This is a genomic window from Nocardiopsis eucommiae (assembly GCF_965344335.1).
GTDB lineage: Bacteria > Actinomycetota > Actinomycetes > Streptosporangiales > Streptosporangiaceae > Nocardiopsis > Nocardiopsis eucommiae.
On the sequence record NZ_CBDRIY010000033.1, the window covers coordinates 1 to 57,671 of the forward strand.

The 57,671-nt window shown below is 72.3% G+C and carries 49 protein-coding genes and 1 tRNA gene (1 of these 50 running past the window's edge); 24 read left to right on the plus strand and 26 right to left on the minus strand.

What is annotated here, in order from left to right; genetic code table 11:
* Nucleotides 1-22: 22 nt before the first annotated feature.
* The 13 genes from ACRWK8_RS19745 to ACRWK8_RS19805 form a co-directional block, all read right to left on the minus strand.
* Nucleotides 23-1,015: a carbohydrate kinase family protein gene (locus tag ACRWK8_RS19745; protein ID WP_431872075.1), complete on the minus strand. Its 993-nt coding sequence runs from the start codon at nucleotides 1,013-1,015 to the stop codon at nucleotides 23-25.
* Complete coding sequence (locus ACRWK8_RS19750) at nucleotides 1,012-2,277, minus strand: AGE family epimerase/isomerase (RefSeq protein ID WP_431872077.1); 1,266 nt, start codon at nucleotides 2,275-2,277, stop codon at nucleotides 1,012-1,014. Before ACRWK8_RS19750 ends, ACRWK8_RS19745 begins: the two co-directional genes overlap by 4 nt.
* A gap of 37 nt (nucleotides 2,278-2,314) precedes the next feature.
* Nucleotides 2,315-3,157: an alpha/beta fold hydrolase gene (locus tag ACRWK8_RS19755; RefSeq protein WP_378735848.1), complete on the minus strand. Its 843-nt coding sequence runs from the start codon at nucleotides 3,155-3,157 to the stop codon at nucleotides 2,315-2,317.
* 9 nt (nucleotides 3,158-3,166) lie between these two features.
* Nucleotides 3,167-4,567 carry an acyltransferase family protein gene (locus ACRWK8_RS19760; RefSeq protein WP_378735846.1) on the minus strand — a complete coding sequence of 467 codons (1,401 nt, stop codon included), beginning with the start codon at nucleotides 4,565-4,567 and terminating at the stop codon, nucleotides 3,167-3,169.
* Nucleotides 4,568-4,927: 360 nt separating this feature from the next.
* Entirely contained in the window at nucleotides 4,928-5,758 is an 831-nt protein-coding gene (nadE, locus tag ACRWK8_RS19765; protein ID WP_378735844.1) for an NAD(+) synthase, read from the minus strand.
* A gap of 70 nt (nucleotides 5,759-5,828) precedes the next feature.
* Nucleotides 5,829-6,413, minus strand: a complete 585-nt coding sequence (locus ACRWK8_RS19770; RefSeq protein WP_352388191.1) for a putative glycolipid-binding domain-containing protein — start codon at nucleotides 6,411-6,413, stop codon at nucleotides 5,829-5,831.
* Nucleotides 6,414-6,551: 138 nt separating this feature from the next.
* Nucleotides 6,552-8,123 carry a sodium/proline symporter PutP gene (gene putP, locus ACRWK8_RS19775; protein ID WP_378735841.1) on the minus strand — a complete coding sequence of 524 codons (1,572 nt, stop codon included), beginning with the start codon at nucleotides 8,121-8,123 and terminating at the stop codon, nucleotides 6,552-6,554.
* 290 nt (nucleotides 8,124-8,413) lie between these two features.
* A complete protein-coding gene (locus tag ACRWK8_RS19780) occupies nucleotides 8,414-9,142 on the minus strand; it encodes a FadR/GntR family transcriptional regulator (protein WP_378735839.1) in 729 nt (242 codons plus the stop codon).
* A gap of 233 nt (nucleotides 9,143-9,375) precedes the next feature.
* Nucleotides 9,376-10,458 (minus strand): ribonucleotide-diphosphate reductase subunit beta, encoded by a 1,083-nt coding sequence (locus ACRWK8_RS19785; RefSeq protein ID WP_378735837.1) that lies wholly within the window; start codon nucleotides 10,456-10,458, stop codon nucleotides 9,376-9,378.
* Nucleotides 10,459-10,570: 112 nt separating this feature from the next.
* Nucleotides 10,571-13,114 carry a ribonucleoside-diphosphate reductase subunit alpha gene (locus ACRWK8_RS19790; protein WP_378735835.1) on the minus strand — a complete coding sequence of 848 codons (2,544 nt, stop codon included), beginning with the start codon at nucleotides 13,112-13,114 and terminating at the stop codon, nucleotides 10,571-10,573.
* Between the two features lie 772 nt (nucleotides 13,115-13,886).
* Nucleotides 13,887-14,456, minus strand: coding sequence for a hypothetical protein (locus ACRWK8_RS19795; RefSeq protein WP_378735833.1), 570 nt, complete (start codon nucleotides 14,454-14,456; stop codon nucleotides 13,887-13,889).
* 26 nt (nucleotides 14,457-14,482) lie between these two features.
* Complete coding sequence (locus ACRWK8_RS19800) at nucleotides 14,483-16,219, minus strand: NYN domain-containing protein (protein WP_378735831.1); 1,737 nt, start codon at nucleotides 16,217-16,219, stop codon at nucleotides 14,483-14,485.
* Nucleotides 16,220-16,429: 210 nt separating this feature from the next.
* Nucleotides 16,430-19,246, minus strand: coding sequence for a sigma-70 family RNA polymerase sigma factor (locus tag ACRWK8_RS19805; RefSeq protein ID WP_431872083.1), 2,817 nt, complete (start codon nucleotides 19,244-19,246; stop codon nucleotides 16,430-16,432).
* Nucleotides 19,247-19,476: 230 nt separating this feature from the next.
* Between ACRWK8_RS19805 and ACRWK8_RS19810 the strand changes: the two genes are divergently transcribed.
* Both ACRWK8_RS19810 and ACRWK8_RS19815 read left to right on the plus strand, forming a co-directional pair.
* Entirely contained in the window at nucleotides 19,477-20,232 is a 756-nt protein-coding gene (locus ACRWK8_RS19810) for a hypothetical protein (RefSeq protein WP_431872085.1), read from the plus strand.
* A 440-nt stretch (nucleotides 20,233-20,672) separates the two neighbouring features.
* Nucleotides 20,673-21,218, plus strand: a complete 546-nt coding sequence (locus tag ACRWK8_RS19815; protein WP_378735825.1) for a hypothetical protein — start codon at nucleotides 20,673-20,675, stop codon at nucleotides 21,216-21,218.
* 10 nt (nucleotides 21,219-21,228) lie between these two features.
* Here ACRWK8_RS19815 and ACRWK8_RS19820 read toward each other — a convergent pair whose 3' ends face one another.
* From ACRWK8_RS19820 to cutA, 3 genes are read right to left on the minus strand one after another with little or no spacing between them, the layout of a single operon-like run.
* Nucleotides 21,229-21,870, minus strand: a complete 642-nt coding sequence (locus ACRWK8_RS19820) for a GNAT family N-acetyltransferase (protein WP_378735823.1) — start codon at nucleotides 21,868-21,870, stop codon at nucleotides 21,229-21,231.
* Nucleotides 21,871-21,911: 41 nt separating this feature from the next.
* On the minus strand, nucleotides 21,912-22,469 hold the full coding sequence (locus ACRWK8_RS19825) for a hypothetical protein (protein ID WP_431872087.1): 558 nt from the start codon (nucleotides 22,467-22,469) through the stop codon (nucleotides 21,912-21,914).
* Nucleotides 22,466-22,795, minus strand: coding sequence for a divalent-cation tolerance protein CutA (gene cutA / locus ACRWK8_RS19830; RefSeq protein ID WP_378735820.1), 330 nt, complete (start codon nucleotides 22,793-22,795; stop codon nucleotides 22,466-22,468). The genes ACRWK8_RS19825 and cutA overlap by 4 nt, the downstream gene beginning before the upstream one ends.
* A 68-nt stretch (nucleotides 22,796-22,863) precedes the next feature.
* Between cutA and pyrE the strand changes: the two genes are divergently transcribed.
* On the plus strand, nucleotides 22,864-23,397 hold the full coding sequence (gene pyrE, locus ACRWK8_RS19835) for an orotate phosphoribosyltransferase (protein ID WP_378735818.1): 534 nt from the start codon (nucleotides 22,864-22,866) through the stop codon (nucleotides 23,395-23,397).
* Nucleotide 23,398: 1 nt separating this feature from the next.
* Here the strand turns inward: pyrE and ACRWK8_RS19840 are convergent, their stop codons facing one another.
* Nucleotides 23,399-23,779 (minus strand): DUF4115 domain-containing protein, encoded by a 381-nt coding sequence (locus ACRWK8_RS19840; protein WP_378735816.1) that lies wholly within the window; start codon nucleotides 23,777-23,779, stop codon nucleotides 23,399-23,401.
* Nucleotides 23,780-24,197: 418 nt separating this feature from the next.
* On the opposite strand from ACRWK8_RS19840, the gene fbaA reads away from it, so the two are divergent.
* From fbaA to ACRWK8_RS19875, 7 genes are all read left to right on the plus strand, one after another.
* The gene (gene fbaA / locus ACRWK8_RS19845) at nucleotides 24,198-25,220 is read left to right on the plus strand and encodes a class II fructose-bisphosphate aldolase (protein WP_378735814.1); all 1,023 of its coding nucleotides are present in this window, start codon (nucleotides 24,198-24,200) and stop codon (nucleotides 25,218-25,220) included.
* Nucleotides 25,221-25,338: 118 nt separating this feature from the next.
* A complete protein-coding gene (locus ACRWK8_RS19850; protein WP_378735812.1) occupies nucleotides 25,339-25,755 on the plus strand; it encodes a DUF3151 domain-containing protein in 417 nt (138 codons plus the stop codon).
* 354 nt (nucleotides 25,756-26,109) lie between these two features.
* Nucleotides 26,110-27,393, plus strand: coding sequence for an adenylosuccinate synthase (locus ACRWK8_RS19855; RefSeq protein WP_378735810.1), 1,284 nt, complete (start codon nucleotides 26,110-26,112; stop codon nucleotides 27,391-27,393).
* 45 nt (nucleotides 27,394-27,438) lie between these two features.
* Complete coding sequence (purD, locus tag ACRWK8_RS19860) at nucleotides 27,439-28,689, plus strand: phosphoribosylamine--glycine ligase (protein WP_378735808.1); 1,251 nt, start codon at nucleotides 27,439-27,441, stop codon at nucleotides 28,687-28,689.
* A gap of 104 nt (nucleotides 28,690-28,793) precedes the next feature.
* Nucleotides 28,794-29,702, plus strand: coding sequence for a phosphoribosylaminoimidazolesuccinocarboxamide synthase (locus ACRWK8_RS19865; RefSeq protein ID WP_431872091.1), 909 nt, complete (start codon nucleotides 28,794-28,796; stop codon nucleotides 29,700-29,702).
* 373 nt (nucleotides 29,703-30,075) lie between these two features.
* Nucleotides 30,076-31,371, plus strand: coding sequence for a UDP-N-acetylglucosamine 1-carboxyvinyltransferase (gene murA, locus ACRWK8_RS19870; protein WP_378735803.1), 1,296 nt, complete (start codon nucleotides 30,076-30,078; stop codon nucleotides 31,369-31,371).
* 250 nt (nucleotides 31,372-31,621) lie between these two features.
* Complete coding sequence (locus tag ACRWK8_RS19875) at nucleotides 31,622-32,887, plus strand: transcriptional regulator (RefSeq protein WP_378735801.1); 1,266 nt, start codon at nucleotides 31,622-31,624, stop codon at nucleotides 32,885-32,887.
* A gap of 76 nt (nucleotides 32,888-32,963) precedes the next feature.
* Here ACRWK8_RS19875 and hisC read toward each other — a convergent pair whose 3' ends face one another.
* Complete coding sequence (hisC, locus tag ACRWK8_RS19880) at nucleotides 32,964-34,046, minus strand: histidinol-phosphate transaminase (protein ID WP_378735799.1); 1,083 nt, start codon at nucleotides 34,044-34,046, stop codon at nucleotides 32,964-32,966.
* A gap of 171 nt (nucleotides 34,047-34,217) precedes the next feature.
* Here hisC and ACRWK8_RS19885 point away from each other — a divergent pair, with 171 nt between their 5' ends.
* Entirely contained in the window at nucleotides 34,218-34,874 is a 657-nt protein-coding gene (locus ACRWK8_RS19885; RefSeq protein ID WP_378736184.1) for a hypothetical protein, read from the plus strand.
* Here the strand turns inward: ACRWK8_RS19885 and ACRWK8_RS19890 are convergent.
* The gene (locus ACRWK8_RS19890) at nucleotides 34,849-35,838 is read right to left on the minus strand and encodes a MauE/DoxX family redox-associated membrane protein (protein ID WP_431872094.1); all 990 of its coding nucleotides are present in this window, start codon (nucleotides 35,836-35,838) and stop codon (nucleotides 34,849-34,851) included. The genes ACRWK8_RS19885 and ACRWK8_RS19890 overlap by 26 nt on opposite strands.
* 3 nt (nucleotides 35,839-35,841) lie before the next feature.
* Nucleotides 35,842-36,813 carry a hypothetical protein gene (locus ACRWK8_RS19895; RefSeq protein WP_378735795.1) on the minus strand — a complete coding sequence of 324 codons (972 nt, stop codon included), beginning with the start codon at nucleotides 36,811-36,813 and terminating at the stop codon, nucleotides 35,842-35,844.
* Between the two features lie 460 nt (nucleotides 36,814-37,273).
* Here ACRWK8_RS19895 and ACRWK8_RS19900 point away from each other — a divergent pair, with 460 nt between their 5' ends.
* From ACRWK8_RS19900 to ACRWK8_RS19940, 9 genes are all read left to right on the plus strand, one after another.
* On the plus strand, nucleotides 37,274-37,801 hold the full coding sequence (locus ACRWK8_RS19900; RefSeq protein ID WP_378735793.1) for a SigE family RNA polymerase sigma factor: 528 nt from the start codon (nucleotides 37,274-37,276) through the stop codon (nucleotides 37,799-37,801).
* Nucleotides 37,802-38,121: 320 nt separating this feature from the next.
* Nucleotides 38,122-40,113, plus strand: coding sequence for an ATP-binding cassette domain-containing protein (locus ACRWK8_RS19905; protein WP_431872097.1), 1,992 nt, complete (start codon nucleotides 38,122-38,124; stop codon nucleotides 40,111-40,113).
* 94 nt (nucleotides 40,114-40,207) lie between these two features.
* Nucleotides 40,208-40,294: transfer RNA gene (locus ACRWK8_RS19910), tRNA-Ser, on the plus strand.
* Between the two features lie 349 nt (nucleotides 40,295-40,643).
* Nucleotides 40,644-41,864, plus strand: a complete 1,221-nt coding sequence (locus tag ACRWK8_RS19915) for a DUF418 domain-containing protein (RefSeq protein ID WP_431872099.1) — start codon at nucleotides 40,644-40,646, stop codon at nucleotides 41,862-41,864.
* Between the two features lie 102 nt (nucleotides 41,865-41,966).
* Complete coding sequence (locus ACRWK8_RS19920; RefSeq protein ID WP_378735787.1) at nucleotides 41,967-42,635, plus strand: GOLPH3/VPS74 family protein; 669 nt, start codon at nucleotides 41,967-41,969, stop codon at nucleotides 42,633-42,635.
* A 65-nt stretch (nucleotides 42,636-42,700) separates the two neighbouring features.
* Nucleotides 42,701-43,768, plus strand: a complete 1,068-nt coding sequence (locus ACRWK8_RS19925; protein ID WP_431872101.1) for an NAD-dependent epimerase/dehydratase family protein — start codon at nucleotides 42,701-42,703, stop codon at nucleotides 43,766-43,768.
* A 70-nt stretch (nucleotides 43,769-43,838) separates the two neighbouring features.
* Nucleotides 43,839-44,555 (plus strand): glycosyltransferase family 2 protein, encoded by a 717-nt coding sequence (locus ACRWK8_RS19930; protein WP_431872103.1) that lies wholly within the window; start codon nucleotides 43,839-43,841, stop codon nucleotides 44,553-44,555.
* On the plus strand, nucleotides 44,552-45,184 hold the full coding sequence (locus tag ACRWK8_RS19935; protein WP_431872105.1) for a TIGR04282 family arsenosugar biosynthesis glycosyltransferase: 633 nt from the start codon (nucleotides 44,552-44,554) through the stop codon (nucleotides 45,182-45,184). The genes ACRWK8_RS19930 and ACRWK8_RS19935 overlap by 4 nt, the downstream gene beginning before the upstream one ends.
* Nucleotides 45,181-45,852 carry a class I SAM-dependent methyltransferase gene (locus tag ACRWK8_RS19940; protein ID WP_378735779.1) on the plus strand — a complete coding sequence of 224 codons (672 nt, stop codon included), beginning with the start codon at nucleotides 45,181-45,183 and terminating at the stop codon, nucleotides 45,850-45,852. Before ACRWK8_RS19935 ends, ACRWK8_RS19940 begins: the two co-directional genes overlap by 4 nt.
* Before the next feature lie 19 nt (nucleotides 45,853-45,871).
* Here the strand turns inward: ACRWK8_RS19940 and ACRWK8_RS19945 are convergent, their stop codons facing one another.
* Nucleotides 45,872-46,309: a hypothetical protein gene (locus ACRWK8_RS19945; protein ID WP_431872107.1), complete on the minus strand. Its 438-nt coding sequence runs from the start codon at nucleotides 46,307-46,309 to the stop codon at nucleotides 45,872-45,874.
* A complete protein-coding gene (locus ACRWK8_RS19950) occupies nucleotides 46,306-47,619 on the minus strand; it encodes a molybdopterin-dependent oxidoreductase (protein WP_378735775.1) in 1,314 nt (437 codons plus the stop codon). The genes ACRWK8_RS19945 and ACRWK8_RS19950 overlap by 4 nt, the downstream gene beginning before the upstream one ends.
* 224 nt (nucleotides 47,620-47,843) lie before the next feature.
* Between ACRWK8_RS19950 and ACRWK8_RS19955 the strand changes: the two genes are divergently transcribed.
* From ACRWK8_RS19955 to ACRWK8_RS19965, 3 genes are all read left to right on the plus strand, one after another.
* Complete coding sequence (locus ACRWK8_RS19955; RefSeq protein ID WP_431872110.1) at nucleotides 47,844-49,238, plus strand: hypothetical protein; 1,395 nt, start codon at nucleotides 47,844-47,846, stop codon at nucleotides 49,236-49,238.
* A gap of 230 nt (nucleotides 49,239-49,468) precedes the next feature.
* Nucleotides 49,469-50,851: an NAD-dependent succinate-semialdehyde dehydrogenase gene (locus tag ACRWK8_RS19960; protein ID WP_378735771.1), complete on the plus strand. Its 1,383-nt coding sequence runs from the start codon at nucleotides 49,469-49,471 to the stop codon at nucleotides 50,849-50,851.
* Between the two features lie 124 nt (nucleotides 50,852-50,975).
* A complete protein-coding gene (locus ACRWK8_RS19965; protein WP_378735769.1) occupies nucleotides 50,976-52,034 on the plus strand; it encodes a methyltransferase in 1,059 nt (352 codons plus the stop codon).
* A gap of 41 nt (nucleotides 52,035-52,075) precedes the next feature.
* On the opposite strand, the gene ACRWK8_RS19970 is transcribed toward ACRWK8_RS19965, so the two are convergent.
* Genes ACRWK8_RS19970 through ACRWK8_RS19980 form a run of 3 tightly spaced genes read right to left on the minus strand, consistent with a single transcriptional unit; the run spans nucleotide 52,076 to nucleotide 53,646 of the window.
* A complete protein-coding gene (locus ACRWK8_RS19970) occupies nucleotides 52,076-52,807 on the minus strand; it encodes a tRNA-dependent cyclodipeptide synthase (protein ID WP_431872112.1) in 732 nt (243 codons plus the stop codon).
* Nucleotides 52,791-53,108: a DUF6092 family protein gene (locus ACRWK8_RS19975; RefSeq protein WP_378735765.1), complete on the minus strand. Its 318-nt coding sequence runs from the start codon at nucleotides 53,106-53,108 to the stop codon at nucleotides 52,791-52,793. Before ACRWK8_RS19975 ends, ACRWK8_RS19970 begins: the two co-directional genes overlap by 17 nt.
* Nucleotides 53,089-53,646, minus strand: coding sequence for a nitroreductase family protein (locus ACRWK8_RS19980; protein ID WP_378735763.1), 558 nt, complete (start codon nucleotides 53,644-53,646; stop codon nucleotides 53,089-53,091). The genes ACRWK8_RS19975 and ACRWK8_RS19980 overlap by 20 nt, the downstream gene beginning before the upstream one ends.
* Before the next feature lie 124 nt (nucleotides 53,647-53,770).
* Here ACRWK8_RS19980 and ACRWK8_RS19985 point away from each other — a divergent pair, with 124 nt between their 5' ends.
* Nucleotides 53,771-54,820: a methyltransferase gene (locus tag ACRWK8_RS19985; protein WP_431872115.1), complete on the plus strand. Its 1,050-nt coding sequence runs from the start codon at nucleotides 53,771-53,773 to the stop codon at nucleotides 54,818-54,820.
* A gap of 116 nt (nucleotides 54,821-54,936) precedes the next feature.
* On the opposite strand, the gene ACRWK8_RS19990 is transcribed toward ACRWK8_RS19985, so the two are convergent.
* On the minus strand, nucleotides 54,937-57,671 hold the 3' portion of the coding sequence (locus ACRWK8_RS19990; protein ID WP_378735759.1) for a right-handed parallel beta-helix repeat-containing protein. 553 nt of this gene lie beyond the right edge of the window; only the last 2,735 of its 3,288 coding nucleotides appear in the window; its start codon lies off the right edge, out of view; the stop codon is at nucleotides 54,937-54,939.

Here is a 57,671-nt window from a genome sequence, read left to right on the forward strand (position 1 = left end):
CCCCCCCCCCCCCCCGGTACGCTCAGGCCTCCAGAAGTTCCCGCAGGTCGTCGGCGGTGGGAGGATCAGCGCCCACCCGGGTGACCGTGTGGGCCGCGGCGGTGACGGCGAAGGTCAGCAGGTCGGCCAGGTCCGCCTCCGTCAGCCCGGTCAGGCGGCCCCGTGGCCGCTCACCCAGCCTCCCGTCCAGGTCGAGACGGTGGAGGAGGGCTCCCATGAAGGAGTCGCCCGCCCCGACCGTGTCCACCACCTCCACCCTCGGTGCGGGGACCGCGGCCAGCACACCGTGGGAGAGGGCGAAGGCCCCCTCCGCGCCCAGGGTGACCACGACCAGCGCCGGACCGAGGGCGGCCAGGGCGTGCGCGGCCCCCTCGGGGGTGTGCTCCGGGAAGAGGAAGGCCAGGTCCTCGTCGCTGGCCTTGACCACGTGGGCCTGGGCCGCGTGGCGCAGGGCCAGCGCACGGGCCTCGGCCGGGTCCCCGACCACGTCCGCGCGGATGTTGGGGTCGAGGGAGACCGTCACCTGTCCCCGGCCGTGCTCGCGCCGCAGCAGCGCCTCGATCCGGGTGGCCCCCGGTTCGCGGAACAGGGCGATGGAGGCGGCGTGCAGGGCCCGCACCCCGGGTTCCAGGGCTCCGGGGAGCTCACCGGGACGCCAACGCCAGTCGGCGGCGTCGTCCATGCGGAAGTCGTACCGGGCCGCCCCGTCCTGACCGAGGGTGGCCAGGGCCAGGGCGGACGGCTCCTCCGCCGCGACCAGACCGGCAGGGTCCAGCCCCCCGGCCAGAAGGCGTTCCCGGATGGCCGCGCCGAAACCGTCGGCGCCGATCCGGGCGAGCAGCCGGGTGGGCGTGCCCAGCCGGGCCGCGGCCAGCGCCGTGTTGGCCGGTCCGCCGCCGGGTGCGGCCCGCAACACGTCCGGGCCGTGCCGGGACGGCAGCAGGTCCATCACGTTCTCCCCGACCACCACCAGCCGGGGTGTTCCGGCGGCGGGGCCCGTGGTCTCCTCGGTCACCGGCTTCCTCCCGTACCGCGCAGGGCCGCCGCGATCGAGGTCGAGAACCCGACCTGCGGCAGCAGGGTGGCCTGGTAGGCGTGGTAGACGTCGGGCTTGCCCGACCACACCGCTCCCCCGGGGCGGTTCGCGGGGTCCAGCTCGTGCCGCCAGCTGCCGTGCTCGCGGTCCACGTGGAACCGGTCGGCGTAGTCCCACCACCGCTCGTACCGCTCGGTGTAGGCGGTGTCGACGGTGCGCACGGCCAGCGCCCACGCGGCCATGGTGGCCTCGGCCACCACCCAGTGCATGCGCTGGCGCACGACCGGGCGGTCCTCCCAGTCCAGGGTGTAGGCGAACCCCTCCGCGCCGTCCACGCCCCAGCCTCGCCGGACGGCGTGGGCGAAGAGGTGTTCGGCGTCGGCGCGCAGCCACGCGGGGGCGGTCTCGCCCGCGCGCTCCAGGGCGAGTTCGAGATGCAGGAGCAGGCGGGCCCACTCCAGGAGGTGACCGGTGGTGCTGCCGAAGGGGCGGAAGGGGTGATCAGGGTGGTCGCGGTTGTAGTCCGGGAGCGGGCGCCAGTCCGGGGTGAAGTGCTCGGGCAGGCGCCAGTCGTGGGCGGCGGCCACTCCGTGGACCAGGCGCTCCGCCACGGCCAGGGCCCGGCGGGTCCAGTCGGTGTCGCCGGTGGCGTCGGCGGCGGCCAGGAGCGCCTCCACCCAGTGCATGGCGCTGTTGGCCCCCCGGTAGGGCTCGGTGACGGTCCAGTCGGCGTCCCAGCTCTCCCGGACGCAGTCCGCCTCCTCCTCCCAGAAGCGCGCGTCGAACACCCCCAGGGCCTCGTCCAGCAGTTCACGCGCGCCCGGGCGGGCGGCGAGGGTGGCGGAGGAGGCGGCCAGGACGACGAAGGAGAGGGGGTAGGCGGACTTGTCCGGGAGCGCTTGGGAGCGCTCCCGGGCTCGGGTGGGATCCCCGCCCTCCGGCACCGCGTCGAACCATCCGCCCAGTTCGGCGTCGCGCAACGGCCCGGAGAGCGCGGCCACCCCGTGGTCGGCCAGCTCCGCCGCGCGCGCGTCGCCGCGCAGGTGCGCCAGGGAGAACACGTGCGTCATCCGAGCGGTGATCCAGGTCTCGGTCGGACGGTCGGGCTCCACGCCGCCCTTGGCGTCCAGCCAGCCGAACCCGTCGGGGACGGCCGCACCGGCGGCGAAGTCGACCAACCGCCGTTCCTCCGCCGCCAACCACAAGGGGGAGCCCGGGGCAGGGTGTGTCGAAGTGGTCAAACCAGTGCCTCCTCAGGGAGTTGTTCCGCGCGTAACGCTATCCCGGGCCGTGCTTCCCGTGAAGGGTTCCGCTCGCCCCCCGGGCCCGGTCCGCGGCGCTGCACGTCCAGCGGATGTGCTCCGCGACGCTGAGGGGGTCGTCCGCCATCGGGATGTGTCCGACCCCCAGCAGCGACACCATGCGCGCGTTGGGCACCCGCTGGTGGGCGTGCTCCGCGCTGGAGGGCAGCAGGGTTCGGTCCCGGTCACCCCAGGCGATGGTGACCGGGCAGGAGATCGGCCGGGAGGTGAAGTCGTAGTCCGCGATCCTCGGCACCATACGCACGTACGGCGCTCCCGGGGTGAGCCCCTGGATACCGAACCGGGTCGCCTTGGCCTCCGGGGAGGAGGGGTCGCCGCGCAGCGCGATGCGTGCCGCGGCCCGCGCGGGCGGGGTGTCCGCGAGCCGTTCCTTGAGCGGCATGGGCAGGTGGGTGGCCAGGTTGGCCACCACACCGACCGTGCGCATGCCCCAGCGGGCGAGGCGGTCGGAGAACCCGGCCGGGGAGAACACCGTCACCGAGCCGGCCACCCCCTGGACCCCCAGTTCGAGGGCGATCGAACCGCCCAGCGAGTTGCCCGCCAGGTGGGGGCGCTCCAGCCCGTGTAGTTCGCAGAACTCCCGGATCACCCGCACCATGCTGTGCACGTCGTAGGGTTCGTCCCGCCCCGGCGCCGGGGACTCCCCGAACCCCGGCAGGTCCACGCTGACCACCTCGTAGTCGGCGGCCAACCGGGGCGCCACCGCCTCCCAGCTCTGCCGTCGGTCGCCGAGTCCGTGCAGCAGGACCACGGGGCGACCGCTCCCGTGCCGGTCGAAGGCGATGCGTCTGGGGTTCATCCCATGGGTCTACCCGAGGTACCCGTGACGACCACCGGGACGAACCAGGAAACTGGGCAGAAGCTGTGCCCGGGTCGGCTCACCGGCGGCGCGCGGACGCGGCGCGGCGGTGAGCAGCAGGCCCGACACCACGGCCACCAGACCCAGGACCGGTGCCAGGCCGAAGCCCAGACCGGCCACGGTCAGGACCAGCAGCCCGCCGCCGATCAGCGCGGCGGCGGCCAGCACACGGATCAGTCCGGGGTCGCCGCGCAGGACCTTCGGCGGCTCCTCGAACCGCACCGCCCAGTGGGCCAGGGGCAGGATCATCGGCACCAGGACCGCCACGCCGAGCACGCCCCACAGCAGCCACAGCCCGGTCATCGGGTCGGGGGTGTTGATGCCCAGGCCGTACACGAGGACCCCGGCCACCACCGAGATCGGCAGCATGTGCCACAGGTACACCGTCATCAGCTGCGGGGAGACACGGTCCAGCATCCGCGCCGGACCGGGCCGGTCCGTCCACGCGGAGATCCGGTCCCGCAGGAGCATCGCGACGCCGACCTGCACGGCGCCCAGCGCCGCCAGCACCAGGGTCGGCGGGGAGACGTTCGAGGTCTCGGCGGCGAACACACCGGTCATGTTGAACGAGTACGGACCCACGTTGACCAGGACGACGACCGTGACGGCGCCGACGGCGGCCATCCATGCCGCGTGGGGGCGGCGGATCGCACCGCTCGCGTACCGGAACCCCAGCTGGTGGACGGCCAACCAGACGAAGGCCACGTTCAGGAAGCCGAAGGCCTCCACCCCGAAGCCGAACCGGCTCAGGTCCACGACCATGGCACCGGCGAGCAGCGCCGCCGGGACCCACCAGCCGAACCTGTCCTGGGCGGCCACCAGGATCGGGGTGGCCACCACCACCAGCACGTACACGGCCAGGAACCACAGCACCATGCCCGCCGCGCCCGCGCCGACCAGTACCGGCTGCTGCTGGGCTCCGCCCAGGACCGCCAGGTGCGAGGCGAGGATCCACACCACCGCGAGGGGCACCACGGGCCAGGCCAGCCGTCTGAGCCGCTTGGCCCACCAGACCGACGCGATCTCGCCCCGGCCCTGGGCCGAGCGCCAGCTGATCATGTTGGCCGCCCCGCCCACGAAGAAGATCAGCGGCATGACCTGGGAGACCCAGGTGAGCGCGAACCCGCCCGGGGTGCTCAGGACGCTGGTCGCCGCGAGGTCGCCCTCGGACTGCACGGTCAGCACCGGCAGCCACCAGTGCTGGAGGACCACCAGGGCCATGACGAACAGGCGCAGGGCGTCGAGGAAGCGATCACGTCCCCGTGGTCGGGGCACGGCCACCACCGGTGCTGCGGCGGAGGCCTGAGGCCGGTCCCCGCCCGCGTTCGCGGGTTCGGCGATCACGGTCATGGGTTGTCGCTCCTTGGTCTTTCCCGGGGTCCGGGGGCGGCCGGGCACGCGGAGGTGCCTGGTCGTGCTGACCGGGCTGTGCTGACCTGTGGGGGGTCCGACACGTCCCGATGCGGGGCCCTGATCACGGGCGCCCGCCGACACTGATGACGGCAGTGGTGACGCGTCGCTGGTAACGACCCTAGGTTCGGGTCGCCGGGCGCCGCGAGGGCGCTGGGTACCCTCTCTCCCCCACGGCCAGCCCACCCACGAGGGGTGGTGCCAGCACTACCGTCCCGTTGGGAACGCCGAGGGCGCGGGGGTTCGCGGACCGGAGACACTGACGGGCCCGGGCAGGTGGTGCCGGTGGGACCGAGGGGATCAGGGAGCGGTGGGGACGGCGCGCTTGTGGGCGGTCACACCGTAGCGGTCCACGAGGGTGCGGGTCACCTCGTCGGGGACCGGAAGGCCCTCGAGGAAGTCGTCAATCTGATCGTAGGTCAGCCCCAGCGCCTCCTCGTCGGGCTTCTGCGGGGTGAGCGTCTCCAGGTCGGCCGTCGGCACCTTGTTCACCAGGTCCCCGGGAGCGCCGAGTTCGGCGGCGACAGCGCGCACCCGGCGCTTGGTCAGTCCGGCCAGCGGCACGAGGTCGACCCCGCCGTCGCCGTACTTGGTGAAGAAGCCGGTGACCGCCTCGGCCGCGTGGTCGGTGCCGACCACCAGGCCGCGCGCGGCGCCCGCGATCGCGTACTGGGCGATCATCCGCTGGCGGGCCTTGACGTTGCCGACCACGAAGTCCTCCGCGAAGGCGTGCTCGTGGGTCACGCCGGCCTCGGTGAGGGAGGCGGCCATGGCGTCCGTGGCCGGTCGCACGTCCACGGTCAGGCACTGGTCGGGGGCGCCGAACTCCACGGCGCGGGCGGCGTCCGCCTCGTCCGCCTGCGTCCCGTAGGGCAGGCGCACGGCCACGTACTCGGCCTCGTGGCCGGACTCGCGGGCCCGGTCGACGGCCAGTCGGCACAGGCGCCCGGCGGTGAGCGAGTCCACGCCACCGCTGATCCCCAGGACCAGCGCGCGGGACCCGTTCGTGGTGAGTCTCTCCGTGAGGAAGGCCACTCTGCGCTCGATCTCGGCGTGGACGTCGAAGTGCTCGGGGACTTCGAGTTCGCGGATGATCTCGCGGCGCTGCTCGCTCAGCTCGGTCTCGGTCACGTGCGCTCCCTGGATGTGGTGCGTGGTCCACCGATTATCACCCTTGCCGGGGAGCGCTTCACCACGTCGGTCAGCGGTCCGCGCGCAGGCGGCGGGCGAACCGCTCGTAGTCCACCACGACGCCGTCGCCGTCCACGGACAACGAGTACTCGCCGTGCAGGGGGTCGCGGTAGGTGTAGCGCTCCAGACCGTCCTCGGCCGGGTGCCGGGTGTAGCGCTGGCGGACACGGCGGACCCGCAGGCAGGGGATGTCGATCCACGCGACCGCGATGTCCCGGTGTTCTCCGGGACGCAGCCCGAGACGGCGGATGGGGAGCGTGTTGGTGAGCGGGGTGGCGGCGACGTCGGCGTCCAGGCAGCCCACCAGCTCGGGGAGGGGGCGGCCGTCCGCGTCGGTCCAGTGGCCGTCCTGGGCCCGGAGTGTGACCGACCTCGGCCCGGAGGTCGAGAGCACCTCGGCGCGGACCTCGCGGGTCGTCCAGGCCAGGTCCGTGCGGACGGTGAAGCGCGTGAAGAAGCGCTCCGCCCCCTCCACCACGGTCTCCCCGGCCTCCAGCCGGTGGCCGTCGGGCTCGGGCAGGACCGTGCCGAGTCCCAACCCCTGGGGGACGTCGGTGCGGGTCCACGCGGCCGGGTGTTCCGTCAGTGACGACATGTCACCGTTCTACCGTTCTGGACGGTGCGGCGCCAGAGCGCGAGCGTGCCCGTGCCGAACGTGACACGGGCACGGAAGCCGTTCGTTACGGGGCCCGTGATTCACTGCGGTCGAACCACGGGCCCCGGCGGACGGACGTCAGGCGACGGGCTGGGGCTCCTCGTCCCTGCCGCCGGCCCTGACCTCGTCCTGCACGCGGTCGAAGTCCGCCTCCATCTGCGGGCTGACCCGGCCGAGGCCGTTGAAGGCGAAGATGCACAGCACGCTCAGGGCGATGGCCGGCACCATGGCGTACAGACCGACGCCGAGGAAGGCCTCGTCGACGAAGTCCCAGACGATGGCGGTGGTCGCGCCCGCGACCATGCCGGCCAGGGCGCCCGCCCAGGTCATCCTGCGCCAGAAGACGGCGAAGAGCAGGACCGGGCCGAAGCCCGCCCCGAAGCCCGCCCAGGCGTAGCCGACCAGACCCATGACGGACTGGTCTCCGTAGAGGGCGACCAGGGCGGCGACCACGGCCACGACCACGACGGCCAGACGGCTGAGCCACATGAGCAGCTTGGGACTGGCGTCCTTGTTGATGTAGGCGCGGTAGACGTCCTCGGTGATGGCGGAGGAGGCCACCAGGAGCTGGGAGTCCGCGGTGCTCATGACCGCCGCGAGGATGGCGGCGAGGAGGAAGCCCGCGACCCACGGGTTCATCAGGGCGTCGATCAGGCGGGGGAAGACCTGTTCGGGGTCGTCCAGGGGGGTCTCGAAGTAGGCGATACCGACGAAGCCGACGAGCAGCGCCAGCCCCATGGCGGTGACCGCCCAGGACACGCTGATGGCCGCTGCCTTGGGGATGTCCCGGAGGGAGCGGATGCCCATGTAGCGGGAGAGGATGTGCGGCTGGCCGAAGTAGCCGAAGCCCCACGCCAGACCGGACACGATGACCACCCAGCCCAGCGTCTCGGCGGACACCCAGGCGCCGTCGGCGAGGGAGGAGCCGCCGAAGGCCGACATGAGGTTGTCGCCCCGGGCGTTGACTCCGTCGACGACCTCGCCGAGGCCGCCCAGGAAGCTGATCGCGACCACGGGCACGATGAGCAGGGCCAGCCACATCATCATGGCCTGCACGACGTCGGTGACCGAGACGGCGAGGTAGCCGCCGATGACGGTGTAGGCGACCACGATGCCGAGCCCGATGAGCACGGCCAGCACCGGGTTGAGCCCGAAGACCTGGTCGAACAGCGACATCATCGCCGTCATGCCGGAGGCGACGTAGAAGAAGTAGAAGACGATGATCAGGACCGCCGAGACCCCGCGCAGGAGACGGGTGCGGTCGTTGAACCGGTTCTCCAGGAAGGAGGAGAGGGTGAGCGAGTCGGACTCGCCGCCGTTCCGGGCGTCGGTGACGCGTTCGGTGTACACCCGCAGACGCGGTGCGAGCAGGATCCAGCTGCCGAGGAAGCCGGAGGCCAGACCGACCGCGATCCAGGCCTCACCGAGGCCGGACATGTAGATGGCCCCGGGCAGGCCCATCAGGAGCCAACCGCTGAAGTCGCTGGCGTTGGCGCTCAGGGCGGTGACCAGACTGCCCAGTTTGCGGCCGCCCAGGACGAAGTCGGACTGTGACTGCGTGCGGCTGTAGAAGTACACAGCCATCGCGACCATGAGGCCGAGATAGATCACGAAGGTCACGATCGGTCCGACCAAGGAGTCGGGATTCAACCGTCTCCTCCTTTCCCAGAAGAACGGCGACAGTGGGCCGCTAAGCGTTGTTTGCGAAGAACAGGCCGATCATCACGGTTGGTAGCCCAGACCACAATGCCCTGTGTGCGAAACAACACCCGGTCGAGACCTGGTCGAGTTCTTGACCAGGCAGAATTGTTCGCCTGGCCATTTCCGGTAAGCCCCGTTTGTCTGATCGGACATACGCACGCCGCGTGGCCGCGCGGTCGTCCCACATGGCGGGACACCGCTCGGTGCTCGGGAACCCGGGCCCCCGAGCCCCGGGGAACTCAGCCGAGCAGCTCCCGCAACCGGCGCTCCACCCCGGCCAGGTGCGCGCCCAGGGCCAGCCGCGCCGCCTCGGGGTCGCGCGCCCGCACCGCGCGGACGATCCGGCGGTGCTCCCCGTCGCTGGCCGCCAGCGCCGCCTCCGTCAGCGGCGCCACGTCCATCAGCTGGTTGATCCGCATCCGGGTGTCCGTGACCGCGGCGACCGTCCGTTCCGATCCGGTCAGCTGGGCCAGGGTGATGTGGAAGACGGTGTCGCAGCGCCGGTAGTCGGCGGGTCCGGCGTCGGCGGCCACGCCCACCCGCCGGTCCAGGAGGTCGTGCTGGTCCGTGGTGAGGCCGGTCTCGGCCAGCCGGACCACGGCGCCCGTCTCCAGGGTGCGCCGGAAGGCGAGCAGGTCGTCCAGCGCGGTGCCGGCCGCGCCGAGGCCGCGCCGCGCCTCGTCCGGGGTGGGCCTCGGAGGCGGCACCGCGACGAAGGTCCCGCCACCGCGTCCGCGCCGGGACTCGACGTGCCCCCGCCGCCGGAGGAGCTGGATCGCCTCGCGCAGGGTGACACGGCTGACGCCGAGGCGGGCGGAGAGGTCGCGCTCGGCCGGGAAGCGGCCGCCCTCCGGGACGACGCCGAGTCTGATGGCGCACAGCAGGCGCTCGACGGTGACCTCCAGGTCGTTGTCGGCCCGGACGCGACGGAAGACCGCTTCGGCAGCGGGATCGCAGGAGGGGATCACTCGGCCAGCTTAGGGCGCGTTCGGCACTCTCACCCGGAAAAGGCCGATCATCACCTTATCGGCCTGCCCGTATCCGTCTGGGAGGAACGGATCATACGAACACCATGATTCCGTGGAGGAAAGGAAACACGGATTCCAGGAATGGCGGGCCCTTGAGACACACGAACGGCCCGGGGCGCGCGCCCGCCCCGGGCCGTGGGGAGGGGAGACACTCGTGTTCTCCCAGGAAGGACCTAGTCCCAGTCCAGGCCGCCACCCGTCTGGTACTCGATCACTCGGGTCTCGAAGAAGTTCTTCTCCTTCTGGAGGTCCATCATCTCCGACATCCACGGGAACGGGTTCTCGGTCTCACCGAAGATGGGGGCGAGGCCGATCTGCTCGGCGCGGCGGTCGGTGATGAAGTGCATGTACTTCTCGCACAGCTCGGAGTTGAGGCCCAGCACGCCGCGCGGCATGGTCTCGCGGCCGTAGGCCACCTCCAGCTCGCAGGCGTCCGTGAGCATCTGCCGGACCTCGGCCTGGAACTCCTCGGTCCACAGGTGCGGGTTCTCGATCTTGATCTGGTTGATCACGTCGATGCCGAAGTTCAGGTGGATCGACTCGTCGCGCAGGATGTACTGGTACTGCTCCGCGATGCCGACCATCTTGTTGCGGCGGCCCAGCGAGAGGATCTGCGCGAAGCCGGTGTAGAACCACATGCCCTCGAAGATCACGTAGAACGCGACCAGGTCACGCAGGAAGGCCTGGTCGGACTCGGGCGTTCCGGTGCGGAACTCCGGGTTCTCCAGGTTCTGGGTGTACTTGAGCGCCCAGGCGTCCTTCGCGGTGATCGAGGGGACCTCGCGGTACATGTTGAAGAGCTCGCCCTCGTCCAGGCCGAGGCTCTCGCAGATGTACTGGAAGGTGTGCGTGTGCACCGCCTCCTCGAAGGCCTGGCGCAGCAGGTACTGGCGGCACTCCGGGTTGGTGAGCTGACGGTACACGGCCAGGACGATGTTGTTGGCCACCAGGGACTCCGCCGTGGCGAAGAAGCCGAGGTTGCGCTTGAGCATCAGGCGCTCGTCCTCGGTGAGCCCGTCCTTGGACTTCCACAGCGCGATGTCGGCCTGCATCGCCACCTCGGTGGGCATCCAGTGGTTGTTGCACCCGGAAAGGTACTTCTCCCACGCCCACGTGTACTTGAGGGGCAGCAGCTGGTTGACGTCGGCGCGGGCGTTGATCATCGACTTGTCGTCGACGTTGACGCGCTCGGCGTCGCGCTCGATCTCGCCGAGGCCGCTGGTGGCCGCTGCGCTGTTCTCGGAAACCGCGGTCATGCTCGAACTTGTCCGTTCTCCGGTCGGGCCGGGGTCGTCTGCGGGGAGTGGAGGGGAGCCACGAGGGAGGCGGGGGCGCCCGCGGATGTCGCGGGCGCCCCGGGACACCTCGTTACTGGCAGGCCTCGCACTCGGGGTCCTCGATGCTGCACGCCTGGCCGTCGACGATCTCGAACTCGTCCTCGGGCTCGGGCGCCACCGGCTCGGCCACCGGAGCCGGGCTCACGGCGGGGCTGGGAGCCGGGGCCGCCACGGGGGCGGCCGGGGTGGAGGCGACCGCGTTGAGGCGGCCGTCCGTGCCCTTGAGCGTGCTCTTCTCCACGTGGGTGGCGCTCTGCGAACGCAGGTAGTAGGTGGTCTTGAGACCGGAGCGCCAGGCGCGACGGTACAGGGCGTCCAGCTTCTTCCCGCTGGGGGCGCCCATGTACAGGTTGAGCGACTGGGCCTGGTCGATCCACTTCTGACGGCGCGAACCGGCGTCCACCAGCCAGTTGGGGTCGACCTCGAACGCCGTGGCGTACAGGGCCTTGAGGTCGTCCGGCACGCGGTCGATGTCGCCGAGGCTGCCGTCGTGCATCTTGAGCGCCGACACCATGTCCTCGTCCCAGAGACCGCGCTCCTTGAGGTCGCGGACCAGGTAGTCGTTGACGACGGTGAAGTCGCCGGACATGTTCGACTTGACGAACAGGTTCCGGTAGACCGGCTCGATCGACTGGCTGACGCCGGTGATGTTGGCGATGGTCGCGGTGGGCGCGATCGCCATGACGTTGGAGTTGCGCATCCCGGTGGACTTCACGCGCTCACGCAGGGAGTCCCAGTCCAGGGTCTCGCCGCGGTCCATGTCGAGGTCGCCGCCACGGGAGTCCGCGAGCAGGCGCAGGGAGTCGATGGGCAGAACGCCCTGGCTCCACAGCGAGCCCTCGAAGCTCTCGTACGCGCCGCGCTCCTTGGCCAGCTCCATGGACGCCTCGATGGCGTAGTAGCTGATCAGCTCCATGCTCTCGTCCGCGAAGGTGACCGCGCCCTCGGAGGCGAACGGCGTGCGGATCTTGAACAGGGCGTCCTGGAAGCCCATGAGGCCCAGGCCGACCGGGCGGTGGCGCATGTTCGCGCGGCGCGCCTCGGGGATCGTGTAGAAGTTCACGTCGATGACGTTGTCGAGCATGCGCACGGCGGTGCGGACGGTGCGGCGCAGGCGCTCGACGTCGATGCCGTTCGGGCCGACGTGCTGCGGCAGGTTCACCGAGCCGAGGTTGCAGACCGCGACCTCGTCCTTGCTGGTGTTCAGCGTGATCTCGGTGCACAGGTTGGAGGAGTGCACCACGCCGTTGTGCTGCTGCGGCGAACGCAGGTTCGACGGGTCCTTGAAGGTGATCCACGGGTGGCCGGTCTCGAACAGCATGGTGAGCATGCGGCGCCACAGGTCCACGGCGGGCATCTTCTTGGAGACCTTGATGCGCCCGGCCTCGGCCTCGGCCTCGTACTTCTCGTAGGCCTCGACGAAGTCCGTGCCGTACTTGTCGTGCAGGTCGGGGACCTCGTCCGGGGAGAACAGGGTCCAGGTGCCCTGCTCCTCCACGCGCTTCATGAACAGGTCCGGAACCCAGTTCGCGGTGTTCATGTCGTGCGTGCGGCGGCGCTCGTCACCGGTGTTCTTGCGGAGGTCGAGGAACTCCTCGATGTCGATGTGCCAGGTCTCCAGGTAGGCGCAGACCGCGCCCTTGCGCTTGCCGCCCTGGTTGACCGCCACCGCGGTGTCGTTGGCGATCTTCAGGAACGGGACGACGCCCTGGCTCTTGCCGTTGGTGCCCTTGATGTGGGAGCCGAGGCCGCGGACCGGGGTCCAGTCGTTGCCCAGGCCGCCCGAGTACTTGGACAGCATCGCGTTGTTGCTGATGCCGTGGAAGATGTCGTGCAGGTCGTCGCCGACCGTGGTGAGGAAGCAGGAGGACAGCTGCGCGCGGACCGTGCCCGAGTTGAACAGGGTGGGCGTGGAGGCCATGAAGTCGAACGAGCTCAGCAGCTCGTAGAACTCGATGGCGCGGGCCTCGCGGTCGTCCTCGTTGAGCGCCAGGCCCATCGCGACGCGCATGAAGAACGCCTGCGGGAGCTCATAGCGGACCTCGTCGCTGTGCAGGAAGTAGCGGTCGTACAGGGTCTGGAGACCGAGGAAGGTGAACTGCTCGTCGCGGTCGGCGTGCAGGGCCTTGCCCAGGCGCTCCAGGTCGAACTGGGCCAGGGCCGGGTCGAGCTGACCGAGGTCGATGCCGCGACCGACGTAGGCGGCCAGGTAGGTGGCGTAGCGGTCGTCCATGTCGGACTGACCGGCGGTCTCGGGGGCGCCGCTGACGAAGCTGAGGGCCTCGGTGCGGAGCTTGTCGAGCAGCAGGCGGGCGGCCACGTACGAGTAGTTCGGGTCGACCTCCACGTAGCTGCGGGCGGCCATGACCAGGGCGAGCTCGACCTCGGAGTCCGCGATACCGGGGTAGAAGCCCCGACGCGCCTCGGTGAGGACCTTGGCCGCCGAAACACCGGTGAGCCGCGCACAGGCCTCGGTAACGACGTGCTCGATCCGGTCGACGGCGGCGGGGGCGCCACCGCCGTTGGTCGGCGCGGGCCGAACGGATGCGGGCACGGCCTCGACGTCAAGGGTCATACAGCGGCTCCAACCTCGGTAAAGAAGAGTCCCGGCGGGGAACGGGGTTCACGAGTAGCAGACGCGCGGCTCGCACCGGCGGCCCACCGCACCGGATGCGGATGGACCCGCGACCGGCGGGTCGCGGCGACTCCCCTCGAAGCCCCTTCGTCTGCGTGTCGGTGGCGGGTCCGGGGACCCGCGGGTGACCTACTCGTCCTCCGCGCCCGAAGCCGATCGGGCCTCGTCGCGCGTGGCGGTCGTCGTTCCCGTCTGCTTCACCAGGGCGGGAACCCCGGTGAACCACCAACGGGTCCCGATACTACATCTAGGGGGCGCCACCTTGGAACACCCCAAGATGATGGCGTGTCGCGGATTTCTCGGATTCTTCGACGAATGTCGAACACACGCCTGGAGCGTGGTATGAGTGCCCCACGGGCGCCCTGTGAGAGGGCGTCTCCGGCCGGGCTCGCGGGCCTTCGTGGGGGGTCGGACCCAGCCTAGGACGTCGGCGGGGCGGACGTGTCCGCCCGACTCCCGGAGATCGGCCACAGGGCCGTACGGCACCCCGGAAAAGGGATCGCGCAACGCCGGGTTGACGACCGAACCTGGCGTACCTGGTGGGCGTGGCTGCGGGAAACGGACCCTGGGCGTCCGGATGCGGCCGATCACGCCCCCGGCCCGCGCCGGATCGGGGCGCGTCAGAAAGCTCACTTCCCGGGGGTGTCGGCGGCCCGTCGGCGCGCCGGGTGCCCGGCTGGGCGCGCGCGGGGCTCGACCCGCGCCGCCCGGGTCAGAAGTCCAGGAGCAGGTCCAGGTCGTCCTCGGCCAGGCCGAGGTCGGTCCGGATCCGGAACCGGATGCGCAGGAGCTCGTCGAACAGGTCCCGGGCGTAGGCGGACAGGTTCCGGTTCGAGAACCAGCGGGCGCCCGAGGTGGCCCAGCGCTCCGCGCCCTCCAGGTCGTCGTGGGCGTAGAGGACCTCGGCCACGTGGATGTGCGTCTGGAGCCCCGGCTGACCCCCGCTCTCCAGCCGCTTCAGGTGCTCGTAGGCGAGACCGCGCTCGTCCAGCTGGAGCAGTGCCCCGGCGCTCAGGGCGTGCGCGTCGACCACGGTCGGTCCGCCGTCGTCCATGGCGCGCTGGTAGGCGGCGCAGGCCCGCTCGAACTCCTGGGCGATCTCCCACTGCTCCCCGGCGCGCACGAACAGCTCCGCCCGGGTCACCTCGCTTCCGGCGTCGACCCGGTTGGCCAGGTCGAGCAGCTGGGCGGCGATCCGGCCGTGCTCACCCGACCGGACGGCGTGGAACTCCAACCGGTCGAGATCTGCCGTCGTCACCTGGGTCAACCGCATCGCCCCCATCCCCTACTCGCACTCGCGCGCGCCGGTCAGGGCCTGGCACGCTCCAGTGCCTGCCAGAACCCCTGGCGCAGTCCGTCACGGACCTCGTCGCGCAACAGGTGGTCGATCGGGAGTGAGGACCCCTGAAGCAGCCTCGCCTCAAGGTCGGAGGGCATCCTCGGCCTACGGGCCAGGACCGCCTCCACCCACAGGGCGGGCGCCTCACGTGCGATCGACTCCGCGAAGTCGTTCCCTTCCTTGTGCGCGACATGCACCGCGTCATCAACGGTATGCGCGCCGGAGCCCGTCTGTTGGGTATATCCAGGACTAGGGTTGGATTCCTGGTATCCAGGAGTGCCGAACCGGGTGTCGTACTCGGGACCAGTAGGTCGCCGTTCCCCGAAACCGGGGGCGGCGCCACCGCGACGTGCGGTGTCAGTTGCCGTACTGGTCCCATAGGTAGGGTTTGCGTCCGCCCCACCTCCGAAGCCTGGATCCTCACCGGGTCCGAACCTCAGGTCCGGGCCGGGCGGGGGTGAGTTTCTCTGCGGTGGCCCCTGCTGGAGGTCCGCGAACGAGGCCTGGGGGCCGGTTCCCGCGTCGAAGGACCGCTGCGGCCCCGTCCCGTTGAAGGACGGCTGGGGCCCGGTCCCGTTCGTGAAGGCGGGCTGGGCGCCGGGCAGCGTGTGCCCCTGCGGGTGCCCCGGTCTGCCCTGGAGTCCGTACCCGCCCTGCTCGGCCCCGCGCATGGACTGGTGTCCGCCGGTCCCGGAGGGCGGGTATCCGCCCTGGCCGTTGGCACCGTGTCCGTTCTGCGCCGCGTGGGCGCTGGGGCCGGGGTGCGCCCCGGTGGCACCGGGGTAGGAGCCGTTGCCGTTCACTCCGGGCGGGGCCTGCCCGCCGGACGGGAAGCCGTTCGCGTCGATGGCGCCGGAGGAGGCGCCCTCCGCACCGGGTCCGGCCAGGTGGTCGACGCCGCGCTGTTGCGCTATCGATCGGCGCATCGCACGCAGCTGGTCCATGGCGCTGCCCTGGGGCACGGGTTGTCCGCCGGTGCCCGCGAACATCGCTTCGAGGCCGCCGGTGGAGGCGTTGACCGGGTCGACCCGGCCGGATCCGCTCTGGGCCGACGCGGGCTGACGCGGCTGCGGGGCCTCGGGCTGGCGCGGGGCCTCGGGGGCCGACCGGCCGCGCCCGTTGGCGAAGGGGGTGGTCGTCTTGGCGGCGGTCTCCTGTGTGGAGCCGCCACCGGAGAGGAGGTTCACGTGGGGACGCAGGTGCCCGGCGCCGATCTCGATGAGGTCGTCGCTCTCCCGGCGCAGGGCGCGGGAGATGGTCCAGTTGCCCTCCACGGAGATGTGCACGACGGTGACGCGCACGCCCATGTCCTGGACGTCGGCGACCACGGGCGCCATGTCCTCGTCGCCGCTGACCAGGACCGCGTCGGAAAGGACACCGGTGCGGGCCAGGGTGGTGAGGTCGCGTTGGACGTAGCTCTCCACGCCCTCGCGCCGCCCCGGCCGTATCCGGGCGGCCCGGAACTTGATGCCGGGGATGTCCGCGATGCTGTCCTGTTCCTGGGCCCGCCGGTCGTCGGCGATCGCCTCGTACCAGTAGCACCGCAGGAGAGGCAGTCCCGTCCGGTCCCGGGCCACCTCGTTGAGGAACTGGACGAGACCGGAGTAGTCCCAGGCGACGGAGTCCCGGTTACGGGTTCCGTGCACGGCCATCGCACCGTCGGCGAGAAGGTATCCCGCGTCGACGAACAACGCGCAACGGTCCACGTGACACCGCCCCCTTCCCTGTCGATCTCTGGGGCCATATCCATGACCGGGGCACAGCCTAGCCAAGTCTGTCTCGTTTTGCGTGCCACCGACGAATACTGAACGTTACTAAGCTGCTACGCAACGGAGGCCCCTCGGGGTCGGGCACCGTCCACCGGAAGCCCCACCAGGCCCGGAAGGGCCACGGAAGGGGCATCCCGGCCACGGGCCTCAGGTGCGCATCGGCGCGGTGAGGGCGACGACGCCCACCACCACGGCGTCCTGACCGGACGGGATTCGGATATCCGATTCGCGCCCGAGTACCGCGTCGAATCGAACGACATCGGTCCCGAACGTCATCGGATCACCCACCGCCCCGCGCGCGGAGCTCACGAACGCGTTGTCGACGCTTCCGTGTCCGTCGGAGGGCGCGACCGGGACCCCGCCCACCATGACGCGGTCACCGGCGAGGTCGGCGTCGCCCTCCCAGGCCACCACGTCGAACCGGGCCCGGACCGAATCCGGCAGCAGACCGGACACCGGGAAGCGCGCCCCGGCCGGGTCCTGGAAGACCGCCGTGGTCTCGTCCAGCACCATCGCCTGGTGGTAGCCCTCCACCGACGGGTCGTCCAGGACCACCACGAGGCTCCACCCGGCGTGGACGCCCCTGCCCTCCAAAGCCGGGACGTCGCTGACCCACCACTCGCCGCCCCCGCCCGACCGGACGAGGTCGGTGACGTCCGCGAACGCCTGGTAGGCGCGGTAGCCCGGCAGGTCCGCGAACCGGGTGTCGGTGGCGGCCACGGTGGTGTAGGAGACCATGCCGGGGCCCTTCACGCGTGCGGTGGGAGCGCTCGGCTCCCCCGCCGCCGAGAAGTACAGCCCGGCCCAGCGCACCGACCCGCCCTCGGGGAGTTCCCAGGTCGCGGAGCTGGAGGAGGTGGTCGTGGGGTCCCAGTCGCGGTCGAGCGGGGCCATCACCCAGTTGTCGTTGTCGAGCCGGTCACCGGTCCGCTGACGGGCGTCCGCGCAGGCGCCGGGGGCTTCCTCCACTTCCCCCTCCGCTTCGTCCTCCTCCTCGGCGTACCCGTCCTCGGGGGGTTCGACGGCCTCCGGGGACTCGGAGGGCTCCTCCGCGCCGTCGTCACCGGGCTCGGCCTCGGGCTCGTCCCGTCCCTCCTCCTCGTCGTCGGGCTCCGCCGAGGGACCGCCGCCGAGGAGGTCGTCGATCCCCTCACCGAGACCGGGGGTGACGTCCGAGGGCGCGCGGCGCAGGTCGGCGTCGGGGAGCGCGTCCGGCGACGTGCCCGCCTCGTCCGGGAGCTCCACCGAGCCGCGGCCCGGCCAGCCCCACCACGGCCACGGCCGACCGCCCTCCGGCGGGTCGGGCTCGGTGCAGGTCAGCAGGGCGTTTCCCACCGTCTCCGTACGTACCTGCCCGGCGGTCGCGTAGCGGGCGGCGATACCGTCCGGCGTCACCCCGCGCTCACCGACCGCCTCGAATCTGACCCCGCCCGAGGAGATCACCACTCTCGCGGGCACGTCCACGTCGGCGTCGGGGGCCACACGGACGTCGATGAACTGGGTGCCGCTCTCCCCCTCCGCCATGCCGGGGCGCACGCACTCGCCGCCGCCGCTGCCCACCGAACAGCCCCAGTCACCATTGCCCGCCGCCATGGGGACGGCGTTCCCCGCGCCGCCGGAGGAGACCATCTCCACTCCGGGGGGCAGGGTGATGGCGGCGACCACGTCGCTGGCGGTGGCCGCGCCCGTGTTGAGCACGTCGAGGACCATGATCCCGTCACCGCCCGGCACCAGGGCGCCGACCGGGTCGATACCCGCCGCGAACTCCGGCTGGGACTCCTCCGGTGCCTCGGGTTCCTCCGGAGCCGCCGGGGGCTCCTCCGGGGTGTCCGGGGGCCTCGGCGCGGGGGGCGCCGGGGCCGGGGCGGCCGGAACGTCGGCGGGCACCGAGGGGACGGGAACCGGTTCGGGTGCGGGTTCGGGCTCCGGCGCGGCCGGGTCCGGATCGTCCGCGGGGGGGTCGGCGGGGGGCGCGGGGGCCCCGGCCGCCGGGGGATCCTCCTGGGGCGCGGCCACCGGAGGGGGATCGGTGGGCACGGGAGCCTCTCCCCCCACCAGGGCGAGCGCGACCGCGACGGCCACACCGGCGGCAGCGGCGGCCCCGGCGGAGACCTGCTGCTGGCGCCGGGACATCCGGTTCCACCAGGCTCCGGTCGCGACACCGCCCGGGGTCACGGTGAGGTAGCCCGTCGCGCCGAAGCCGACGACCAGAGGCAGCACGATCCCGCGCAGGCCGACGTTGACGTCCATGAGCTCCGCGTACACCTCGCGGCAGTCCCCGCAGTCGTCCATGTGCCGGTCGACCTTGGTGGTGTCGCGCTTGGACAGCCCGCCGCGCACGTAGGCGCCGAGCAGACCCAACGTGGGACGGCAGGCCTCCGCCGCTCCCCCGCCCGCCAGGTGCATCTGGAGGTAGGCCTGGCGCAGCCCCTCGCGCGCGCGGTAGGCCAGGGCGGCCACACCGTTGGCGTTCATCCCGAGGATGGTGGCCGCCTCCGCGGGCTTGACCCCCTCGATCTCCGTGTGCCAGAGCACGGACTGCCAGCGTTCGGGCAGGGAGAGGAAGGCGCGGGCGATCAGGGAGCGTTCGAGGCCCTCCAACGCCGGGTCGACGAAGGGTTCACCGGAGTCGTAGCTCTCCATGTCGTCGGTGACGACCTGGCGTCTGTCCCCCCGGCCCCGGTCGTAGGCGGCGTTGCGGACCGCGGTGAGCAGGTAGGGGCGAAAGGCGTCGCTGGGGCCGCCACCGCGCTGGATGACGCTGAGCACCTTGGTGAACGCCTCGGCCACCGCGTCCTCGACCTCGGCCTCGCCGCGCAGCAGCTGGCGGGCCAGCCCCCGGGCGGCCCCGGCATGGCGCTCGTAGAGGGTGCCGTAGGCGGCGTTGTCACCGGCCTTCACCCGCTCGATGATCTCCGCGTCACCGATGAGTGTCTCTGTGTGCTCTCCGTCGGCGTCGGCCACCCAGCGCCCTTTCCCTCGTGGTCCCGTATCCCCCCGCCGGCGAGCCAGAACCGGGGTGTCGGGAGGCAGGGTCACGGCGTCGGAGGATCACGTACTCGAAAAAATATCTCGTATCCGCGTCATAGCCGCTACCGATCTCCGTGATTGGGGTGAGGGCGAACGAGGAGGACCCACCGCGGGGGCGCGGGTCCACCTCCGTTCACCTGGCCGAACGACGACCGGGAGCGATCATGGGCGAAACCGAAGTGGGAGCCGGAGCGCGGGGCAGTGTGGTGCGCCGCGCCCGGGAACTGCGGGCGCCGTGGGGGCGCCGGAGCGGGGAGCGGGGGTGGATCCCGTCCGAGGACTGGTGGACGCCCTCCGTGGACGCCGTCTGCGAGGCGTACACCACCGGGACGGACCTGACCGAACCCTGCACCCGGCTCGGGGAGGCCCGGGCCCGTTCGGGGGTGGAGGTCGGCCGGGCACTCGCCGACCTCGACGCCTTCGGGGAGGTCGTGGGCTGGGAGCACGTCCCGCTCGCCCTGGTCCGCGCGCTGGCCGAGGGCTGGGTCGAGGGGGGCCGGGGCCGGGACACCTGCCAGGACCCGCTCACCGGCCTGGCCAACGAGGCGTACCTGCGTACCCGCGTCCGTGAGCTGTACCGGAGCGCGGAGGAGACCGTCCCGGCCGCGTTCGACCACCACCTGGTGGTGGTGGCGCTGGATCCCACCCTCGACCCGTGGCGGCGCGCGGCGCGGCTGATCGTGCTCGGACACGAGCTGAACCGCTTCTTCACCCGAGGGGAGTCGGTGTGCCTGGCCAGCCGGGCGCGGATCGCGGTGGTCGCCCGGGACGAGCCCGCGCTCAGGACCGAGATCGACGAGCTGCGCTCGGGGATCGGCTGGGAGCACGGCGCCGCCGTCTGGTCGGTGCCGCTGCCCGCGACCCACCGCGAGGCTTCCGCCCTGCTCGACGGGCTGGGGAGGCCGCCCTGCGAGGAATGACCCACGAACGCCGCTGCGGACCGCCCTTCCAGAGGGGAGAGGGTTCGGTCCGGAGCGGCGGGGCCGACCCCGCGCATGTCTGAGGGGGTGTGCGCGGAGCGGTCGGCCCCCGTCCGACGGGCCCGGGCCCTCTGGCCCCGCGAGAGGGGCGGCCCATGAGGCCGTCGGACGGACGAAGGCGCCGCCTGGCGGCGCCCGGGGGCGCGCTCACACAGGGGAGGTGGGCGCGCCTCCCGTCATGTCACCCGACCCTGACCGGCTCCGGCCGGTGGAGAGCGCGTATGGGAACGGCTTCCGGCGAGAAAACGGAAATGACTCCGGCGGTCGGTGTGCTCACAGAATGTCGCGAAGAAAGGACGCGAAGCGATGCCGTGATCACCATCGGTCATGCCGGGAGAAAGGATTCCGGGAAACGCGCGGGCCCCTGATAACTTCCAGGAATGTTCTCACGGTTTTCCGGCTTTTTTGTCGGTGCTTTCTTCGGGCTGGTGTTCGTGCTGGTCAACAGCGGTCCGCCGCTTTCTTCGGCGGTCGCTTTCACGGTGCGTTCACTGGCCGTGGGGGTGGCCGTGGCGATCGTCGTCCTGGCGCTGCTGGCCATGCGGAAAGGCACCCCCGGGGAGGGTGAGGGCGCTCGGGGGCCACGTTTCGGGGCGTTCTTCGGTGTGGTCACGATGATCGAGGTCGCACTGATCATCGGGGGCGCGATGACCATCGGCCGGCTCGACGGGGTCCCGGACCAGGCCGGTGTGGCCTGGGTGGCACTCGTCGTCGGCCTGCACTTCCTCCCCCTGGCCTGGCACTGGAAGCAGCGGGAGCTGCTCGTCGTGGCCGGGTACGCCACCGCGCTGGGCGCGATCGGCCTGGTCATGGCGCTGACCGGGCACCCCGGCTGGGTGCCCCTGGTCAGCGGTGTCGTCACCGGCGCGGGCATGCTGCTCGGCAGCCTCGGCGGCGTGGTCCTGGTGGCGCGGAGCCCCCGGTAGCGGAACGACCCTAGAGACCGAAGTACGGCAGGCACGGTTCCAACCCCTCGACCTCGACCGGGACCGTGCGGTGCCGCTCCCAGCCCTCCCGGGTCAGCCGGTACCTGGTCTCCCGCACCCGCTCGCCCCGGATCGCCACCAGGTCGGTCCCGTCCGGGCGGTACCCGAGCCTCCGGGCCACGCCGTGCGAGGCGGCCGTGGCCTCCAGGACCCCCGAGACCGCCGCCTCCGCGCCCAGCTCCGCGAAGGCCAGGTGCAGCACGGCGGCCCGCATCTCCGTGCCGATCCCCCGTCCCTGGTACCGCCGGGTGAGCCACGAGCCCGTGGTCACCTGGCGGGCCACACCGAAGTCCCGCGCCGTCAGGTCCTGGACCCCGATCACGGTGCCCTCGTAGGCGACGACCGCGTTGAACGTCCACCTCTCCGGGGTCCACGCCGCCATGGTGGCCCAGTTGTGCTGGACGACCGCCCGTGCCACGCGGTCGGGCGGCTGGTCCGTCCACGGGACCGAGAAGGGCATCCGCTCCGGGTCGTGGACACCCGCGACGGCGGCGTCGGCCAGCTGGGAGAGGTCCTCGTCGGAGGGCATCCGCAGCTGGAGTCGGGGCGTGTTCAGCCGGATCCCCGCCGGGGGGAAGTGGTCCGCGATCATGCGCCGATTCTGTGGGAGCGCGCCGGGGTTGTCACCCGGTTTCAGCTGACCAGGTCCGCGACGAGCTCGGCCAGATCCCGGGAGGGCCGTCCCCCCGCCTCACGGACCGTCCAGCCGCGCATCCCGGCCAGGTGCGCCGGGTGCGCGTACGCGGAGTCGGTGAGCAGGTAGCCGCACGGCGCGTCCGGCCAGTCCGGGACGGTGGGCAGGCGCTCCGTCCGGTAGGCGGCGGGTTCGTTCGCGCGGGCCGGCACCTCGATCATCTGGTTGCGTGCGAGGTCGACGCGGGTCGGGCTGCCGGGCTGGGGCAGGGGCGCGTCCACCAGCACGTAGCCGAGGACGGGTCGGTGCGCGGAGCGCTGGGCCGCTCCGACCGCGCCGAGCAGGGGGCCGCTGTCCCCCTCCGCGACCAGCACGACCGGGGTGCGGTCACCCACGAGTCGGCTGATCTCCAGGCTGGCGCGCGCGACGTAGCGGGCCGCGTGGGGGGCGGTGTCGTCATCCACGATCTCGGGGAACACCGGTGCGGGGAGGGCGTCCGCGACGCCCGGGAGCGAGAAGCGGGCTCCGAGGGTGGGGGGCAGGAGGACGGTGATCACGCGCGGGTCTCGTCCCGCACCCAGGCCAGGTACGACGGGTTCCCGCCGGTCACGGGCACCGCGACGATCTCCGGGACGTCGTAGGGGTGCGCCTCGACCAGGTGGGCGACCAGGTCGTCCAGGCGGTCCGCCGCGGTCTTGATCACGACCCTCCACTCCTGGTCGGCCTGGACCTCCCCCTCCCAGCGGTAGAAGCTGGAGAGGGGTCCGCTCACCTGCGCGCAGGCGGCCAGCCGGTGCGCCACCACGGAACGGGCCACCTCCTCGGCACCCTCGCGGCTGTCCACGGTGGTCTCCACCCGGACGGTTCCGGTGTGCTCCTGCATGGTCGTCCCTCCAGGGCGGGGCGGCCCTGGTCCGCGCGGCCCCACCCGGTGTCCTAGGCTCACTGGTCATGAGCGAACGTGATGAACTCCTGCGTCAGATCAACGATAAGGCGGTCGTGCGCGGGAAGGTGACCCTGTCCTCCGGCAAGGAGGCCGACTACTACGTCGACCTGCGCCGGATCACCCTGGACGGGGAGGCCGCGCCGCTGGTCGGCTCGGTCCTGTTGGACACCGTCGAGGACCTGGAGTTCGACGCGGTGGGCGGTCTGACCCTGGGCGCCGACCCGGTGGCCACCGCGATGCTGCACGCCGCGCACGCGCGGGGCCGCAGGCTGGACGCCTTCGTGGTGCGCAAGGCGGGCAAGGCCCACGGTCTCCAGCGGCGGATCGAGGGCCCGGACGTGCGGGGGCGCCGTGTCCTGGCGCTGGAGGACACCTCCACCACCGGCGGTTCGGTGATGACCGCCGTGGAGGCGCTGCGCGAGGCGGGTGCCGAGGTCGTGGCGGTCGCACTGATCGTCGACCGTGGCGCGCGCGGAAGGCTGGAGGAGGAGGGTCTGGAGTACCGGCCCGTCTTCGAGGTCTCCGACCTGGACGTGTGACCTAGGGCTTGAGGGTGAAGGTGTGCCCCGGCGCGCGGTCGGAGACGTCGCGCGGGGCGCCGTTCACGTGGACCTCGACGGCGGTCGGGTCACCGATGGTGACCTCCAGGCCCTCGTCGTTGTCCGGGTAGGTCACGGAGCTGCCCTGGGCGAGCTCCTGGTCCAGGAGCACGTCCCCGCCGGGGACGCGGACGAACACGTCGCTGGACTCGCCCACCACACGGATGTGGAGGACGCCCATGTCGGCGGGGTCCACACTCTCGGCCGCCGCCTCGGACGCGTTGACGCTGACGCCTTCGCCGTCCGGGAGGGACTGGTACAGGAAGTACCCGCCGAGGGCCACCAGGGCGACCAAGAGCACGACGGCCCCGACGATGGCCATCACCTGGCCAACGCCCCGCGGATCATTCCTATGCCTTCCCACGGCGACGAATGTAGCGCGTATCACGACAAAAAGCGACAGCGGCCACCGGGAACTCGTGGTCCGTGCTGCCTCCGTGAGAAATCAGCACGGAATCGTCGGCCACTTCCGGGTCCCCTCACCGGGCCTTCCCGCCCTCCCCCGTAAGCTGCGAGTACGTCGTCGATCCGGAGCATTTTGGTCTAGACCTTTCCAACGGCTCCGGCTATTCGGGATACTTGGACGACACCCGGTGGACGCTTCCGGACGCACGGCCCACGGGCCGTCCTCCGACGGTCCGGATTCCACCGCCGGGGAAACGCACGTGGGGTGCCGTCGGTACGCGAGGGAATCGCGTCGGCGGCCGCTCGCTCCAGGCCGAACCAGGGAGAGTCAAGCCATGCCCATCGCCAGCCCCGAGGTCTACACCGAGATGCTGAGCCGCGCGAAGTCCGAGGGCTTCGCCTACCCGGCGATCAACGTGACCTCCAGCCAGACGCTGCACGCCGCCCTGCGCGGTTTCGCAGAGGCCGAAAGCGACGGCATCGTCCAGGTCTCCACCGGTGGCGCGGAGTTCCTCTCCGGCGCGTCGGTGAAGGACATGGTCACCGGCTCGGTCGCCTTCGCGGAGTTCGCCCGCGTGGTCGCCGCCAAGTACCCGGTGAACATCGCCCTGCACACCGACCACTGCCCGAAGAACAAGCTCGACGGCTTCGTCCGCCCGCTGCTGGAGATCTCCAAGGAGCGCGTGGCCAAGGGCCAGGAGCCGCTGTTCCAGTCGCACATGTGGGACGGCTCCGCGGTCGAGCTGGAGGAGAACCTCCAGATCGCGGACGAGCTGCTCGCCGCCTCGAAGGCCGCCCGGACCATCCTGGAGATCGAGGTGGGCGTCGTCGGCGGTGAGGAGGACGGCATCGTCGGCGAGATCAACGAGAAGCTGTACACGACCCCAGCGGACGCCCTGCGTACCGCCGAGGTGCTCGGCCTGGGCGAGAAGGGCTACTACATGACGGCCCTGACCTTCGGCAACGTGCACGGCTCGTACAAGCCCGGCTTCGTGAAGCTGCGTCCGGAGGTCCTCAAGGCCGCCCAGGAGGCCGTCGCCGCCAAGTACGGCAAGGCCAAGGCCTTCGACTTCGTCTTCCACGGCGGCTCCGGCTCCACCTTGGAGGACATCCACGAGGCGATCGGCTACGGCGTCGTGAAGATGAACATCGACACCGACACCCAGTACGCCTACACGCGTCCGGTCGTCGACCACATCATGCGCAACTACGAGGGCGTCCTGAAGGTCGACGGCGAGATCGGCGACAAGAAGGCCTACGACCCCCGCGCCTACGGAAAGGTCGCCGAGGCCGGGATGGCCGCCCGCGTGGTCGAGGGCGCCCAGCACCTGAAGTCCGCCGGGAACAAGATGAAGTAGGGCTCCCGGCCCCGAACGGTGCCCGGCGGCCGAGGCCGCCGGGCACCGTCGTCCCTGCGTGGTGACGGACACCCCCGGTCCCCCCGGAGCCGCGGTGGCCCGGTGGCAGGATGGGGGCATGAACCTGCACCAGAACCTGCTGAACGAGCCGCCCGAGACCCGCCTGGCGGACGACCCCGAGGCGCGCGAGGCCCTGGCCTTCTCCGACGACCCCACCCCGGTGGCCGGTCGGTTCCCGAGTTACTCCGCCGCGTGGGCCCGCCTGGCCGAGCTGGCCCTGGCCGACGGCCAGCCGGTGACCGCCTACGCCTACGCCCGGACCGGGTACCACCGCGGGCTGGACCAGCTGCGCCGTTCGGGCTGGAAGGGCCACGGCCCGATCCCGTGGGAGCACGAGCCCAACCAGGGCTTCCTGCGGGCCCTGCACGCCCTGAGCCAGGCCTCCGAGCAGATCGGTGACACGGAGGAGGCCGAGCGCTGCGCCACCTTCCTCCGCGAGTCGAGCGAGGAGGCCGCCCAGGCCCTGAACGCCTGAGCCCCCGCGCACCACGCGGCCCGGCCGGACCCCCTGGGGTACGGCCGGGCCGTCCGCGTTCTCGGAGGCGGGGCGCGCACACCCCGAGAAGGTCCCGCGGACCCGGTGTGGGAACCCGCACGCGACGGACGGGAACGGGGCCCGGTGGCCGCGGCCCCACCTCGCCACTGACGGTTCCGGAGGGCGGCGCCGAAGGACGGTGAGCGGAGTGCCACAAAGCCCCACTTAACCCGGATGCGCAGGTCGTGTACGCTCAATACGCAACGGCCCCTGTCGCTGCCTTGCGCCAGGGGTTCATCCATGTTCGGGGTCGGAAAGGCCCCGGTCAGGTGTCGAGCGAAGAGGTAGAGACCAATGCCGGCGATCACGCTCGTGGGTGCCCAGTGGGGCGACGAGGGCAAGGGCAAGGCGACCGACCTGGTCGGTGACCGCGTGGACTACGTGGTCCGTTACCAGGGCGGCAACAACGCCGGGCACACGGTGGTCATCGGTGACCAGAAGTACGCCCTCCACCTGCTGCCGTCCGGCATCCTCTCCCCGAACGTCGTCCCGGTCATCGCCAACGGCGTCGTCATCGACCCGGGCGTGCTGTTCGAGGAGCTGCGCGGCCTCCAGGAGCGGGGCGTGGACACCTCCCGCCTGGTCATCTCGGCCAACGCGCACCTGATCATGCCCTACCACCGGGCCCTCGACAAGGTCAGCGAGCGCTTCCTCGGCAAGGGCAAGATCGGCACCACCGGTCGCGGCATCGGCCCGACCTACGCCGACAAGGTCACCCGCCAGGGCGTGCGCGTGCAGGACATGTTCGACCCCAAGATCCTGCGCAAGAAGATCGAGCTCGCCCTCCACGACAAGAACCAGCTCCTCACCAAGGTGTACAACCGGCGGGCCCTGGAGGCCGAGCCGATCATCGAGGAGTACCTGGGCTACGCCGAGAAGCTGCGCCCGCACGTGGCGGACACCTCCCTGATCCTCAACAAGGCGCTGGACGAGGGCAAGACGGTCTACCTGGAGGGCTCGCAGGGCACCCTCCTGGACATCGACCACGGCACCTACCCGTTCGTGACGTCGTCCTCGCCCACCTCCGGCGGCGCCGCCGCGGGCGCGGGCATCGGCCCCAACCGCATCACCAAGGTCGTGGGCATCCTCAAGGCCTACACCACGCGTGTGGGCTCCGGGCCCTTCCCGACCGAGCTCGTCGACGAGCAGGGCGACTGGCTGCGCACCCAGGGCGGCGAGTACGGCGTGACCACCGGCCGCGACCGCCGCTGCGGCTGGTTCGACGCGCCGATCGCCCGGTACGCCACCCGGATCAACGGCATCACCGACTTCTTCCTGACCAAGCTGGACGTCCTCACCGGCCTGGAGCGCATCCCCGTGTGCGTGGCCTACGACGTCGACGGCGTGCGGCACGACGAGATCCCGATGACGCAGACCGACTTCCACCACGCGACGCCGATCTACGAGTACTTCGAGGGCTGGTCCGAGGACATCACCGGCGCCCGGAAATTCGAGGAACTCCCCAAGAACGCGCAGAGCTACGTGCGTACCCTTGAGGAGATGGCCGGGGCTCCGATCTCCGCCATCGGCGTCGGTCCCGGCCGCGAGGAGACCCTCCAGCTGCGTTCCCTGGTCTGACCCGGCGTCACACGACTCCTCCAGTAGAAGAAGAGGCCCCCTGTAGTGAAAGCCCTCGTTCTCGGCGGCGGAGGCCGCGAGCACGCACTCGTCCGCGCTCTGTCCCTTGATCCGGGCGTCACCAGCATCCACAGCGCCCCAGGCAACCCGGGCATCTCCGACCTCTCGGAGAACCACGTCATCAACGTGACGGACGGGCTGGCCGTGACCGAGCTGGCCGCGCGCATCCGCGCCGAGCTGGTCGTGATCGGCCCGGAGGCGCCGCTGGTGGCCGGGGTGGCCGACGCCCTGCGCGACCGTGGCATCCCGGTGTTCGGCCCCGACAGGGAGGCGGCCCGGCTGGAGGGGTCCAAGGCCTTCGCCAAGGAGGTCATGGAGGCCGCGGGCGTGCCCACCGCCAAGGCGCGGGTGTGCCGGAGCGCCAGCCAGGTCTCCGAGGCCCTCGACGAGTTCGGGGCCCCGTACGTGGTGAAGAACGACGGGCTGGCCGCGGGCAAGGGCGTGGTGGTCACCGAGGACCGCGCCCTCGCGGAGCAGCACGCGCGGGAGTGCGGCCGCGTGGTCATCGAGGAGTACCTCGACGGCCCCGAGGTCTCCCTGTTCGTCCTCACGGACGGCGCCCACGCGCTGCCGCTGCTGCCCGCCCAGGACTTCAAGCGCGCCTACGACGGCGACCAGGGGCCGAACACGGGCGGCATGGGCGCCTACGCCCCGGTGCCGTGGGCCCCCGCCGGTCTGGTGGACGAGGTCATGGAGTCGGTCGTGCGGCCGACCGTGTCCGAGATGAACCGCCGTGGCCACCGCTACCAGGGCCTGCTCTACGTGGGTCTGGCGCTGACCTCCAGGGGCCCGCGCGTGGTGGAGTTCAACGCGCGCTTCGGTGACCCGGAGACCCAGGTCGTGCTGGACCGCCTGGCCACCCCGATCGGGGCGGTCCTCCAGGCCACCGACACCGGCGGTCTGGGGTCGATCGGTTCGCTCCAGTGGAAGTCCGGCGCCGCGGTGACCGTGGTGGTCGCGGCGGAGAACTACCCGGGCGACCCCGTCAGGGGCGACCTGATCGGCGGCCTGGACGCCGCGAACGCCCTGGAGGGGGCCTACGTGCTGCACGCGGGCACCGCCTGGGACGGGGTGCGCGACGTCAAGGCCAACGGCGGCCGCGTGCTGAACGTCGTCGGCACCGGCGCGAACCTGCGCCAGGCCCGTGAGCGCGCCTACGAGGCGGTCGGCCGGATCGAACTGCGCGGCTCGTTCCACCGCACCGACATCGCCGAACGCGCCGCCGCCGACGTCTAGGCACGCCCCAGGGCGACGCACGACAAGTTCCCGTGGGGGCCTCCGGCACGCCGGAGGCCCCCGCGCGTCCCGGCGCCCCCGGGCACGACCCAGAGAGAAGCGTCATGAGTGGCTTCGTCACCGTTCCCGAGCCCGTCGAGGTTCCGGGGCTCACCCACCTGCACACCGGCAAGGTGCGCGACCTGTACTCGACGGACTCCGGCGCGCTGGTGATGGTGGCCAGCGACCGCGTGTCGGCCTTCGACTGGGTGCTGCCCACGGAGATCCCCGGCAAGGGCCGTCTGCTGACCCAGCTGTCCCTGTGGTGGTTCGAGCGCCTCGGGGACCTCGTCGCCAACCACGTCCTCTCCGACACCCCGCCCGAGGGCGCACCGGCCGACTGGGCCGGTCGCACGCTGGTCTGCGAGCGGCTGGACATGGTCCCGGTCGAGTGCGTGGCGCGCGGCTACCTGGCCGGGTCCGGGCTGGCCGAGTACCGGGTGGACCGCACGGTGTGCGGCGTCCCCCTCCCCGAGGGCCTGGTCGACGGCTCCGAGCTGCCCGAGCCGGTGTTCACCCCGGCCACCAAGGCCGAGGTGGGCGACCACGACGAGAACGTGTCGTTCGAGGTCGTGGCGGAGCGGCACGGGGAGCGGCTCGCCACGGAGCTGCGCGACCTCACCCTGCGGGTGTACGGGCGCGGTCGGGACGTCGCCCGGGAGCGCGGCGTGATCCTCGCCGACACCAAGTTCGAGTTCGGCCGGTCCGCCTCGGGTGAACACCTCGTCCTCGCGGACGAGGTGTTCACCCCGGACTCGTCCCGGTACTGGCCCGCCGACGAGTGGAGCCCCGGGCACGCCCAGCCGTCCTTCGACAAGCAGATCCTGCGCGACTGGCTGACCTCGCCCGCCTCGGGCTGGGACCGCGCCTCGGACACCCCGCCGCCGGAACTCCCGGAGAACGTGGTGGAGCGCACTCTGTCCCGTTACGCGGAGATCCATGAGCGTCTGACCGGCGCCAAGCCGACTCTCTGACCGACGCGGACCGCGTGATTCCGCGCACGGGGACGTCGTTTCGGCTGTGGGAGCGCGTATGGTGGTGAAGTCGTATGCAACACCGAAGTAACGGCCAGCTATGCGTACGACCCATGGTCTCTCCCACGGCGTAATGCCTCTTTGGCCGTTTGGCGGGACTTCATCCGCGATCAGCGGGTATACCACGTTCTGGGCCGTTTGGCGCGATCCGCTTGCTATAGAGTCATCGCGAACCGACCGGCTCACCGGCCGCGCAGGTCACACACAAGATGGTCGCAACGTTTCAGGGCGAACCCGCGTCTCAACGCATACAGGCGATACCCGGCGAGGGTGACCCTTTTTTTCACACTGCCTCACGAAGGAGCACATGAGCATGGGCCAGGAGGTTCGTTACCGCGTCCGCGGCGGACGCCCCCTCAGCGGAACGGCGTTCATCCAAGGCGCGAAGAACGCCGTCCTGCCGATGATCGGGGCCGCCCTGCTGGCGTCCAAGGGACGTACCGTGCTGCGGAACGTCCCCGTCATCGAGGACGTCTACCGCGCGCTTGAGCTCGCCGAGCACGTGGGTGCCAAGGTCGAGTTCCACGAGTCCGAGCGCACCGTCGTCATCGACGCGTGCGGGCTCAACGACCCCGAGCGCGCCGTCCTGCCCGCCGATATCGCGGCCCGCTTCCGCGGTTCCGTGCTCTTCGTGCCGGCTCTGATGCACCGCACCGGCCGCGCCCGCATCGAGGGCGTCGGCGGTTGCAACCTCGGCAGCCGCAACCTCGACTTCCACTACCGGGGCTTCGCCCGTCTGGGCGCGGAGGTCACCGAGGACCTGGAGCTCAACCACATCAACGTGGAGGCGAGCAAGCTCCGGGGCGGGCGTCTGTACCTGGACACCCCGTCCCACACGGGCACCGAGAACCTCCTCATGGCGGCCGTGCTGGCTCCCGGCACCACCGTGATCGAGCACGCGGCCCTCGAGCCCGAGGTCATCGACGTCATCAACTTCCTCTCCGCCATGGGCGCCAAGATCAGCGGTGGCGGCACCGGCCTGATCACCGTCGAGGGCGTCGAGGAGCTCACCGCCGTCGAGCACAGCATCATGTCCGACCGCATCGACGCCGGTGTGTTCGCGATGACCGTCGCCGCCACCGGTGGCGAGGTCAGCCTGGTGGGCGCCCACCTGGACCACCTGGGTGTGGCCCGGTGGAAACTGGAGCAGATGGGTGTCGGCTTCTCGCAGGAGGGTGCCGTCCTGCACGTCCAGCGGGACCCGTCCGTGCCGCTGCGCCCGATCAACGCGGTGACCTCGCCGTTCCCGGGCTTCGCGACGGACCTCCAGTCCCCGCTGATGGCGCTGGCCACCCTGGCCGAGGGTGAGAGCTACATCCACGAGGCCATCTACGACGGCCGCTTCGCGCTGGCCGACGAGCTCAACAAGATGGGTGCCAAGATCGAGGTCGAGGGGACCCGCGCCATCGTGCACGGTTCCACGAACCTGCGCGGCGCCGAGGTGATCGCCCACGACCTGCGCACCGGCGCGGCCCTGGTTCTCGCCGGACTGGTCGCCGAAGGTGAGACAATCGTGGCGCCTGGTTATCTGGTTGACCGCGGTCACGCTCAGTTCGCGTCCCGGCTCGCCGCGCTGGGCGGCGACGTGGAGCGCGTCACCGTCTCGTAGGAGCCGTAGGCGCAGTTCAAGCCGGGGTGGGGGGCTTCCTCCCACCCGGGCTTTCGGCGTTGATATGGAAAACGATCTTCTTTGGCCCCGCACAATGGGTACGATCTCGGCAATCATGCCGTGACAGAGATCGGGTCGGGAAACCAGTGGGCGCACATAGTGAAGAGCGTGGAATGGTAGCGGGGAGCAACCCGAGGTGAGTGCGCAGCGTACTGGCGATTTGACGATCGGCGTCATAGGACCTCATGAGGTGGTCGAACGGGTCATGCTCATGGGTCCGGGGTCCACTGGTCCCCTGAACGCCAGACTCATCGCCGCCGCCTACCGAGACGAGCAGGAGGCGACGGACAAGGTCGTCAGGCTGGGGTCGGCCATCGACGCCTACCTGTTCGCCAGTCCTGTCCCCTACGAGTTCGCACGGAAGGCCGGCGTGTTGACCATGCCCGCGACCTTCGTGCCGCTCGGCGGGGCGAGCCTGCACGAGGCGCTGCTCCGAGCGACGCTGGACGATCGTTACGACCCGACCAGAGCCAGCCTCGACGTGCTCAGCCGCGCCGACGTGGTGGAGGCCTACTCCGAGGTCGACCTGCCCGTGGACGGCATCCACGTGCACGAGGAGCTGACCAACACGGCCCAGCTCACGTCCTTCCACGAGGGGCTGTGGCGGCGCAAGGCGACCAGGATGGCGATCACCTGCGTGCGCGGGGTCGCCGAGCGCCTGGAGGCCATCGGGGTTCCGGTGATCCGGCTGCGGCCCACCAACGCGGGTGTGCGCAGCGCCCTCCAGACCGCCGGTCTGCTGGGCGCGCACCACCGCCTGGAGGAGGCCCAGCTCGGCGTGGTCGTCGTGGACGTGCCCACGCTGCGCGACTCCTCCCGGCGTTCCACCCCGCGCTACTGGCGCGAGGAGCTGCGGCTGTCCCTGCACCGGCTGCTGCTCCAGGAGGCCCACCGGATCAACGCGACGGCGCACCGGCTGGACGACCACTCGTTCATGGTGACCGCCACGCGCGGCTCGCTGGTGACCGCGACCGAGGGGTTCCGACAGCCCCCGTTCGTGGAGCGGATCAAGGCGGAGCTGGGCATCGCGATCGAGGTGGGCATCGGCATGGGCCGGACCACCCAGGACGCGGAGTCCCACGCCCGCGCGGCGCTCAACCGGGCGCAGGCCTCCAGGCAGAGCTTCGCGGTGGACCGCGAGGGCCGTTCGCTGGTCCCGGCCCAGCGCGCCCCGGCCCGGCAGTCGTCGGAGCCCCTGCGCACCAAGGGCCGCGAGACCCTGGTCCGCCTCTCGGAGAAGATCGCTGAGGAGGACGGCCCGCTGGTCGTCGACGCGGAGAACGCCGGGCGCATGCTCGGGGTCACCTCCCGGACCGCCCGGCGGCTGCTGCGCACCCTGGTGGAAGAGGGCCTGGCCTGGCCCCTGCCGCCCAACCGCACCCTCCAGCCCGGGCGCCCGCGCCAGCTCTACCGGCTGATCGTGGAGAAGCTGGACAAGGACGCCGCGGGCAAGTAGGCCCGCTCGTGACGCCCGACGGGGGCGGCTCCCACACGTGGGTGCCGCCCCCGTCGGCGTTCGCCGGGTCCGTGGGTCAGCGGCGCCGGGGGTAGTCGGTCGCGACGGAGAGGAACACGTCGTTCTCCTCGGGGGTGCCGAGGCTGACGCGGGCGCCCTCGCCGTCGAACGGACGCACCGAGACACCCGCCTCGGCGCAGGCCGCCGCGAAGTCGAGGGTGTCCTCATCCAGCCGCAGCCACACGAAGTTGGCCTCGGTGGGGGGCACGGTCCACCCGGAGGCCACGAGGGCGCCACGGACGCGCTCACGCTCCTTCACGGTGGTCTCCACACGCTCCAGGAGCTCGCCCTCGGCGTCCAGCGAGGCGATCCCGGCCGCCTGGGCGAGGTGGTTGACCGCGAAGGGCACGAGTGTCTTGCCCACGGCGGAGGCCACGTGGGGGTGGCCGACGAGGTAGCCCAGGCGCACGGCGGCGAGGCCGTAGGCCTTGGAGAAGGTGCGCAGGACCGCGACGTTGGGCCGGTCCCGGTACAGCCGCACGCCGTCGGGGACCTCGGGGTCGCGCACGTACTCGCGGTAGGCCTCGTCGAGGACGACCAGCACGTGGTCGGGGACGCGGTCGAGGAAGTCGACCAGCTCCCGTTCCCGAACGGCGGTGCCGGTCGGGTTGTTCGGGTTGCACACCAGCACCATGCGGGTGTGGTCGGTGATCGCCTGGAGGATCGCCTCGAGGTCGTGGGTCTCGTCCCTGAGGGGTACCCGGACCGAGGTGACCCCGGACAGTTCCGCGAGCAGGGGGTAGGCCTCGAAGGAGCGCCAGGCGTAGACGACCTCGGCGCCCGGCTCCCCGACGGCCTCCAGGAGCTGCTGGAGCAGGCCGACGGAGCCCGCGCCGAGCGTGAGGTGGTCCTCGGGCACGCCCAGGCGCGCGGCGAGCCGGGTGAGGAGCTCGGTGGCGCCCGGGTCCGGGTAGCGGTTGAGTTCGGCGGAGGCCCTGGTGACGGCCTCACGCACGGACGGGAGCGGCCCGAGCGGGCTCTCGTTGGAGGACAGCTTGACGGAACGCCCGTCGGGCCCGACGACCTTGAGCCCGGGCTTGTAGGCGGGGATGGACTCCAGTACCGCCCGCAGATATGGCGATTTCGACTCCGACACCATTGTCCTTCCTCAATACTTTGTGCTAACCCCGCGACACTCTCAGCAATGGGAGGCCCGGGTCGGTCACCGCTCCAAGCGGAAATATCGCACAAACGAGGAGATACCACCATGCGTTTGCGTCATCGTTCTGCCCGTTCCGCAGCGGGCGTATCCCTGCCCGCCGCGATCGCGCTGACCTCCGCGATCGTCCTGAGCGCGTGCGGCGGAACGGACGAGGGGCAGGGCGACGACCCCAACGCCGAGGCCGCCGCCAAGCTGCACGACGCCCAGCCGATCAACGTCGGGGACGTGACCCTGCTCCCCGAGAGCAGCGAGGCCGGAACCTACTCCGAGCTTGTCACAGTGCAGTACTCGGAGGAGGTCCGGGCCTCCACCGAACTGGACAAGCCCGAGTGCATGGACGCCGCCAACCGCTGGGCCGACCTGGAGGCGGTGCGCGAGGCCCCCACCTCGGTCGCCGCCTACGAGTGGGAGAAGGGCAACGTCTCGCACATCCTCGTCCAGCTCGACGAGGAGTCCGCCGCCGAGGCCCTGGCGGTCGAGCCCCCGGACTCCTGCGCCGAGTACACCGCGACCTACGAGGACGGCAGCAGCTCCGCGTACGGCATCACCGACCTGGAGGTCCCCCCGGTCGGCGACGACTCCCGCTCCTTCGCCATCCAGGTCAGTGACGACGGGGGCGAGAACCACATGTACACCGTCATGTACCGCAACGGCGGTCTGCTGGGCACCACCTCGGTGATGGGCCCCGGTGCGGCCGAGGACTACGAGCAGATCCTCCAGGACTTCACCGAGGCCGCCATCAAACGACAGGGTCAGATGCTCTGACCTCGTCGGGGAGACCACGCCCGGACTCGCCCGGGAACTCCTTGGCCAGGGTTCCGGGCCTGGCCCCGGCCCGGCCCTGGGCCTCGTCCCGCCGGGCCGCCTCACGCGGCCGGGGCAGCCTGCGCGGCGGTCCCTGGAGGTCCAGCGTGGTCACCGCGCCGAAGGACGCGATCACCGCGCCGCTCTCCCGGTCCACCAGGACCGCGCGCACGCCCGTCCGGCGCGGACCGTCGACCCGCACCGCGTACACCACGTCCACACGGCGGCCGTGGCGCAGGCCGTCGTAGCGGAGGAACCTCCAGCAGCCGTGCCGCCACGTCTCCTCGGGCTCGGTCCTGAGCATGACCCTGGCGTTGGTCCGCCAGACCTCGCTGCCGCGCAGGCGGCGGCGGGTCCGGCGTTCGGAGACCTCGCGCACCTCGCAGGGCTCCCGGGTGGCGAACCGGTGCGCCGCCTCGCGGAGCTCCGGGCTGAGCAGCGCGAGCAGGACCAGCTGCACGCCCAAGACCACCCCGTGGGTCGCGGTGGGGGCCGAGGCCACCTCCCAGCCGGTGGGGGCCAGCCCGACCGTCGCGGCCGCGCCCGCCGCGAGCAGGCCCGCGCGGGTGAGCGTGCGCCAGCCGATCGGCGTCCGGCTCAGGCCGCCGAAACATCCGCACCCCGCCTCGGGGTCGCGGCGGCGGGCCACCAGCAGCAGGGCCACGGACACCGCGAACACCAGGGCGGTGAGCACCCGGGCCGCCTCGCCGAGGAGGCCGGTCGCGGTCAGCAGGGCCACCGCGAGGGCCCCCTCCAGCAGGCAGGTGGCGAGTGTGACGGGGCGCCGCAGGCGCTCGGGCAGCAGGACGGACACGCCCGTCCCGGCCGCGCGCGGGCTGGCCTTGGCCGCCGCGCCGAGCAGGAGCAGGGCCGCGAGGAGCGGCAGCTGGACCTCGCGGACCGCGTCGAGAACCTCCGGGAACATGGGTCATCCCTCCTGGTGGGCGACGGTCATGGTCGCGTTGAAGCAGCCCGCCTCCAGTCGCCCGCCGAGGGCGACGAAGGAGGTCATGGTGAGGGAGGCGAGACGACCCGCGCTCTGGCTCCCGCAGGCCGGGCACAGGTCGCACAGCCAGCTGTCGGCGGCGGCGCAGTCCACGACGGGGACGACGGCGGTGTCCCTGGTGCAGTCGTTGCGGAGGCTGAGCGTGGCGCCGGTGGACAGCAGCGGCAGCGGGACGCAGGGGGTGCGGCGGTCGCAGGCGCCCTCGTGCCCCGCCCGGTCGAGCGCCGGGTAGGCCGCCCCCGCGACCACGGCCCGCGGGTCCAGGTGGCTGGAACGCCCCCACGCGGGGTCGTACCAGGTGGCGATCCCGGTGACGGTCGTGGAGTGCTCGCGCGTGCGCGGGCGGCGCGGAGTGGAGCTCAACGGGTAGGGCGGCTGGGTGGTGACCGGCCGCGTCGCCACGATCTCGCCGCCGCGCCAGACACCGACGGCGTCGAAGAGGTAGCCCGGTTCGAGCCTGGGGTGGCGCACCCCGATGCGTCCGGAGGAGCGGTAGGGCAGGAGCACGGTCAGGCGGGGGCGGCCGTGTCCGGGGTCGATGCTGAGGGCGTCGCCCTCCTTGTCGGTGATGAGGCCGGTGGCGCGGGCGGGCTGGGCCCAGACGCGTTCGGCGACCAGTCGTCCGTCGTGGGAGCACAGCACCACGACGTCGTCGCCGGGGCGCAGCTCGGTCGGCGGGACCTCGTCGCCGCGCCAGAAGGAGGTGACGCGCTCGTAGAGGAACCGCTCCTCCCCCTTGGGCGTGGCCACGCAGAGCATGTACGAGGTGGCGTCGACCACCACGCCGCGCGTGACGCGGTGGTGGACCGGTGTGGGCTCGGGTACGACCTTGGCACCGAGCACGGCGGCGGTGAACCGCCGACGGTCCCGACCGCTGTCCGTGATCACTGACATGTCCTTCACGCCCCCTTGCAGACCGACTCGTCCGTCTGTGCCCATTGTCTCCCCCGCCTCCCGAAACGCCCGCTCACACGCCGACACGTGCCGGTTCGTGTCGACCGTCCGCTCCCGGGGCGCCACGCCGGGGCGGGGGGACTCCATCGCCTGCGGACAGGGGAGAACTCGCCTCCGCCCAGCCGCGACACGGCGTCACCGCACGCAAGCATTTGTACACACTTTGTGTCCTCCAGGTACTCCGCACGCTCCGGACCCCCCCCGCGAACTCCCCCGCGCCGACACGCCCGACCCCGTCCCCCGGTTCGTCCTCCACACAATCGCACGAGGGTTTGTTCGCCCTTCGTGCGGTTTGTCGGCACGTGGTGTCCAGGTTCCTGGGGGTTTGCGTTCGCTGTGTGAGAGTGAGAGTCCAGGGCGGACCGCACGGGCGGTGCGCACGGGGACGGCACGCGGGGCGGTGACGGGCGTGAACGGAACGACACGGACACCCAGGCCCGAGGAGTTCAGCGACTACGTGTCCGAACGCGGACCGGCCCTGCTCCGCATGGCGCGCTCCCTCACCAACAGCCACGCGGACGCCGAGGACCTCCTCCAGGCCGCGCTGGTCAAGACCTTCCTCTCCTGGGGACGCATCGCCAACCCCCGGGCCCGTGACGGCTACGTGCGGCGGGCCATGGTCAACACCCAGATCTCCGAGTGGCGCCGCAAGCGCCTGGACGTCTACCCGACCGACGAGATCCCCGAGCAGCGGCTGGACGACCCCACCTGGCGCAGCGACCTGGCCGACGTGGTGGGCCGCGCCATCGAACGCCTGCCCGCCCGGCAGCGCGCCACGGTGGTGCTGCGCTACTACGAGGACCTCACCGAGGCCCAGATAGCCGAGCGCATGGGCGTCACCATCGGCACCGTCAAGAGCACCCTGTCACGGGCCGTGGAGAAGCTGCGCGGCGACGCCGACCTCGTCATCGAGCGCACCACCTCCTGACCCGGGGATGGCCGGAGACCAGGCCACCCGGTCTCCACCCCGCCGCCCGGGCACCCGAGGGTTTGCGGACACCGGGCCGCCCGCCACCGGCGGCCTCCGGCGAAGCTTTGCGCGCGGCCGATTCGTACAGGTATTCGGATCGCGACTTTCCCCCGGGATCCAGTCCGCCGCCCGCGCCTCCGTCTCCTGCCCCACCGCACGGGCCCTCCCACCGGACCGCGATCCGGTCCGTCCGCAACCGTCGGACGCACCCCGGAGCTTCGTGCTCCCGGGCGATGATCGGCACCGCCGAACCCGCCCGACCTCCAGGAGGAACCGCCGTGCGCACCACCCACGCCCCTCAGGACCCCGGCCCCGAGGACGGTCTCGACCTGCCCGAACTCGCCCCGCCCCGGTGGATCAGGCACCACGGAGAGATGGCCGGGGCCTCCTGGTTCCGGATCGCCCGCCGCATGCCCGTGCTCGTCGGCCAGGCCGTCGTGCTGGCCTGGAGGAGCGGCCCACGCGACCTGCTGGCCACCGTCCTCTTCACCCTCGGCAGCGGAGCGACGACCGCCTGGGCGCTGGTCGCCACCACCTCCGTGCTCGCGGAACTCTTCGCGGAGGTACCCACCCCGGCCCGGGTCGCCGCCGCGCTCCCCTCACTCCTCATGCTCGCCCTGGCCCTGGTGGCGCGGGGCGGCTGCGGGGCTCTCGCCGGCCGGGCCCGGGCCCGTCTCACCCCGAAGGTGGTCCTGGCCGCCCAACACGGCCTGCTGGCGGACGCCACCTCCGTGGAACTTCGGGCCTTTGACGACAGCGACTTCCACGACCACCTGTTCCGCTCCCACACCCGGGGGTGCGACGAGGCCGGGGAGCTGGTCCGCCAGACCACGGACCTGCTCGCCGGACTGGTGGGGATCGTCGCGGCGGCCGGGGTCCTGACCGCGCTGCACCCGTCCCTCGTCCCGCTCCTGCTGCTGGCGATGGTCCCCCAGTGGTGGGGGGCGGCCGCGTCCGCGCGCATGCGGTACCGCATGGTGCTCGCCTTCACGGAGGGGCGACGCCGCAAGCACATGCTGGAGCAGCTCATGACCGCGCGGGAGAGCGCCGCCGAGGTGCGTTCGTTCACCATGGAGCGGAACCTCCTCGCCGGGTTCGACCGCATCGCCCGGCGTGAGCTGGACGTCCACCTGAAGCTGGCCACCCGCCAGTCGGTGGTCCGCCTGGTCGGGGACACCGCCAGCGGACTCGTGACGGCGGGGGTTTTCGCGGTGCTGGCCGTCCTCCTGGTGCAGGGGGTGGTGCCGATCGCGGTCGCCGGGGCGGCCGTTGTCGCGGTCCGCGTGGCCCAGGGCGCGCTGAGCAGCGCCCTGTACGCGGTGACCGGCGTCTACGAGTCGGGGCTGTACTTCTCCGACTACGCGGCCTTCCGGCAGGAGGCCCGCACCCGCCTCCCGCGCCCCGGCCTGGTGCCCGCCCCCTCGGGGTTCGAGCGCGTCGAACTGCGGAACCTCACCTTCGGCTACCCCTCCGGGGAGGGCCCCGCTCTGGAGGACGTCAACCTCACCCTCCACCGTGGGCGGACCGTGGCGCTGGTCGGGGAGAACGGTTCCGGCAAGAGCACTCTGGCCAAGCTGCTCTCGGGGCTGTACACGCCCCAGGAGGGCAGCGTGTGCTGGGACGGCACCGACCTGTCCGGCGTGGACGGGGTGAGCCTGCGCGAGCAGATCGCGGTCATCGCCCAGGACCACACCCACTGGCCGCTGACCGCGCGCGGCAACACCGTGATGAGCAGCGCCCGGTGCGCGGAACGCTTCGCCCGGGCAGCGGCCGCGTCGCGGGCCGACAGCGTGGTCGCCGGCTTCCGGAACGGTTGGGAGACCCTGTTGGACACGCTTCGCCCACGGTGTGGAGCCCTCCGGCGGCCAATGGCCCGCCCGTCGCCCTCCACCACCCTCAAACGACGCCTTCGGCGCAGTGACTTCCCTTTCGCCGCCGCGCGCTCCTTCTACCGGGGCGACGACGGGAACGCGGTGCCCCTGCTCATCGCGGGCGAGCCCACTGCCGCCATGGACGCCCGCGCCGAGCACGGCTTCTTCGAGTCCGTGCACGCCCACGCCCGCCGCACGGGCGCGGCCGTGGTCCTCATCACGCACCGGCTGGCCTCGGTGCGGATGGCGGACCACATCGTGGTGCTCGAACGTGGCCGGGTGGTCGCCCAGGGCACGCACGCCCAACTGATGGAAGAGGACGGCCTGTACCGGGAGCTGTGGGAGCTTCAGGCCAGCGCCTACCGAACCCCCGCCGTGCCGGAGCCCCGCACCCCCTGACCTGAGGTGGGAGGGGCCCCGCTGCCCCGGGCCCCTCCTCGCAGGGGATTCGTTTTGCGCAGTGCCCCGCCGCTCTGTAGGCTGGTCGCAGCCAGGAGGATTCGCCTAGAGGCCTAGGGCGCCGCACTGCTAATGCGGTTGGGGGGCAACCCCCTCATGGGTTCAAATCCCATATCCTCCGCCGGTCAGAAGGGGTTCCTGCCCACGTGGTAGGGGCCCCTTCGTCGTGTCCGGAGTCAGCTGGCGCGGGATCCACGTCAGGCAGCCCCCACCCCCACCGACGACGAACCAGAAACCGCCACCAATCGACATGAGCGTGGCGAGCTCCGTTCTCCGGGCCCCCGAGGACGCTCGGCAGGGCCGCTGGGCGACTGGGGCCGAACTCAGCGGAGGAAGCAGTCCCCGCGTAGGGATCCGGGGATCGGGTTCTGGTGCCGAGACTTGGGGAGCTCGGGGTTCCGACTTTGGTCGGGTGAACCGAACCGCTCGTACGATGTGCGGCGCCGGCCCGCGTCTCTAGCGTCGGAGGCATGCCCAAAGCCGGTCACCTCCCGGTCGGACCATCCGCTCCGACACCGCACTCCGAACGCCTGCTCGCCCCGGACCTGGCACGGGGGATGATGCTGCTGCTCATCGCCCTCGCGCACTCCCGGATGCTGCACGCGGGCGGTCTCTCGTTCACCGCGCCAGCGGGCGGCGGCGCGGTCGACGTCGCCGTCCAGTGGCTGCTCACGTCGCTCGTCGACGGGCGGTCCGCGCCTCTGTTCGGGCTCCTCTTCGGGTACGGCCTCGTGCAGATGACCCGGCGTCACTCCGGGGACCCCGCGCAGGGGCGGCGACTGATCCGCCGACGCGGCCTCTGGTTGGTGGTGTTCGGAGCCGCCCACGTCGTCCTGCTCTACAGCGGTGACGTCATCGGGGCCTACGGTGCGTTCGCCCTGGTCCTCGCCGGGGTGGTGTCCTGGTCCGGCCGTCGGTTGTGGTGGGTGTCCGTGACCGCCCTCGTGCTGGGGACGGCCGCCACCACCGCACTCCAGCTGGTCGCCGGGAGCGACGCGCCGCTGGCCGTGGGAGCCACACTCCTGGACAGCGCGTTGCTGCGGACCACGGTGCTCCCCCTGCTGCCGGTCGCCGCCCTGTCCGTGGTCCCCTCGGCCCTGATCGGGGTCTGGGCCGCCCGGACGCGTGTCCTGGAACGGCCCGACCTCCACGGGCCACTCCTGCGCCGTACCGTCGTGATCGGGTTCCCCGTGGCCGTGTTGGGCGCGCAGCCGGTCGCCCTCCAGGCCGTGGGTCTGTGGACGCCGAGCACAACCGGGGTCGGTGCGCTGGCCCTGGTCTCGTTCGCGGCGACCGGCATCGCCGGCGGGCTGGCCTTCGCTGCGGCCATCGCGCTCGTCGCGGCGCGTATCGGGGACCGGCGCGGGCCGGTGACGACGGCGCTGGTCGCGTGCGGCCGCCGGTCGATGACCTTCTACATCGCCCAGTCTCCGGTGTGGCTGGTGGCCACCGAACCCTCGCTGCTCGGCCTGGCGGGTGCGTTGGGCGCCGCGTCCGCCGCCGGGGTCGCCGTCGTCACGTGGGCCGTCACAGTGGTCATGGCGGACGTCCTCCGCCGCGCGGGACGGCGCGGACCGGCCGAGGCCCTCCTGAGGTACCTGACGTATCGAACCGCGGAACCCGCACGGACCCAGCCAGCGCCCCTCGGGGCGGAGGCCCCCGGGGTGACGCCACGTCATGTGCGGGGGTGACGCGGCGCCACTGTCCCGCGGGTGCCCGGGCTGCTTGGATCGGGGTACGGCGGGCCTCCCGGCTCGTGACCGGACCGGATGACGCCAAGGAGGGCACCGCTCGTGTCGGAGACCCCCGGAGGACACGCCCTGATCGCGGAGGACGTCCTCCTCATGCTCTTCCAGCCCGCTTCGGGGACGATCGCGGGTGAGAACGTCCTGTACTACGTGCTGGGCGGCGCGGTCCTCACCGAGCTGGCCCTGCGCGACCACGTCACGGTGCGCGGGTCCGTGGTGCACGCGGGATCCGTGGCGCCGACCGACGAGGTGCTGAGGTCCGCATGGGACTACGTCGACAGGAAGCCGCACAGTGTGCACACCGTGATCGCCGCGATCGGACCGCGACTCCGGGCCACGCTGCTGGACCGCCTGGTGGAGCGGGGGCACGTCGAGCGCGACGACCGGAGGGCGCTGGGCTTCATCCCCCGAACCGTCCTCACGCTCGGCCGCTCCGGCCGGCACGAGGAACTCTTCGAACGGATGCGTTCCGTCCTGGTCGACCGGACCGAACCCACCGAGCACGTCGCGGCGGTGACCGCCCTGGTGTCGGCCAGCGGGACGCTTCCCCACCTCGACCGGCGGATCCCCTGGAACTCGGCCGTGTTCGGTCGGGCGCAGGAGTTGGAGCGGGGCGACTGGGGCGCGGGGGCGGCGGCCTCAGCGGTGATCCGCGCGAACACGGCCGTCGTCATCAACGCCATGGTCGTCTCCAGCGTGCTCGCGACGCGGTGACCGACCCCCGCGACTCACCGCGCCACAGGAGGTCACGGACCCGACACGCGGCGTAGGTTGACCCCATGCGCGTACTTGTCACGGGTGGGGCCGGGTTCATCGGATCGCGGGTGGCGGAGGAACTCCGCCTGGCCGGGCACGAGGCGGTGACCCTCGACGCCTACCTTCCGCTGGCGCACGCGGGGCGCGAGGGGGCGCCCGTGGACGTCGTGGCCGACGTCCGGGACGGCGCGGCCGTGGAGCGGGCGCTGCGGGGGGTGGACGCGGTCTGCCACCAGGCGGCCATGGTCGGCCTGGGGTCGGCGGACTTCCTGGACGCGCCCGACTACGTGGGCTGCAACGACCTGGGCACGGCGGTCCTCCTGGCGGCCATGGCACGGGCCGGGGTCCGCCACGTCGTGATGGCCGGTTCCATGGTCGTCTACGGGGAGGGCCGCTACACCTGTCCCGAGCACGGCGACGTCCGCCCCGGGCCGCGGGCGGAGGCCGACCTCCGGGCCGGGGTGTTCGACCCCCCGTGCCCCCGGTGCGGGACCGCGCTCGTCCCCGGCCTGGTGCGGGAGGACGCGCCGAGCGACCCCCGGAACGTGTACGCGACGACCAAGCTGGCGCAGGAGCACCTGTGCGCGTCGTGGGCGCGCGCGGTGGGCGGGCGGGCGCTGTCCCTGCGCTACCACAACGTCTACGGCCCGGGCATGCCCCGCGACACCCCCTACGCGGGGGTGGCCTCCTTCTTCCGGTCGGCGCTGGCCCGGGGCGAGGCGCCGCGTGTGTTCGAGGACGGCCGCCAGCGGCGCGACTTCGTGCACGTGCGGGACGTGGCCCGCGCCAACGTGGCGGCGCTGGAGGCGCTGCCGGACCGGACCGAGGGCGCGCTGTCCGCCTTGAACACCGGGAGCGGCACCCCGCACACCATCGGGGAGATGGCCCGGGCGCTGGCGGACGCGCACGGCGGGCCCGCCCCCGTGGTCACCGGCGAGTACCGGCTCGGGGACGTCCGGCACATCACGGCGTCCTCGGACCGGCTGGTCCAGGAGCTGTCCTGGCGTCCGAGGGTCGGATTCGCGGAGGGCATGGCGGAGTTCGCCCGCTCCGAGCTGCGGGGATCGGTCGGCACCGGCGTTCCGGGGTGATGACCGATACGCCCGCGTGTCGTGAGCGCCTTCACTGGCTGTACCTTTATCGCTTCGTAACGTAACCAGGGTGATCAACGAACCTCACGTGAACGAACCAGCCCCGGTCGACGTGGTGCTCCCCTGTCTGAACGAGGCCGCCGCGCTCCCCTGGGTCATGGAACGCGTCCCGCCTGGCTGGCGGGCGATCGTCGTGGACAACGGCTCGACCGACGACTCGGCGGCCGTCGCCGAGAAGCTGGGGGCCGTGGTCGTCCCCGAGTCGCGCCGGGGCTTCGGAGCGGCGTGCCACGCGGGTCTGTCGGCCGCCACCGCCGAGTACGTCTGCTTCTGCGACTGCGACGCCTCCCTGGACCCGGGCCTGCTCCCCGGGCTGGTGGACCGGGTGCGGAGGGGTGAGGCGGACCTGGTCCTGGGGCGGCGCCGTCCCACCCGCAGGGGTGTCTGGCCGCCGCACGCGCGGGTCGGCAACGCCGCCGTCGCCCGGATGCTGCGCTCGCGGACGGGGGTGCGGGTCCGCGACATCGGCCCGATGCGCGCCGCCCGCCGGTCGGGGTTGGTGGGGCTCGGGATGATCGACCGCCGCTCGGGCTACCCCCTGGAAACGGTCGTGCGGGCCGCCGACGCGGGCTGGCGCATCGCGGAGGTGGACGTCCCCTACCTGCCGAGGTCCGGGGCGTCCAAGGTGACCGGGACCTGGCGCGGGACCTGGACCGCCGTGCGCGACATGACCTCGGTGCTGCGCGAACCGCCGACCGGGGCGCGCACGAGGGAAGGGGAGCGATGAGCCCGGCCACCACGACCCTGCTGGTGATCGCCAAGGAACCGGTCCCCGGCCGGGTCAAGACGAGGCTGACACCGGAGTACTCGCCCGAGGAGGCCGCGGCGATCGCGGAGGCCGCGCTGGCGGACACACTCGACACGGTGCGCTGGCTCCCGGCGCGACGGCGTCTCCTGGTGCTGGAGGGGCGGCCGGGCCCCTGGATGCCGGACTCGGGGTTCGAGGTGGTCCCGCAGTCGGGCGGTGGCCTGGACGAACGGATCGCGCACGCGTTCTCCCTGTGTACGGGACCCTCCCTGCTGATCGGCATGGACACGCCCCAGGTCACCGCCGGGCACCTGGCGCCCGCTCTGGCCTCCTGGGAGCACACCGACGCGTGGTTCGGAGCGAGCGAGGACGGCGGGTTCTGGGCGCTCGGGATGGCCGACCCCGATCCCGGACTGGTGCGCGGCGTACCGATGTCCACCCCGCGTACCGGGCGCCTCCAGAGAGCGCGGCTGCTGGACGCGGGGCTGCGCGTGGGCGACCTGGACGTGCTCAGTGACGTGGACACGCCACGGGACGCCGCCACGGTGGCCCGGCTGGTGCCCGGGAGCCGCTTCGGCAGGGCCGTCGGAACGGGGGTCCGGTCGTGAGCGCGCCGGAGACGGGTGTCGGTACCAGGGCGGCCCCGTGGCTGTGCGACCCGTACACCCGGGCGCTGGCCAACGGGCACGGCCCCCTGTACCTGCGCAGGTCCGACGGGTGGATGCTCCCGTTGGAGGTCGAGCGGTGGTGCGGGGAGACGGACGCCGCTGACGAGAGCGTGCTGGAGCGCGCCGAGGGCGACACCCTCGACGCGGGCTGCGGCCCCGGCCGCATGGTCCTCTCGCTCGCCTCCCGGGGGCACCGTGCGCTGGGCGTGGACACGAACCCGGTGGCCGTCTCCCGCGTGGTCGAGGCGGGCGGGCGAGCGGTGCGCGCCTCGGTGTTCGACCCCCTGCCGGAGGAGGGCCGCTGGCACACCGCGCTGTTGATCGACGGCAACATCGGGATCGGCGGGACCCCGTCGGCGCTGCTCGCGCGGATGCGCGAACTCGTGTCGCCCCGGGGGCTGCTCATCGTGGAGACCGCCGACCCGGACGTCCACGAGTGCGTGACCGTGCAGGTCACCGACGGTCGGGGGAAGCCGGGAGCCCCCTTCATGTGGGCGCGGCTGGGACTCCCCGCCCTGCGCTCCTACGCGGAGGGCGCCGGATGGCGGTGGTCGGACTCCTGGCAGGTGCGGGAGCGCTGGTTCGCGGCGCTGCGCGCGCCCCGCTGAACCGTGGTCCGGGCCGTCGTCAGGCCGCGCGGTCCCGGCGCGCCCGCCGGTGCCGGACCGCTCCCACCGCCGCCGAGGCCGCGAAGAGCGCTGCGCTGACCAGGAGCCACCGTGCGGCGAACGGTTCACCGGTCAGTCCCGTCTTGGCGACGTAGGTGTGGGAGGGCCCGAGGATCAGCGGGAGGTAGACCAGGAGCAGGAGCCCGGAGGCGACCGCGGGGACCAGCACGAGGTGCCCGCGTCCGACCAGCCGGAGGGCCCGGCCCACCAGCGTGTAGGCCGGGACGAGGACGAGGTCGTGCAACAGGGCGGCGCCCACGAACCAGAGCGCGATGCCCCACGGGTCTCCCCCGTGCAGCAGGTGCGTGCCCGCGTAGGCGACGAGGGCCAGAACGCCGACCATCAGGAGCAGGTGCCAGGGCGAGGCGCCGTACGCGCGGCGCACGAGCGCGGTCACACCGCACCGAAGCTGAGCCGGGTGACCCACTTGGTGTTGTGCACGCCCGGGCACGCGGGCACGATCACCCGGGCCGGGTACCCGTGGTCGATCGTCAGGTCCGCCCCGTCGACGCGCAGGGCCAGCAGTGAGCGGGGGTCCGCGACCTGGTTGTCGCGGAGCGCGGCGCTGGCGAAGGACCCGGAGGTCTGCGCCGACTCCACGAGGACCCCGGGCGGCCCGTGGGCTCCGACCAGCGCGGCGAGGTCGGCCAGGCGCACGCCCTCCCAGTCGAGGTTCCGTGTGGACCACCCCTCCACACAGGCGATGGGCAGCGCGGACCGGTGCTGGGGAAGGTCGAGCAGCTCCCGCCGGGTGAGCACCACCTCCCGTCCCTCCCCGCGTACGGTCAGCCGCCAGTCGGGGCCGGTGTCGGCCTCGGTGACGCCCGCGTAGGCGGCGGTCGTGTTCACCGGGAATCCGTCGGCGCCCTCTCCGGGCAGCCTCCCGTGCGGAGCCAGGACCGCCGTCGGCCGCAGCGCGCCCCCGAGGCTCTGCCCGACCGTCGTCAGCAGGAGCGCCAGCGAGCCCAGGCCCACCGCGCCGAGCAGGGTGCGGCGCGACGCCGCCGCCGGGTCGGGGTCGGGCGCGACCAGGTCGCCCCGCTCCGCGCGGCCCCGGTGCTCCAGTGCCTGGCGGAGTCCGCGTGCGCGCAGCTCCCGCACCACGGTCGGCAGTTTCAGCACGACGTGGGAGAACAGGGCCGCGACGAACACCCAGGCTCCGTAGAAGTGCAGGGGGTAGAAGGAGCCGGGGAAGAGGTACTCCAGTTGGATGTTGAGGATGCCGGTCGCGAAGACGAACAGCGCGCCGCCCACCAGGAACAGGACGGTCAGGCGCTCGAGCGCTTGGGCGGCGGAGGCGACCGGCGGCCAGCGGAAGAGGAGCGGCACGACCGACCACAGCTTGGCCAGGAGCACGGGGACCAGCGCGATCCCGAGCGTGACGTGCACGCCCTGGGTGAGGCGGTAGAGCCACGGGGGATCGGTGGGCCAGGGGAAGAGGTAGAACCCGAGCAGGCCCTTGTCGGGGGTCTTGTCGTTGGGTCCCAGGTCCGGGTTGTAGGCCGCGTAGGAGAGCAGACCGGTGACGAACAGGATCGGGAGCCCGACGAGCAGGACCGAGCCCAGCAGCGACGTCAGCCACGGACCGCGCGAGGGGCTGCGCCAGAAACCGGGCCGGGTGGGTCCGAAGGGGGGTCCGTCCCGCAGGAGTCCCCGCAGCCGCCCGCCCCGCGCCCCGGGCTCGCCTCCGTCATCGCCCGGGGACACCGGAGGTGTCCCCCCACCCTGGTCGTCCTCGTTCACGCGATCGGTCGCCTCTCGGTCCGACGGGCCGGCTCGCGGTCATGCTAGGCCGCGCCCCTCGGTCAGGGCCGCAACACCGTCCTCGCGGTGTGTCACCCGAACCGCTGGTCAGACCGCATCACACCGGGCTCCGCGACACGCCCCGGCACAACCGGGCCACGGGGGCGCACCTGACCTACGGTGACGGCGTGACGCAGCCCGAACTCCACAGGAGGGTCCGGGGCGGGGCCGACACGGACCGCGCCCCGTTCCGCACCGACCTGGTCGTGGCCGCCCTGGCCGTGCTCCTCTTCACGACCGCCGCCGTGGTCGGCACCCGGATCCAGGACGCCCACGGTGTCCTGTACGTGGCCTGGCCGCCGTTGTACGCGACGTGGCTCCCCCACACCGGCCCCGGCACGTTCCCCGCCCTCGTCCTGGCGGCGGCGGTGGTCCTGTACGGGCCCGTGGTGGCGCGGGCCCTGCCGTGGCGGCCCCTGGTGTGGTCCGTCTGGGGCGCCTCCGTCCTGTGGACCACCGCCCTCGCGCTCGTCGACGGCTGGCGGCGCGGGATCGCCGACCGCCTCCTCTCCCCCCACGAGTACCTGGCCTCGGTCGACCGGTTCCACGACGTGGGCGCCGCCCTGAGCACGTTCACCGAGCATGTGCTGGTGGGGCAGCCGGACAACTGGCCCACGCACGTGGCCGGGCACCCGCCGGGCGCGGTCCTGACGTTCGTCGCCCTGGACCGGATCGGTCTGGGCGGTGGGGCGTGGGCCGGGATCTGGTGCGTGGTGGTCGGCGCCTCGGCCTCGGCGGCGGTCCTGGTGGCCCTGCGCGCGCTCGGCGCGGAGGGCGCGGCCCGCCGGGCGGCCCCGTTCCTGGTCGTGGTGCCCGCCGCCGTCTGGGTGGGGGTCTCGGCGGACGGCTACTTCGCGGCGGTCACCGCGTGGGGGCTGGCACTGCTCGCCGTGGCGGCGGCACCCGGGGCCCGTGCGCCGCGCTCCGCCGCGCTGGCGGCGGGGGTGCTGCTGGGGTGGTCGGTGTACCTGTCGTACGGACTCGTGCTCATCGGCCTCCTGGCCGTGGCCGTGCTCCTGTGCGCGCGGAACGCGCGCCCCCTCCCCTACGCGCTGGGGGGCGCCCTCGCGGTGGCCGCCGCCTTCACCGCCGCGGGTTTCTGGTGGTGGGAGGGGTACCAGCTGCTCGTGGAGCGCTACTACCAGGGGGTGGCGGCGGTCCGCCCCTACGGCTACTGGGTGTGGGCGAACCTGGCCACCGTGTGCGTGACGGCGGGGCTGGCGGCCGTGGCGGGGGCCCGCCGGGCACTGGCCCGGGTTCCGGAGGCGGTGCGGGGACTGCGCCGGGCACCCTCACGGGAGGACGCGGCGGTGGCCCTGCTGGTGACCGCCGCGCTCTGCGCGGTCGCCGCCGCGACCCTGTCCGGGATGAGCAAGGGCGAGACCGAACGCATCTGGCTGCCGTTCGTGCTGTGGATCGTCCCCGCCGTCGCCCTCCTGCCGACCGGCCACCGGCGTGCCTGGCTCGCCGTGCAGGCGGCCACGGCCCTCATGGTCAACCATCTGCTCCTCACCGGGTGGTGACGGCGCGGACCGCCCCTCCGGTTCGTCCCGTGCACCCGAACCGGCCGGGCCGCGCACCGACGACGACACACGGCCTCGCAAAGAGGACTTAAAGCAGCAAAAGGCATGTTTCGGGCTCCCCTCCGAGCGAGCAGGGTCCCCTACGAGACCGAACCCGTCCGGAGGGCACGGGAGCTCCTCGAAGGCTCTGCTCCTGCTTCTGGCTGGGAACACGACCGGAGGGAAACACCATGGGTTACGCGACCACGAACCCCTACACGAACGAGACCCTGGCGACGTTCGCGGAGATCGGGGACGAGGAGCTGGACCGTGCCATCGGCACCGCCCAGAGGACCTTCGAGTCGTGGCGCACCAGGTCCTTCGAAGAGCGCGGGGCGGTCGTGCGGCGGGCCGCCTCGATCCTGCGCGAGCGACCCGACGACTTCGCCCGGCTCCTCACGCTGGAGATGGGCAAGCTGTTCGAGGAGAGCCGGGGCGAGGTGGAACTCGCGGCCTCGATCCTCGACTACTACGCGGAGAACGCCGAGGAGTTCCTGGCTCCCGAGAGGGTGGCGACCGAGGACCCGAAGGCCGGTGAGGCGGTGGTCGTCAGCGATCCGATCGGGGTGCTGTTCGGTGTCCAGCCGTGGAACTTCCCCTACTACCAGCTGGCGCGGTTCGCGGGGCCCAACCTCATGGCCGGGAACGTCGTGATGGTCAAGCACGCCTCGATCGTCCCGCAGTCGGCCGCGGCCTTCGAGTCCCTCTTCCGGGAGGCCGGTGCACCCGAGGGCGCCTACACCAACGTCTACGCCAACAAGGACCAGGTCACCCGGGCGATCAGGGATCCGCGCGTGCGCGGCGTCGCCCTCACCGGCAGCGAGGGGGCGGGTTCCAGTGTCGCGGCCCACGCGGGCGAGCAGCTGAAGAAGAGCACCCTCGAACTCGGGGGGAGCGACGCCCTCATCGTCCTGGCCGACGCCGACCTCGACCTCAGCGTCGAACGCGCCCTCTGGGGGCGGCTCAACAACGCCGGTCAGAGCTGCGTGGCCTCGAAGAGGATCATCGTCGTCGAGGAGGTGGCGGACGAGTTCCTGCGCCGCTTCGGCGAGGGGTTCGCGCGGCTGCGGGCGGGTGACCCGTTCGACTCCGGCACGACCCTCCCTCCGCTCTCGTCGCAGAGCGCCGCCGACGACCTCCAGGAACTCGTGGACGAGGCCGAGGCGCACGGCGCGACGGTCATCACGCCGGGCGATCCCGTGCCGGAGCAGGGTGCGTTCGCGCAGCCGAGGATCATCACCGGCATCACCAGGGACAACCCGGTCTACGACAAGGAGTTCTTCGGCCCCGTCGCGCTCTTCTTCCGAGCGGAGGACGAGGACGACGCGGTGCGGATCGCCAACGACTCCACCTTCGGTCTGGGCGGGTCGGTGTTCACCGAGGACGTCGCGCACGGGGCGGACGTCGCCCGGCGGATCGACACCGGCATGGTCTTCGTGAACCACCCCACCTGGACCCGGCCGACCCTGCCGTTCGGCGGTACCAAGAGGTCCGGCTACGGAGAGGAGCTCTCCGCCGCGGGCATCCAGGAGTTCGTCAACAAGAAGCTCATCACCGTGATGCCGACCGGATAGCCCGTCGCGGGGCGCTGAGGGCCGCGCGGCCCCGCGCGGCTCTCCGAAAACCCCACCGGCCACCCCTGTCACCTGGCATCGTCACTTCCTGTGACTGTCATACGACGAGGGGAGAGGTGTCGCGGTGAGTGAGGCTGACGACGTCGCGGTCAGTGTGGGACGGATGAACGGGTCCCCGGTCGCGGGGCAGCGCACGGAGGCGCCCCTGTCGAGGATCGTCTCCTCGGCCATGTTGATCCACGCGGTCTCCGCGATGGTCGAACTGGGCGTGGTGGAGCGGATGTCGGACGGGCCGCGCCCCGTCTCGGAGCTGGCACGGGAGGTCGGGGTTCCCGAGGAGCGCCTGCTCGTGGTCCTGCGCGCGGTGACGGCGGCCGAGCTCGTGGTGCAGACCGCGCCCGGGGTGTTCGCGCTGAGCCCCGCCGGGAACCACCTGCGCCCCGACGACCCCCTGGGCCTGCGCGACCTGTTCCGCATGTGCACGTACGGGGACCTCTTCCAGGCCTGGACCCGCCTGGGCCGGTCGGTGGGCACGGGCCGCGCCGCGTTCGAGATCCACACCGGCAGCGCGCTCTTCGACTACCTGAGCGAGAACCAGGACGCGGCGGAGGTGTTCAACAGGGCCATGAACGCCTCCACCCCCGCCGGAACCCTGCTGCGCGCCGCCGACCTGGAGGACGCCGGGACGGTGGTGGACCTCGGCGGCGGGGAGGGCGCCACGCTCGCCGCCGTCCTGCGGGCCCGCCCCGGCGCGACCGGGACCCTCTTCGACCTGCCGGAGGTGGTGGCGGGGGCACCGGCGCTGCTGCGCGACGCGGGGGTGGACGACCGGTGCTCGGTGGTGGGCGGCAGCTTCTTCGAGGGGGTCCCGGAGGGGGCCGACGTCTACGTGATGGCGCGGGTGATGCAGAACTGGTCCGACCGCGACGCGGTCCGCATCCTGGCCAACGTCCGGGCGGCGATGTCGGCGGGCTCGCGGCTGCTGATCGTGGGCCACCTCCCGGAGCGCGACCGGCCGAGCGCGTTCGTCGAGGCCATCAGCCTGAGCATGTTCGTGCTCTACGGGGCGCCGCTGCGCTCGGCGGAGGAGTACGAGGAGCTGTTCGCCGAGGTGGGCCTGGTCCTGCGCTCCGTGCACCGGGTGCCCGACGGGGAGTCCGTGATGGACGTGCGTCCCGTGTGACCCGTGGGGCGGGGGTCGCCGACCGCCCCCGCCCCACGCGCCTATCTCGGCTGGAGGACGAGGTGCCCCTGCCCCGGATGGAGACAGGAGGTGTCCCCTCCCAGTTCGACCAGGAGCGGCAGGAGCTCGTGGTAGCAGCACACCGACGAGGGCACCGACAGCACCTCGGGAGTGCTGAGCAGGAAGGGCAGTTCGGCGCGCAGGTAGGACATCCCGGCCGCGAAACGGGCGTCCGGCGCCGCGACACCGCCGCCGACGACCCGGCGGACGTGCTCCTCGCACGCCCGCCGGACCCTCGGGTCCTCCCCGATCCGCCGGTCGATCCGTTCCAGTGCCGACCGGTACCCCGGCAGGTCGACCGTCTCCGACAGGGCCAGGACGCGCACCCTGGCGGGCACGTCGGAGGCCGCCTCCACGGCACGCCGCACACGGCGCCGCACGTCCCGGAGGGCCCGGGCGGTCCTGCGCGCGGCGTGCGCCCCGTCGTCGCCCGACGCCAGGTACATCGTGTCGAGGTGCAGGTCCGCGTAGAGGAGGTCCACGGCGGTGAACCGGTGGCCCGTCCAGGTGAGGAGCTGGGCGAGCCGTTGCTGGCTGAAGTAGCCGTTGCCCGCGCTGATCCCGATGAGGGCGTGGTCGCCGCGCTCCACGAGGAGCCCGCAGCTCGGGGTGAAGGGGCTCGCGCGGAACACGTCCTCGGCGCCTTCCGGAGATCGGATCTCCCCCTCGGGGCCGGGGCCCTGCGGCAGCGTCGACTCAGGCGGATACGGCACCGGGCTCCTCCAGGGCGGCGGCGAGCCGGTCGCACAGCTCGTCGAGCAGCACGTCCAGTTCCCGGTCGGCCATCGCCCCGCACATGACGTCGTCCAGGCTGGCGCGCAGGGCGGTCAGCTCCGGACTGTCCGGGTAGCCGAACCCGGACCGCAGGGCGAGGACACGGCGGGCGGCGTCGAGGCAGCGGAGCGGGCCGTACGCCTCCGGTTCCTCCAGAAGCCCTCTGCCGCTGCTCAGCAGGTACGCCGCGAGCAGCGCCAGCTCCTCTCCGACGCGGTCGTCATTCGCCCCAGTACTCATGGCTGATCACCTCGTTCCGATCGCGCCTCGGCGCGGTCTCGGGGGTTCGGTCCGGGTGCCCGATCGACACCAGGAGCAGTGGCAGGAGATGTTCGGGAAGTCCGAGGAACCTGCTGACGGGGCCCTTCCGGAAGCTGGCGGAGGGACAGCCCCCCAGACCGAGGGCGTGCGCCGCGAGCAGCAGGTTCTGCACGGCCATCGAGACGCAGAGCATGCCCTCGTCCCAGGCGCCGCCGCCCACCGACCGGGAGCGGTCGAAGCAGGCCGCCACGACCAGGGGCGGGCGCTCGATGATGCCGGGAGAGAAGGCGTGCACCAGTTTCAGGGTGCGCGGACGGCGAACGGTGACGAAGGCCCACGCCTGCTTGTTGGACGCGGAGGGGGCCGCGACCATGGCGTCCAGGAGGGGTTCCAGGAGGTCGTCGTCCACGGGTCTGTCGGTGAAGGAGCGGACGGCCCTTCTCGTGGTCAGGACGTGGAGCGCCTGGGAGGCCCGGCCATCGGAGGGGAGCCCCGGTTCTTCGGCCGCCACAGCCATACCAACTCTCTGTAGTGGGTAAAATCCACGGAGTAATATAGCGTGCCGACTGGCCTTGCGGAGGCCGTTGGATCACCCGGCCGACCAGCGGCCGAGGGCAGTCGTCGAAAGGTCCCAGACACCTGTGTCCACTCCTTCCCTCTCTCCGGCGCACGATGGCCCGAAGCCGCTGAGCGGCTCCGCCGTCCGACTCTTCGAGCTGATCACGTACAGCTGGGTGGCGGCCGCTGTCAGCGCCGCCGCCGAGCTCGGCGTCGCCGACGCGATGTCCGCCGCCCCGACGCCGGTCGACGAGATCGCGAAACTGGTCGAGGCCGACCCCGACGCCCTCCACCGGCTGCTGCGCGCCTGCGCCGACCTGGACCTCGTCGAGGAGCTCCCAGGGCGCACCTACGCGCTCACCGAACTCGGCCACGCCCTGCGCTCGGACTCCCCCGACTCCATGCGCGGCTACGCCCGCTGGCTGGGCAGCCCGGCCGAGCGCTCCACGATGGCCCACCTGGCCGAGGCGGTGCGCACGGGCGGCCCGGTGTTCGAGACCGTCCACGGAACCCCGGTGTGGGACTACATGCGGGGCAACCCGGCCTCCGCCTCGGTGTTCGACCAGGGGATGACCGACATCTCGTCGCAGCTCACGCGCTCACTGGTGCACGGGTACGACTTCGGTGACACCGAGTGCCTGGTGGACGTCGGCGGCGGGAGGGGGCGGCTCCTGTCCCTGGTCCTGGCGGCCCACCCGCACCTGCGCGGCGTGCTCTACGACCGGCCCGAGGTGGTCTCCCGCGTCGATCCCGCACTCACGCGGGAGGGCGTCGCGGAACGCTGCCGTGTCGAGTCCGGGAGCTTCCTCGACTCCGTGCCGGAGGGTGGTGACGCCTACCTGCTCGCCAGCGTGGTCCACAACTGGAACGACGACGACACCGTCCGGGTCCTCACCCACTGCCGCGAGGCCATGGCGCCCGGCGGGCGGGTCCTGCTCGCGGAGGTGCTGGTGCCGGACGGCCCCGCGCCCGAGCGGACCGCGAAGTTCATGGACCTCAGCATGCTGGTCCACTGTGACGGAAAGCAGCGGACCCGGGCCGAGTTCGCGGCGGTGGCCGAGCGCTCCGGCCTCCGGTTGGAGCGGGTCGTGCCGGGGGCCGTGGCCAGTGTCGTGGAACTGGTGCGCGCCTAGGGCACGCGCGGTTCCGCCGCCTCGGGGCGGGGACGTCCGGTAACACGTCCCGGTCCGCCCGGACGCCGCCCCCCCCCGGACCGGTCGTGCACCGGCCGGGAGGGCGGCGTGCCATGTCAGGGCACGTCGGCGGGGGTGAGCAGGGTCAGGTCGTCGCGGGTGGGATCAGGGAGGGCGATGGTGCGCCCCGCCTGACGGGTGATCATCCGCTCCAGGACCTGGCGCGCGTAGCGGGCGTTGCCGAAGGACTCCGTGCGCGGCACCCCGGCGAAGTGCGTTCCGAGCGCGGCGGCGGTCTCCTCCGGGACGGTGAACCCGCCGTCGGAGGCCATGCGCTCCACGATGGCGACCAGTTCGGCGTCGGAGTAGTCCGCGAACTGCACGTGGTGGGAGAAGCGCGAGGCCAGACCCGGGTTGGAGTCAAGGAAGCGCTGCATCTCCGCGTTGTACCCGGCGACGATCACGACCACCTCGTCGCGGTGGTCCTCCATCAGCTTGACCAGGGTGTCCACGGCCTCCTGACCGAAGTCGCCGTTGGCCGCCCCGGACGGGGTGAGGGTGTACGCCTCGTCGATGAACAGCACCCCGCCGCGCGCCTTCTCGAAGGTCTCCAGGGTGAGCTGGGCGGTGTGGCCGATGTAGCGCCCGACCAGGTCCTGCCGGGCCGCCTCCACGGTGTGGCCGGTGGGCAGCACGCCCAGGGCCCGCAGCAGCTGGCCGTACAGCCGGGCGACGGTGGTCTTACCGGTACCGGGCGGACCCGCGAAGACCAGGTGATGGCTGAGGGTGGGCGCGGGCATCCCGATCGCGCGCCGCCGCTCGGCGGCGACCAGCACGTTGACCAGGTCGTTGACGGTGGACTTGACCTCGGACAGACCGGTCAGCGCGTCGAGCTGGGCGCGCAGTCCAGCGACGTCGTCCCCGCCGGGCCCGGCCGTCTGCCCGGCGGCGGCCCCCAGGTCGTCGGCGGTGAGCACGGTGAGTTCGGAGGGGTCGGCGGGCGGGTCCTCCCCGAGTCTGTGCGCCTGGCGGTCCACCATCTCCTCGAAGACCTTGCGGGCCTCACGTCCGTTGCCGAACGCCGGACCCTTGGGCAGCGCCTCGAAGTGCTGGAGCAGCAGCGGGCGCAGGTCCGGGGCGAGGGTGTACTGGTGGACGGCGCCGAGGCGCTCCACGATGCTCACCAGTTCCTCGGCCTGGTAGTTGGGGAAGGTGACGGTCCGCGCGAAGCGCGAGGCCAGGCCGGGGTTCGAGGAGAGGAAGCCCTCCATCTCCGCCGCGTACCCGGCGACGATCACGACCACCTCGTCGCGGTGGTCCTCCATCAGCTTGACGAGGGTGTCGATGGCCTCCTGGCCGAAACCGCCGTTGTCCTCGGACGAGAGCGTGTAGGCCTCGTCCACGAACAGGACACCGCCCCGCGCCTTCTCGAACACCTCGGTGGTCTTGATGGCGGTGGCGCCGACGTACTGGCCGACCAGGTCCGCGCGGGCGGCCTCGACGACGTGCCCGTAGCGCAGGACGTCGAGGTCGGCCAGGACCCGGCCGTAGAGCCGGGCCACGGTCGTCTTGCCGGTGCCCGGAGGGCCCGCGAAGACCAGGTGCCGGGCGACCGGAGGCGACGGCAGGCCCATCTCGGCCCGGTGCCGGGCCATCTTGTTCCGGTTGATGAGCGTCGTGACCTCGTCCTTGACGCTCTCCAGGCCGATGAGCGCCTGGAGCTCGGCCAGCGGCCCCCGCTCCTCGTCGTCCTCCTCGTCGTCCTCGGTGGACGTTCCCGGGTTGGAGTCGACGGGGACGGCGTCGGGCCCGTAGCTGTCCTCGGCGCTGTTGTCCTCGCTGATCAGGGAGGTGGCCTGGACCTGGTCTCCGGCGACGGTCTGGCGGAGTCCCGCCCGGGCGTTGCCGCGCACGGTGCAGCCCTCGAGGACGACGTCCTTCCCGCTGCCGACGAGCACGCCGTCGCCGCCGTTGCCGACCAGTTCGCAGGTGCGCAGGACCGCGCGGGCGCCCGCGGCCACCAGGACACCGTTGCGGGTGTTCTCGTGCGAGCGCACGCGCAGCGCGATGATCTCGCCCTCGGAGTGCACGGCCACGCCGTCGCCGCCGCACTCGGAGGCCTCGCTGTCGCGGAGGTCGAGCACGGCACCGCCGGTGGCGGCGAGCCCGTTCTCCCGGGCGCCGATGACCCGCACGCCGCTCAGGGAGGCCCGGGCTCCGGCGGCCGCGTACACGCCCGTCCGCCGGGCGCGGGTGACCTCGAAGTCCTCGACGCGACCGCCGCCGCCCTCCCAGCGCACACCGTGGCTCCGGGCTCCGGTGACGGTGCCGTTGCGGAGGAAGGGAGCCGCCCCGGAGAGGATCTCGACGCCGGGCCCCGCGGTGCGGCCCACGGTGACGCGGTCGAACTCGGCGGTGGAGTCCTCCGTGACGTGGATTCCGGCGGCCTCCGTGCCGTGCACGGTCAGCCCGCTGAACGCGGTGGAGGAGCGGCCCGTGACACTGACCCCCTCCGCACCGGCGTCCCGGATCTCGCAGTCGCGGAGGTGGCCCTTGGCCTTGTCCTCGGCCAGGACGCCCACACCGCCGCTGCCGGTGACGCGGACCCGCTCCACGCGGGGGTCGGTCCCGGCGCGCAGGACCAGGCCCCGGCCGGTCGGCTGCTCGACGACGAGGTCGCTGATGGTCACGGGGGATCGGGTGGAGATCACGACGCCGTCGTCGGCGCCGCCCCGCACCCGGAGGTCGCTGAGGCCGGTGGCGGCGTGCTCGTCGATCACCACGGCGGCCTTGGTGGTGCCCGAGACGGTGCAGTCGCTGATGTGACCGGCGCCGCTGCCCGCGGCGTACA

Bases quoted from the DNA above. Each gene is read 5' to 3' on its own strand.
- ACRWK8_RS19790 (WP_378735835.1), bottom strand. From the start codon at position 13,114: ATGACCCTTGACGTCGAGGCCGTGCCCGCATCCGTTCGGCCCGCGCCG.
- ACRWK8_RS19785 (WP_378735837.1), bottom strand. From the start codon at position 10,458: ATGACCGCGGTTTCCGAGAACAGCGCAGCGGCCACCAGCGGCCTCGGC.
- ACRWK8_RS19855 (WP_378735810.1), top strand. From the start codon at position 26,110: ATGCCGGCGATCACGCTCGTGGGTGCCCAGTGGGGCGACGAGGGCAAG.
- ACRWK8_RS19960 (WP_378735771.1), top strand. From the start codon at position 49,469: ATGGGTTACGCGACCACGAACCCCTACACGAACGAGACCCTGGCGACG.
- fbaA (WP_378735814.1), top strand. From the start codon at position 24,198: ATGCCCATCGCCAGCCCCGAGGTCTACACCGAGATGCTGAGCCGCGCG.
- ACRWK8_RS19760 (WP_378735846.1), bottom strand. From the start codon at position 4,567: ATGACCGTGATCGCCGAACCCGCGAACGCGGGCGGGGACCGGCCTCAG.
- ACRWK8_RS19975 (WP_378735765.1), bottom strand. From the start codon at position 53,108: ATGAGTACTGGGGCGAATGACGACCGCGTCGGAGAGGAGCTGGCGCTG.
- ACRWK8_RS19890 (WP_431872094.1), bottom strand. From the start codon at position 35,838: ATGTTCCCGGAGGTTCTCGACGCGGTCCGCGAGGTCCAGCTGCCGCTC.
- ACRWK8_RS19810 (WP_431872085.1), top strand. From the start codon at position 19,477: ATGGGCGAAACCGAAGTGGGAGCCGGAGCGCGGGGCAGTGTGGTGCGC.
- ACRWK8_RS19865 (WP_431872091.1), top strand. From the start codon at position 28,794: ATGAGTGGCTTCGTCACCGTTCCCGAGCCCGTCGAGGTTCCGGGGCTC.
- ACRWK8_RS19980 (WP_378735763.1), bottom strand. From the start codon at position 53,646: ATGGCTGTGGCGGCCGAAGAACCGGGGCTCCCCTCCGATGGCCGGGCC.
- ACRWK8_RS19935 (WP_431872105.1), top strand. From the start codon at position 44,552: ATGAGCCCGGCCACCACGACCCTGCTGGTGATCGCCAAGGAACCGGTC.
- ACRWK8_RS19755 (WP_378735848.1), bottom strand. From the start codon at position 3,157: ATGAACCCCAGACGCATCGCCTTCGACCGGCACGGGAGCGGTCGCCCC.
- pyrE (WP_378735818.1), top strand. From the start codon at position 22,864: ATGAGCGAACGTGATGAACTCCTGCGTCAGATCAACGATAAGGCGGTC.
- ACRWK8_RS19795 (WP_378735833.1), bottom strand. From the start codon at position 14,456: ATGGGGGCGATGCGGTTGACCCAGGTGACGACGGCAGATCTCGACCGG.
- ACRWK8_RS19815 (WP_378735825.1), top strand. From the start codon at position 20,673: ATGTTCTCACGGTTTTCCGGCTTTTTTGTCGGTGCTTTCTTCGGGCTG.
- ACRWK8_RS19915 (WP_431872099.1), top strand. From the start codon at position 40,644: ATGCCCAAAGCCGGTCACCTCCCGGTCGGACCATCCGCTCCGACACCG.
- ACRWK8_RS19895 (WP_378735795.1), bottom strand. From the start codon at position 36,813: ATGTCAGTGATCACGGACAGCGGTCGGGACCGTCGGCGGTTCACCGCC.
- murA (WP_378735803.1), top strand. From the start codon at position 30,076: ATGGGCCAGGAGGTTCGTTACCGCGTCCGCGGCGGACGCCCCCTCAGC.
- cutA (WP_378735820.1), bottom strand. From the start codon at position 22,795: ATGCAGGAGCACACCGGAACCGTCCGGGTGGAGACCACCGTGGACAGC.
- ACRWK8_RS19925 (WP_431872101.1), top strand. From the start codon at position 42,701: ATGCGCGTACTTGTCACGGGTGGGGCCGGGTTCATCGGATCGCGGGTG.
- hisC (WP_378735799.1), bottom strand. From the start codon at position 34,046: ATGGTGTCGGAGTCGAAATCGCCATATCTGCGGGCGGTACTGGAGTCC.
- ACRWK8_RS19840 (WP_378735816.1), bottom strand. From the start codon at position 23,779: ATGGCCATCGTCGGGGCCGTCGTGCTCTTGGTCGCCCTGGTGGCCCTC.
- ACRWK8_RS19770 (WP_352388191.1), bottom strand. From the start codon at position 6,413: ATGTCGTCACTGACGGAACACCCGGCCGCGTGGACCCGCACCGACGTC.
- ACRWK8_RS19850 (WP_378735812.1), top strand. From the start codon at position 25,339: ATGAACCTGCACCAGAACCTGCTGAACGAGCCGCCCGAGACCCGCCTG.
- ACRWK8_RS19820 (WP_378735823.1), bottom strand. From the start codon at position 21,870: ATGATCGCGGACCACTTCCCCCCGGCGGGGATCCGGCTGAACACGCCC.